The 55,314-nt window shown below is 66.9% G+C and carries 60 protein-coding genes and 1 tRNA gene (2 of these 61 cut by a window edge); 44 read left to right on the plus strand and 17 right to left on the minus strand.

Annotation, left to right across the window (positions count from 1 at the left end; all coding sequences use genetic code 11):
- The 12 genes from urtA to ureG form a co-directional block, all read left to right on the plus strand.
- A protein-coding gene (urtA, locus tag K3F48_RS09535) for an urea ABC transporter substrate-binding protein (protein WP_222575202.1) crosses the window boundary here: on the plus strand, positions 1–598 show its final stretch. 677 nt of this gene lie to the left of the window's left edge; only the last 598 of its 1,275 coding nucleotides appear in the window; its start codon lies off the left edge, out of view; it ends in the stop codon at positions 596–598.
- 83 nt (positions 599–681) lie between these two features.
- Entirely contained in the window at positions 682–2,256 is a 1,575-nt protein-coding gene (gene urtB, locus K3F48_RS09540) for an urea ABC transporter permease subunit UrtB (protein WP_222575276.1), read from the plus strand.
- Positions 2,257–2,267: 11 nt separating this feature from the next.
- A complete protein-coding gene (gene urtC, locus K3F48_RS09545) occupies positions 2,268–3,410 on the plus strand; it encodes an urea ABC transporter permease subunit UrtC (protein ID WP_222575203.1) in 1,143 nt (380 codons plus the stop codon).
- A complete protein-coding gene (gene urtD, locus K3F48_RS09550) occupies positions 3,407–4,168 on the plus strand; it encodes an urea ABC transporter ATP-binding protein UrtD (RefSeq protein WP_222575204.1) in 762 nt (253 codons plus the stop codon). The genes urtC and urtD overlap by 4 nt, the downstream gene beginning before the upstream one ends.
- Before the next feature lie 3 nt (positions 4,169–4,171).
- On the plus strand, positions 4,172–4,870 hold the full coding sequence (urtE, locus tag K3F48_RS09555; RefSeq protein WP_222575205.1) for an urea ABC transporter ATP-binding subunit UrtE: 699 nt from the start codon (positions 4,172–4,174) through the stop codon (positions 4,868–4,870).
- 65 nt (positions 4,871–4,935) lie between these two features.
- The gene (locus tag K3F48_RS09560; RefSeq protein ID WP_255608785.1) at positions 4,936–5,676 is read left to right on the plus strand and encodes an urease accessory protein UreD; all 741 of its coding nucleotides are present in this window, start codon (positions 4,936–4,938) and stop codon (positions 5,674–5,676) included.
- Positions 5,677–5,775: 99 nt separating this feature from the next.
- Complete coding sequence (locus K3F48_RS09565; RefSeq protein WP_222575206.1) at positions 5,776–6,078, plus strand: urease subunit gamma; 303 nt, start codon at positions 5,776–5,778, stop codon at positions 6,076–6,078.
- Entirely contained in the window at positions 6,075–6,398 is a 324-nt protein-coding gene (locus K3F48_RS09570; RefSeq protein ID WP_222575207.1) for an urease subunit beta, read from the plus strand. Before K3F48_RS09565 ends, K3F48_RS09570 begins: the two co-directional genes overlap by 4 nt.
- The gene (gene ureC, locus K3F48_RS09575; RefSeq protein ID WP_222575208.1) at positions 6,388–8,097 is read left to right on the plus strand and encodes an urease subunit alpha; all 1,710 of its coding nucleotides are present in this window, start codon (positions 6,388–6,390) and stop codon (positions 8,095–8,097) included. The genes K3F48_RS09570 and ureC overlap by 11 nt, the downstream gene beginning before the upstream one ends.
- A gap of 108 nt (positions 8,098–8,205) precedes the next feature.
- Positions 8,206–8,700, plus strand: coding sequence for an urease accessory protein UreE (locus tag K3F48_RS09580; protein ID WP_255608787.1), 495 nt, complete (start codon positions 8,206–8,208; stop codon positions 8,698–8,700).
- Positions 8,636–9,373, plus strand: a complete 738-nt coding sequence (locus tag K3F48_RS09585) for an urease accessory protein UreF (RefSeq protein WP_255608788.1) — start codon at positions 8,636–8,638, stop codon at positions 9,371–9,373. The genes K3F48_RS09580 and K3F48_RS09585 overlap by 65 nt, the downstream gene beginning before the upstream one ends.
- A 94-nt stretch (positions 9,374–9,467) precedes the next feature.
- On the plus strand, positions 9,468–10,091 hold the full coding sequence (ureG, locus tag K3F48_RS09590) for an urease accessory protein UreG (RefSeq protein ID WP_222575209.1): 624 nt from the start codon (positions 9,468–9,470) through the stop codon (positions 10,089–10,091).
- Positions 10,092–10,228: 137 nt separating this feature from the next.
- On the opposite strand, the gene K3F48_RS09595 is transcribed toward ureG, so the two are convergent.
- Complete coding sequence (locus tag K3F48_RS09595) at positions 10,229–10,510, minus strand: hypothetical protein (RefSeq protein ID WP_222575210.1); 282 nt, start codon at positions 10,508–10,510, stop codon at positions 10,229–10,231.
- A gap of 679 nt (positions 10,511–11,189) precedes the next feature.
- Here K3F48_RS09595 and K3F48_RS09600 point away from each other — a divergent pair.
- The 4 genes from K3F48_RS09600 to K3F48_RS09615 all read left to right on the plus strand — a co-directional run bounded on the left by K3F48_RS09600 (position 11,190) and on the right by K3F48_RS09615 (position 16,022).
- Positions 11,190–11,402, plus strand: a complete 213-nt coding sequence (locus tag K3F48_RS09600) for a cold-shock protein (RefSeq protein ID WP_222575211.1) — start codon at positions 11,190–11,192, stop codon at positions 11,400–11,402.
- Positions 11,403–11,845: 443 nt separating this feature from the next.
- Positions 11,846–12,103, plus strand: a complete 258-nt coding sequence (locus tag K3F48_RS09605; RefSeq protein ID WP_222575212.1) for a hypothetical protein — start codon at positions 11,846–11,848, stop codon at positions 12,101–12,103.
- Positions 12,104–12,238: 135 nt separating this feature from the next.
- Positions 12,239–15,526, plus strand: coding sequence for a chemotaxis protein CheB (locus K3F48_RS09610; RefSeq protein WP_222575213.1), 3,288 nt, complete (start codon positions 12,239–12,241; stop codon positions 15,524–15,526).
- A 16-nt stretch (positions 15,527–15,542) separates the two neighbouring features.
- Entirely contained in the window at positions 15,543–16,022 is a 480-nt protein-coding gene (locus tag K3F48_RS09615; protein WP_222575214.1) for a TMEM175 family protein, read from the plus strand.
- Between the two features lie 21 nt (positions 16,023–16,043).
- Here the strand turns inward: K3F48_RS09615 and K3F48_RS09620 are convergent, their stop codons facing one another.
- Both K3F48_RS09620 and K3F48_RS09625 read right to left on the minus strand, forming a co-directional pair.
- Positions 16,044–16,757, minus strand: a complete 714-nt coding sequence (locus tag K3F48_RS09620) for an SMC-Scp complex subunit ScpB (protein ID WP_222575215.1) — start codon at positions 16,755–16,757, stop codon at positions 16,044–16,046.
- Between the two features lie 10 nt (positions 16,758–16,767).
- Positions 16,768–17,838, minus strand: a complete 1,071-nt coding sequence (locus tag K3F48_RS09625; RefSeq protein ID WP_222575216.1) for a DUF1403 family protein — start codon at positions 17,836–17,838, stop codon at positions 16,768–16,770.
- A gap of 366 nt (positions 17,839–18,204) precedes the next feature.
- Here K3F48_RS09625 and K3F48_RS09630 point away from each other — a divergent pair, with 366 nt between their 5' ends.
- The 11 genes from K3F48_RS09630 (at position 18,205) to K3F48_RS09680 (ending at position 28,061) form a co-directional block, all read left to right on the plus strand.
- Complete coding sequence (locus K3F48_RS09630; RefSeq protein WP_222575217.1) at positions 18,205–18,405, plus strand: DUF1192 domain-containing protein; 201 nt, start codon at positions 18,205–18,207, stop codon at positions 18,403–18,405.
- Positions 18,406–18,502: 97 nt separating this feature from the next.
- On the plus strand, positions 18,503–18,874 hold the full coding sequence (locus K3F48_RS09635; protein ID WP_222575218.1) for a copper resistance CopC family protein: 372 nt from the start codon (positions 18,503–18,505) through the stop codon (positions 18,872–18,874).
- 4 nt (positions 18,875–18,878) lie between these two features.
- A complete protein-coding gene (locus tag K3F48_RS09640) occupies positions 18,879–20,510 on the plus strand; it encodes a copper resistance D family protein (RefSeq protein ID WP_222575219.1) in 1,632 nt (543 codons plus the stop codon).
- A gap of 100 nt (positions 20,511–20,610) precedes the next feature.
- Positions 20,611–21,189, plus strand: coding sequence for a carbonic anhydrase (locus tag K3F48_RS09645; protein WP_222575220.1), 579 nt, complete (start codon positions 20,611–20,613; stop codon positions 21,187–21,189).
- A gap of 266 nt (positions 21,190–21,455) precedes the next feature.
- Complete coding sequence (gene blaOXA, locus K3F48_RS09650) at positions 21,456–22,268, plus strand: class D beta-lactamase (RefSeq protein ID WP_222575221.1); 813 nt, start codon at positions 21,456–21,458, stop codon at positions 22,266–22,268.
- Positions 22,265–23,716 (plus strand): lipopolysaccharide biosynthesis protein, encoded by a 1,452-nt coding sequence (locus K3F48_RS09655; protein WP_222575222.1) that lies wholly within the window; start codon positions 22,265–22,267, stop codon positions 23,714–23,716. The genes blaOXA and K3F48_RS09655 overlap by 4 nt, the downstream gene beginning before the upstream one ends.
- Before the next feature lie 56 nt (positions 23,717–23,772).
- Positions 23,773–24,477 (plus strand): rhomboid family intramembrane serine protease, encoded by a 705-nt coding sequence (locus K3F48_RS09660; protein ID WP_222575223.1) that lies wholly within the window; start codon positions 23,773–23,775, stop codon positions 24,475–24,477.
- 203 nt (positions 24,478–24,680) lie between these two features.
- Positions 24,681–25,427 (plus strand): electron transfer flavoprotein subunit beta/FixA family protein, encoded by a 747-nt coding sequence (locus K3F48_RS09665; protein WP_222575224.1) that lies wholly within the window; start codon positions 24,681–24,683, stop codon positions 25,425–25,427.
- Positions 25,428–25,429: 2 nt separating this feature from the next.
- Positions 25,430–26,374 carry an electron transfer flavoprotein subunit alpha/FixB family protein gene (locus tag K3F48_RS09670; RefSeq protein WP_222575225.1) on the plus strand — a complete coding sequence of 315 codons (945 nt, stop codon included), beginning with the start codon at positions 25,430–25,432 and terminating at the stop codon, positions 26,372–26,374.
- Positions 26,375–26,503: 129 nt separating this feature from the next.
- Positions 26,504–27,385 (plus strand): 3-hydroxybutyryl-CoA dehydrogenase, encoded by an 882-nt coding sequence (locus K3F48_RS09675; RefSeq protein WP_222575226.1) that lies wholly within the window; start codon positions 26,504–26,506, stop codon positions 27,383–27,385.
- 76 nt (positions 27,386–27,461) lie between these two features.
- On the plus strand, positions 27,462–28,061 hold the full coding sequence (locus K3F48_RS09680) for a trans-aconitate 2-methyltransferase (RefSeq protein WP_222575227.1): 600 nt from the start codon (positions 27,462–27,464) through the stop codon (positions 28,059–28,061).
- A 46-nt stretch (positions 28,062–28,107) separates the two neighbouring features.
- On the opposite strand, the gene trmD is transcribed toward K3F48_RS09680, so the two are convergent.
- Complete coding sequence (gene trmD, locus K3F48_RS09685) at positions 28,108–28,806, minus strand: tRNA (guanosine(37)-N1)-methyltransferase TrmD (RefSeq protein WP_222575228.1); 699 nt, start codon at positions 28,804–28,806, stop codon at positions 28,108–28,110.
- Positions 28,807–28,964: 158 nt separating this feature from the next.
- Between trmD and K3F48_RS09690 the strand changes: the two genes are divergently transcribed.
- On the plus strand, positions 28,965–29,291 hold the full coding sequence (locus K3F48_RS09690) for a DUF1905 domain-containing protein (protein WP_222575229.1): 327 nt from the start codon (positions 28,965–28,967) through the stop codon (positions 29,289–29,291).
- A 108-nt stretch (positions 29,292–29,399) separates the two neighbouring features.
- Positions 29,400–30,353: an alpha/beta fold hydrolase gene (locus K3F48_RS09695; protein WP_222575230.1), complete on the plus strand. Its 954-nt coding sequence runs from the start codon at positions 29,400–29,402 to the stop codon at positions 30,351–30,353.
- 56 nt (positions 30,354–30,409) lie between these two features.
- On the opposite strand, the gene K3F48_RS09700 is transcribed toward K3F48_RS09695, so the two are convergent.
- The 11 genes from K3F48_RS09700 to K3F48_RS09750 all read right to left on the minus strand — a co-directional run bounded on the left by K3F48_RS09700 (position 30,410) and on the right by K3F48_RS09750 (position 38,233).
- Positions 30,410–30,865 (minus strand): hydrogenase maturation protease, encoded by a 456-nt coding sequence (locus K3F48_RS09700; protein WP_222575231.1) that lies wholly within the window; start codon positions 30,863–30,865, stop codon positions 30,410–30,412.
- A gap of 109 nt (positions 30,866–30,974) precedes the next feature.
- The gene (locus tag K3F48_RS09705; protein ID WP_222575232.1) at positions 30,975–32,267 is read right to left on the minus strand and encodes a Ni/Fe hydrogenase subunit alpha; all 1,293 of its coding nucleotides are present in this window, start codon (positions 32,265–32,267) and stop codon (positions 30,975–30,977) included.
- Positions 32,257–33,039, minus strand: coding sequence for an oxidoreductase (locus K3F48_RS09710; protein WP_222575233.1), 783 nt, complete (start codon positions 33,037–33,039; stop codon positions 32,257–32,259). Before K3F48_RS09710 ends, K3F48_RS09705 begins: the two co-directional genes overlap by 11 nt.
- Before the next feature lies 1 nt (position 33,040).
- Positions 33,041–33,871, minus strand: coding sequence for an FAD/NAD(P)-binding protein (locus K3F48_RS09715; RefSeq protein WP_222575234.1), 831 nt, complete (start codon positions 33,869–33,871; stop codon positions 33,041–33,043).
- Positions 33,855–34,319 (minus strand): cyclic nucleotide-binding domain-containing protein, encoded by a 465-nt coding sequence (locus K3F48_RS09720; RefSeq protein WP_222575235.1) that lies wholly within the window; start codon positions 34,317–34,319, stop codon positions 33,855–33,857. The genes K3F48_RS09715 and K3F48_RS09720 overlap by 17 nt, the downstream gene beginning before the upstream one ends.
- Positions 34,316–35,452, minus strand: a complete 1,137-nt coding sequence (locus K3F48_RS09725; RefSeq protein WP_222575236.1) for a 4Fe-4S dicluster domain-containing protein — start codon at positions 35,450–35,452, stop codon at positions 34,316–34,318. Before K3F48_RS09725 ends, K3F48_RS09720 begins: the two co-directional genes overlap by 4 nt.
- Positions 35,453–35,576: 124 nt before the next feature.
- On the minus strand, positions 35,577–36,686 hold the full coding sequence (locus K3F48_RS09730) for a 2'-deoxycytidine 5'-triphosphate deaminase (protein WP_222575237.1): 1,110 nt from the start codon (positions 36,684–36,686) through the stop codon (positions 35,577–35,579).
- 1 nt (position 36,687) lies between these two features.
- Positions 36,688–36,978, minus strand: coding sequence for a CCDC90 family protein (locus tag K3F48_RS09735; protein WP_222575238.1), 291 nt, complete (start codon positions 36,976–36,978; stop codon positions 36,688–36,690).
- A gap of 143 nt (positions 36,979–37,121) precedes the next feature.
- Positions 37,122–37,388: a DUF1640 domain-containing protein gene (locus K3F48_RS09740; RefSeq protein ID WP_222575239.1), complete on the minus strand. Its 267-nt coding sequence runs from the start codon at positions 37,386–37,388 to the stop codon at positions 37,122–37,124.
- A gap of 172 nt (positions 37,389–37,560) precedes the next feature.
- Positions 37,561–37,637, minus strand: a tRNA-Pro gene (locus tag K3F48_RS09745).
- 44 nt (positions 37,638–37,681) lie between these two features.
- Entirely contained in the window at positions 37,682–38,233 is a 552-nt protein-coding gene (locus K3F48_RS09750) for a dihydrofolate reductase (RefSeq protein ID WP_222575240.1), read from the minus strand.
- A gap of 119 nt (positions 38,234–38,352) precedes the next feature.
- On the opposite strand from K3F48_RS09750, the gene K3F48_RS09755 reads away from it, so the two are divergent.
- On the plus strand, positions 38,353–39,327 hold the full coding sequence (locus tag K3F48_RS09755; RefSeq protein ID WP_222575241.1) for a Tim44 domain-containing protein: 975 nt from the start codon (positions 38,353–38,355) through the stop codon (positions 39,325–39,327).
- Between the two features lie 174 nt (positions 39,328–39,501).
- Here the strand turns inward: K3F48_RS09755 and K3F48_RS09760 are convergent, their stop codons facing one another.
- Entirely contained in the window at positions 39,502–39,996 is a 495-nt protein-coding gene (locus K3F48_RS09760) for a hypothetical protein (protein WP_222575242.1), read from the minus strand.
- A 243-nt stretch (positions 39,997–40,239) separates the two neighbouring features.
- Here K3F48_RS09760 and K3F48_RS09765 point away from each other — a divergent pair, with 243 nt between their 5' ends.
- The 13 genes from K3F48_RS09765 to K3F48_RS09825 all read left to right on the plus strand — a co-directional run bounded on the left by K3F48_RS09765 (position 40,240) and on the right by K3F48_RS09825 (position 53,869).
- The gene (locus K3F48_RS09765; protein ID WP_222575243.1) at positions 40,240–42,147 is read left to right on the plus strand and encodes a peptidylprolyl isomerase; all 1,908 of its coding nucleotides are present in this window, start codon (positions 40,240–40,242) and stop codon (positions 42,145–42,147) included.
- A complete protein-coding gene (gene trpE, locus K3F48_RS09770; RefSeq protein WP_222575244.1) occupies positions 42,144–43,679 on the plus strand; it encodes an anthranilate synthase component I in 1,536 nt (511 codons plus the stop codon). Before K3F48_RS09765 ends, trpE begins: the two co-directional genes overlap by 4 nt.
- A gap of 128 nt (positions 43,680–43,807) precedes the next feature.
- Positions 43,808–44,371: a DUF6163 family protein gene (locus K3F48_RS09775; RefSeq protein ID WP_222575245.1), complete on the plus strand. Its 564-nt coding sequence runs from the start codon at positions 43,808–43,810 to the stop codon at positions 44,369–44,371.
- 204 nt (positions 44,372–44,575) lie between these two features.
- Positions 44,576–45,088: a transcriptional regulator LdtR gene (gene ldtR, locus K3F48_RS09780; protein ID WP_222575246.1), complete on the plus strand. Its 513-nt coding sequence runs from the start codon at positions 44,576–44,578 to the stop codon at positions 45,086–45,088.
- 205 nt (positions 45,089–45,293) lie between these two features.
- Positions 45,294–46,391 (plus strand): site-2 protease family protein, encoded by a 1,098-nt coding sequence (locus K3F48_RS09785; protein WP_222575247.1) that lies wholly within the window; start codon positions 45,294–45,296, stop codon positions 46,389–46,391.
- Between the two features lie 90 nt (positions 46,392–46,481).
- Positions 46,482–47,093, plus strand: coding sequence for an aminodeoxychorismate/anthranilate synthase component II (locus tag K3F48_RS09790; RefSeq protein WP_222575248.1), 612 nt, complete (start codon positions 46,482–46,484; stop codon positions 47,091–47,093).
- Positions 47,094–47,235: 142 nt separating this feature from the next.
- Positions 47,236–48,267 (plus strand): anthranilate phosphoribosyltransferase, encoded by a 1,032-nt coding sequence (gene trpD / locus K3F48_RS09795; protein ID WP_222575249.1) that lies wholly within the window; start codon positions 47,236–47,238, stop codon positions 48,265–48,267.
- Between the two features lie 246 nt (positions 48,268–48,513).
- Positions 48,514–49,338, plus strand: a complete 825-nt coding sequence (gene trpC / locus K3F48_RS09800) for an indole-3-glycerol phosphate synthase TrpC (protein WP_222575250.1) — start codon at positions 48,514–48,516, stop codon at positions 49,336–49,338.
- Positions 49,339–49,341: 3 nt separating this feature from the next.
- On the plus strand, positions 49,342–49,836 hold the full coding sequence (gene moaC, locus K3F48_RS09805; protein ID WP_222575251.1) for a cyclic pyranopterin monophosphate synthase MoaC: 495 nt from the start codon (positions 49,342–49,344) through the stop codon (positions 49,834–49,836).
- The gene (gene glp, locus K3F48_RS09810; protein ID WP_222575252.1) at positions 49,829–51,070 is read left to right on the plus strand and encodes a gephyrin-like molybdotransferase Glp; all 1,242 of its coding nucleotides are present in this window, start codon (positions 49,829–49,831) and stop codon (positions 51,068–51,070) included. The genes moaC and glp overlap by 8 nt, the downstream gene beginning before the upstream one ends.
- A gap of 71 nt (positions 51,071–51,141) precedes the next feature.
- Positions 51,142–51,384, plus strand: a complete 243-nt coding sequence (locus K3F48_RS09815) for a type II toxin-antitoxin system Phd/YefM family antitoxin (protein WP_222575253.1) — start codon at positions 51,142–51,144, stop codon at positions 51,382–51,384.
- A complete protein-coding gene (locus K3F48_RS09820; protein WP_222575254.1) occupies positions 51,381–51,806 on the plus strand; it encodes a type II toxin-antitoxin system VapC family toxin in 426 nt (141 codons plus the stop codon). Before K3F48_RS09815 ends, K3F48_RS09820 begins: the two co-directional genes overlap by 4 nt.
- 80 nt (positions 51,807–51,886) lie before the next feature.
- Complete coding sequence (locus tag K3F48_RS09825) at positions 51,887–53,869, plus strand: protein meaA (RefSeq protein ID WP_222575255.1); 1,983 nt, start codon at positions 51,887–51,889, stop codon at positions 53,867–53,869.
- 197 nt (positions 53,870–54,066) lie between these two features.
- On the opposite strand, the gene K3F48_RS09830 is transcribed toward K3F48_RS09825, so the two are convergent.
- Positions 54,067–54,657, minus strand: coding sequence for a TetR/AcrR family transcriptional regulator (locus tag K3F48_RS09830; protein WP_222575256.1), 591 nt, complete (start codon positions 54,655–54,657; stop codon positions 54,067–54,069).
- Positions 54,658–54,846: 189 nt separating this feature from the next.
- Here K3F48_RS09830 and K3F48_RS09835 point away from each other — a divergent pair, with 189 nt between their 5' ends.
- Positions 54,847–55,314 carry the 5' portion of a hypothetical protein gene (locus K3F48_RS09835; protein WP_222575257.1) on the plus strand. 18 nt of this gene lie beyond the right edge of the window, so only the first 468 of its 486 coding nucleotides appear in the window; its start codon is at positions 54,847–54,849; the stop codon falls past the right edge of the window.

The raw sequence follows: 55,314 nt of genomic DNA on the forward strand, positions 1-55,314 counted from the left end.
CGCCTCCGGCGGCAAGACCGCCGTCGTCTCGACCATCAACGGCGATTCGAACGTGCCTTTCTACAAGGAGCTCGGCAACGCCGGCCTCAAGGCGACGGAAGTTCCGGTCGTCGCCTTCTCGGTGGGCGAGGAGGAGCTGCGCGGCGTCGACGCCAAGCCGCTCGTCGGCCATCTCGCGGCATGGAACTATTTCATGTCGCTGAAGAACCCCGCCAACACGGAGTTCAAGAAGAAATGGGCCGCCTACGCCAAGGCGCATGGCGTCGCCAACGCCGACAAGCCGCTCACCAATGATCCGATGGAGGCCACCTATATCGGCGTCAATATCTGGAAGCAGGCGGTCGAGAAGGCGAAGACCACCGATGTCGACAAGGTGATCGCCGCGGTGGGCGGCCAGAAATTCGAGGCACCCTCCGGCTTCACCGCCGAAATGGACGAGAAGAACCACCATCTTCACAAGCCCGTCTTCATCGGCGAAGTAAAGGCGGACGGCCAGTTCAACGTGGTGTGGAAGACGCCGGGCCCGGTGCGCGCGCAGCCCTGGAGCCCCTTCATCCCCGGCAACGACAAGAAGAAGGACCAGCCTGACGCCAATTGACGAAAAGACGGCGGACGGCCCGACGATCGGGCCGTCCCAGGGCGATTCGGATGCGGATCGAAACGGAGCGTCACCCTTTGCGTATGCTGCGACTCTTCGCCGGCCTTGCGATGCTGGCGGTTTTCTGCGCGCCGGCCGCGGCGCTCGACCGCGGAGCGATCGGTCGTCTCGCCAGCGGCGACGCGGACGAGCAGCGACAGGCGCTCGACGCGCTCGTCGCCGACAACGACGTTTCCGCTCTTCCCTTCTTGCAAGATCTGCTCGCCGATCGCGTCAAGATCGGCGCGGACACGACCATTATCGTCGACGGCGATCATGGCCTCGACCCGCTCGAGCGCGCGCCCGTCGCGCTGCCCTCGGACCTCGAGGATGTCTCGACGAGCAATAGCCTGCGCCTCGCGATCGAAGAATCGATCGCCGCTCTGGAGCTCCTCTCGCCCGATCCGGCGCTTCGGCTCGAAGCCGTGAAGCGCCTGCAGAACGCCGAGCTCGACGAAGCGCGCCTCGCTCTGATCGCCAAGGCCGAGAGCCACGAGCGCGATTCCGCCGTGCGCGACGGCCTGCGTCAGATGCGCGCTCTCTCCGAGCTGCAGAGCGGCGACCGCGCGATGCGCCTCGCCGCGGCCAAGGCACTGCGCGCCAGCGTCTCGGGCCGCGTGCGCGAAGCGCTGAAGGCCCGCCTCGCCAGCGAGGAGGACGGCGAGATTCGCGTCGCCCTCACGCGGTCGCTGCGCAATGTCGAATCGAGCCTCGCGATCGGCGAGAATCTCGGCATCGTCTTTTCCGGCGTCAGCCTCGCCAGCATTCTGCTGCTCGCCGCGCTCGGCCTCGCCGTCACCTATGGCCTGATGGGCGTCATCAACATGGCGCATGGCGAGATGATGATGATCGGCGCCTACGCCACTTATGTGGCGCAAAATTGCTTTCGCGCCTATCTGCCCGACCATTTCCAATGGTATCTCGCCGCCGCCGCGCCGGTCGCATTCGTGGTCGCGGCGCTCATCGGCGTCGTCATCGAGCGCATGGTGATCCGTTTTCTCTACGGACGCGCGCTGGAGACGCTGCTCGCCACCTGGGGCGTCAGCCTGATCCTGATGCAGACGGTGCGCACGATGTTCGGCGCGCAGAATGTGCAGGTCGAAAATCCCGCCTGGATGTCCGGCCGCGTCTTCGTCATGGAGAATCTGCAACTGCCCTACAATCGCATCGTCATCATAGCCTTCTCGCTCGCCGTGCTGGCGCTCGTCTCCTTCCTGCTGGCGCGCACGCGCCTCGGGCTGTTCGTGCGCGCGGTGACGCAGAACCGCACGATGGCGAAATGCGTCGGCGTCGACTCCTCGCGAATCGACACGATCGCCTTCGCGCTCGGCTCGGGGATCGCGGGCCTCGCGGGCGTCGCGCTGTCGCAGGTCGGCAATGTCGGTCCGGACCTCGGCCAGCATTACATCGTCGACAGCTTCATGGTCGTCGTGCTCGGCGGGGTCGGCCAGCTCGCCGGCGCCGTCTACGCCGCGCTCGGGCTCGGCGTCGCCGGCAAGATTTTCGAAAATCTCGCCGGCGCGGTGCTCGCCGAAATCGCCCTGCTCGTCTTCCTCATCGTCTTCATTCAAAAACGTCCGCAGGGCCTGTTCGCGCTCGGCGGCCGCCAGGCCGATTGAGCTCGAAGCCCATGCTCCATGTCGCTCCCTCCCCTCCGCTCGCACGGTGCCTGTACGAGAAGCGCGGCTGGGCCCTGTTCGCGCTCGCCGCGCTCGTCATTCTCGTCGTCGCGCCGCTCGCCAATCTCGTGACGCCCGAGGGATCCTTCCTCCATCTCTCGGATGCTTCGGTCGCGCTGCTCGGCAAGCTGTTCTGCTACGCCATGCTGGCGCTCGCCATGGATCTCGTCTGGGGCTATGCAGGGATACTCAGCCTCGGCCATGGCGTCTTCTTCGCGCTCGGCGGCTACGCCTTCGGCATGTATCTGATGCGTCAGATCGGCCATGACGGCAGCTATCACGCAGACCTGCCCGACTTCATGGTCTTCCTCGACTGGAACTCGTTTCCCTGGTTCTGGGCCTATACCGACCATTTTTGCTACGCGCTCGCGCTCGCGATCCTCGCCCCGGCGGCGCTCGCCTGCGCGTTCGGCTTCTTCGCCTTCCGCTCGCGCATCAAAGGCGTGTATTTCTCCATCATCACCCAGGCGCTGACCTATGCGATGATGCTGCTGTTCTTCCGCAACGAGACCGGCTTCGGCGGCAATAACGGCTTCACCGACTTCAAGCGCATTCTCGATTATCCGCTGGCGACGCCGCAGACGCGCATCATCCTGTTCATGCTGTCGGGCGGCAGCCTCCTCCTCCTGCTGCTGGCGTCGCGCTTCATCGTGACGAGCAAGTTCGGCCGCGTGCTCACCGCCATTCGCGAGGCGGAGAGCCGGGTGATGTTCTGCGGCTATGACACGCTCTCCTACAAGCTCGCGATCTGGACCTTCTCGGCGGCGATCTGCGGCCTCGCCGGCGCGCTCTATGTGCCGCAGGTCGGCATCATCAATCCGAGCGAAATGTCGCCGGCGGCCTCGATCGAGATCGCCATATGGACCGCCGTCGGCGGACGCGGCACGCTGATCGGCCCGCTCGTCGGCGCCTTCGTCGTCAATGGCGCGAAGAGCCTCTTCACCGCGGCCATTCCCGAATATTGGCTATTCTTCCTCGGACTCCTGTTCGTGCTCGTCACCCTGCTGCTGCCCAAGGGCGTCATCGGCTTCTTCGATGCGCCGCCCTCGGCGCGCATCTCGCTCCCCTTCACCCGCAAGGAGCCCGCGTCATGATCGAGGCGACGGAGATTTCGAGCGCCGTCGCGCTCTATCTCGACGATGTGCAAGTCGCCTTCGACGGCTTTCGGGCGCTGCGCGGGCTGTCGCTGTCGATCGACGTCGGCGAGCTGCGCTGCGTCATCGGGCCGAACGGCGCCGGCAAGACGACGATGATGGACGTCATCACCGGCAAGACGAGGCCCGACGCCGGCCTCGTCTATTTCGGCCGCTCGCTCGATCTCACACGGATGAGCGAGCCGCAGATCGCCGCCGCCGGCATCGGCCGCAAGTTCCAGAAGCCGACCGTGTTCGAGCATCTCACGGTTTTTGAAAATCTCGAGCTCGCGGTGAAGGCCGACAAGAGCGTGCGCGCGTCCCTGTTCCGGCGGATCAGCGGCGAGCAGATCGACCGCATCGGCGAATTGCTGGAGACGGTGGAGCTCGCCGACAAGGCGCAGGATCGCGCCGGCCTGCTTTCGCATGGCCAGAAGCAATGGCTGGAGATCGGCATGCTGCTGGCGCAGCGCCCGCTGCTGCTGCTGCTCGACGAGCCGGTCGCCGGCATGACCGACCACGAGACGAAACGCACCGCCGAGCTATTGGAATCGCTCGCGGGCCAGCATTCGATCATGGTGGTCGAGCACGACATGGAGTTCGTCGGCGCGATCGCGCGCAAGGTCACGGTCCTGCACGAGGGCGCCGTGCTGGCGGAAGGACGCCTGTCCGACGTGCAGAGCGACGAGCGCGTCATCGAAGTCTATCTGGGGCGCTAGGCGATGCTCGAAATCAGCGGCCTCCATCAATATTACGGCAGCAGCCACATTCTGCGCGATGTGTCCTTCACGGCGCCCACGGGCGCCTGCACCGTGCTGCTCGGTCGCAACGGCGTCGGCAAGACGACGCTGCTGCGCAGCATCATGGGCGTGACGCCGATCCGCAGCGGCGCCATTCTGTTCGACGGCCGGGATATTTCGAAGCTCTCGCCCAATGAGCGCGCGGCGCGCGGCGTCGCCTATGTGCCGCAGGGACGCGAAATCTTCTCGCGTCTCACGGTGGAGGAGAATCTGCTGATGGGCATGGCGACGAAGCCCGCCCGCAAGGCTCGCTCCGTGCCGAGCGAGATCTATGAGATGTTCCCGGCGCTGAAGGAAATGCTCCGGCGCCGCGGCGGCGATCTCTCCGGCGGCCAGCAGCAGCAGCTCGCCATCGCCCGCGCCCTGATCTCCGATCCCAAGCTCATCATTCTCGACGAGCCGACGGAGGGAATCCAGCCGTCCATCATCAAGCTCATCGGTGAGGTGATAAAGAGCTTGAGCCGGCGCGGCGATCTCGCCATTCTGCTCGTCGAGCAGTACTATGATTTCGGCCGCGCGCTCGCCGACCATTATATGGTCATGTCGCGCGGCCAGATCGTCAGACGAGGTCTCGGAGCCGATATGGACAAGGACAACATCAGGGATTTCGTGGCGTTGTGAACGTCCCCCAGCGCGCGAGGGGCCGCGTCGCGCTGCGTTATGCGCAAGTCGAGGGAGCGAGCCGGTTGCGACATCTGGCGCAGGAGGCGCCGCTCAGGGCGCTGTTTCCCGGCGTCGAGCCAGACGAGGCGCCGGAGGCGGCGATCGTCAACACGGGCGGCGGCGTCGTCGGGGGCGATCATTATGCGATCGACGTCGAGGTCGAGCCGGGCGCGGCGCTGACGATCACGACGCCCGCGGCCGAGAAGATCTACCGCTCCGCGGGCGAGCATGCACGGATCGAAACGCGGCTGCGCGCCGCCGACGGCGCGCGGCTCGAATGGCTGCCGCAAGAGACCATTCTGTTCGACGAGGCGCGCTTGCGGCGGCGGCTCGATATCGATCTCGCGCCGACGGCGCGCTTTCTCGGCGTCGAAATTCTTCTGTTCGGCCGTCGCGCCAGCGGCGAATGGTTGAGCACGGGCGCGCTGCGGGATAGCTGGATGCTGCGCATCGGCGGCCGACTCGTCTGGGCCGACGCCTTCGGCCTCGACGGCTATATCGCCGCGCGACGCGCCGCGCCCTTCGGCATCGGCGACGCCGCCGGCTATGCGACCATTCTGGTCGCCGGGCCGACTGTCGCAGAGCTGTATCCGCTCGCGCGCCAATGCGCAGCGGGCGCGGCGAGCCTCGTCAATGGCGTGCTGCTGCTGCGCTTTCTCGACAATGACGCGGCGCGGCTGCGCGGCATGGTCATAGAGGCGCTGGCGGCGCTGCGGCCCGCCGCCGGCGGGCGCGGCGGCGCGCCGCGCTTGTGGATGAGTTGAAAAGCCGCGTCCGGGATGCGAGCCTCCAAGGCTCGCGGTCCGGGCGCGGATCCTTGGACCGCGAGCCTCAGAGGCTCGCACGGAGAGGAGAGACGCGGGATGCATTTGACGCCGCGTGAAAAAGACAAGCTGCTCGTCGCCGTGGCGGCGATGGTGGCGCGCCGGCGCCTCGAGCGCGGCGCCAGGCTCAACTATCCGGAGGCGATCGCGCTCATTACCGATTTCGTCGTCGAAGGGGCGCGCGACGGCCGCTCGGTCGCCGAGCTGCGGACGCAAGGCGCGAGCGTGCTGACGCGCGATCAGGTGATGGAGGGCGTTGCCGAAATGATCGAGGCGGTGCAGGTCGAAGCGACCTTTCCCGACGGCGTGAAGCTCGTCACCGTTCACGAGCCGATCCGATGATTCCCGGCGAGATCATTCCCGCCGAGGGCGAGATCATCCTCAACGAGGGCCGTGAGACGATCCTGCTCGAGGTCGCCAACACCGGCGATCGGCCGATCCAGATCGGCTCGCATTATCATTTCGCCGAGAGCAATGCGGCGCTGCGCTTCGACCGCGTCGCCGCGCGCGGCATGCGGCTCGACATTCCCGCAGGCTCGGCGGTGCGCTTCGAGCCCGGGCAGACGCGCAGCGTCTCGCTGATCGCTTACGCCGGCGCGCGCGCGGTCTATGGATTCAACGGCGCGGTGATGGGGCCTCTGGAGGCGAAAAATGACGAATAGGATCGGCCGGCGCGCCTATGCCGGAATGTTCGGACCCACGACCGGCGATCGCATCCGTCTCGCCGACACCGAGCTGCTGATCGAGATCGAGCACGATCATACGATCTATGGCGAAGAAGTGAAGTTCGGCGGCGGCAAGGTCATTCGCGACGGCATGGGACAGAGCCAGCGCTCCAATGCGGAAGGCGCCGTCGACACCGTCATCACCAACGCCGTCATTCTCGATCATTGGGGCGTCGTCAAAGCCGATATCGGCATCGTCAATGGCCGCATCGCCCGCATCGGCAAGGCCGGCAATCCGGACATTCAGCCCGCCGTCGACATCATCATCGGCCCAGGCACCGAGATCATCGCGGGCGAAGGCCGCATCGTCACCGCCGGCGGCATCGACACGCATATTCATTTCATCTGCCCGCAGCAGGCGGATGAAGCGCTCGCCAGCGGGGTCACCACGATGCTCGGCGGCGGCACCGGTCCGGCCGAAGGCACGAAGGCGACGACCTGCACGCCGGGCCCCTGGCATATGAAGCGCATGCTGCAGGCGGCGGAAGGCTTGCCGGTCAATCTCGGCTTCTTCGGCAAGGGCAACGCCAGCCGGCCGGAAGCGCTGATCGAGATGATCGAGGCCGGAGCGATCGGCCTCAAGCTGCATGAGGACTGGGGCTCGAGCCCCGCGGCGATCGATTGCGCGCTCTCGGTCGCGGATGATTACGACGTGCAGGTCACGCTGCACAGCGACACGCTGAACGAGAGCGGCTTCGTCGAGGCGACGATCGCCGCCTTCGAGGGCCGCACCATTCACGCCTTCCACACGGAGGGCGCCGGCGGCGGCCATGCGCCGGACATCATCAAAGTGGCGGGCGAGCCCAATGTGCTGCCCTCCTCCACCAATCCGACGCGCCCCTACACGGTCAACACGCTCGACGAGCATCTCGACATGCTGCTCGTCTGCCATCATCTCGATCCGAAGATTCCGGAAGACATCGCCTTCGCCGAGAGCCGCATTCGCAAGGAAACGATCGCGGCGGAGGATATTCTCCACGACCTCGGCGCGCTGTCGATGTATTCCTCCGACAGCCAGGCGATGGGCCGCGTCGGCGAGGTCGTCATCCGCTGCTGGCAGACGGCCGACAAGATGCGCCGCCAGCGTGGGAAGCTTCCGGGCGACGGCGCCGGCAACGACAATTTCCGCGCCCGTCGCTATGTGGCGAAATATACGATCAACCCCGCCGTCGCGCATGGAATCGCCGATCTCGTCGGCTCGATCGAGCCCGGCAAGCTCGCCGATCTCGTGCTGTGGTCGCCCGCCTTCTTCGGCGTGAAGCCGGAGCTGATCATGAAGGGCGGCGCCATCGCCATGGCGGCGATGGGCGATCCCAACGCCTCCATCCCGACGCCGCAGCCGGTGCATTACCGGCCGATGTTCGCGGGCTTCGGCCGCAGCCTCACACAGAGCTGCGTCACCTTCGTCAGCCGCGCCGCGCGCGAATCCTGCGTGGCGCAGAAGTATGGTCTCACGCGCCCGCTGCATGTGGCGTCGAACACGCGCGGCATCTCCAAGCGCAGCATGATCCTCAATGATGCGACGCCGAAGATCGAAGTCGACGCGCAGACCTATGAAGTGCGCGCCGACGGCGAGCTTTTGACCTGCGAGCCTGCCGCCGTCCTGCCGATGGCGCAGCGCTATTTCCTGTTCTAGAGGGTAATCCGATCCGAATGGATCGGATTACCCTCTAGCATTCTTAGTTTGAGCGAATTCTGATCGATCGAAGGATTCCGTTCGATCGGAAAGCGCTCTAAAGGAGCAATGATGCGAGCGGCGCAGGTTCTTCCCGCCGGAAGCTGGAACAAAAGTCGCGAGCGTGGAACCGCGACGCTCGACTGGGACGAGCGCCACCGCCGCCGCCGCAGCCTGACGAGCGACCAGGGCGAGGCTTTTCTTCTCGATCTCGCGGCGGCCGCGCGGCTCGCCGAGGGCGATGGTCTCGCGCTCGAGGACGGCTCGGTGATTCGGGTCGTCGCAAAGCCCGAGCCGGTGCTGGAAATCCGCGCTGGCGCGGCGGGCTTGCCGCGCCTCGCCTATCACCTCGGCAATCGTCATCTCGCCATTCAGATTTTCCCCGATCGTCTCGTCATTCGCGACGACGCCGTCATTGCGGCGATGGTCGAAGGATTGGGCGGGGAGGCGGCGCCGCGCCTGCTGCCTTTCGACCCGGAGCCCGGCGCCTATGGCGGCCATGGCCACCGCCATCACGACGACGATCATTCGCATGACCATGCGCATGGACATCGCCATGGCTGACTCGCGCGATTGGCTGTTGCAGCTCCTCGCCTGGACCTCGCCGGCCTATCCGATCGGCGCTTTCGCCTTCAGCCACGGGCTCGAATGGGCGATCGACGCGGGCGACGTGCGCAGCCGCGACGATCTTGAAGCCTATGTCGCCGCGGCGCTCGAAGACGGCGGCGGCTGGTGCGATCTCGTCTTTCTCGCCGCTGCTTGGCGCGCCGCGCGCGCTGGCGACCTGGAGGCGATGAATGAGATCGCCGATCTCGCCGCCGCGTGGCGCGGCAGCGCCGAGACGGCGCTGGAATCGAGCCATCAGGGAGCCGCTTTCACGCGCGCGACGCTCGCCGCCTGGCCCAGCGCGCCGCTCGACGCCTTGGCCAAAAGGCGCGGCGGCGAGATCGCTTTCGCTGTCGCGCTCGGCGCCGCCGCGGCCGAGGCGCCGCTCGACGCCGCGCTCATCGCCTATGCGCAGGCTTTCGCCGCCAATCTCGTGTCGGCCGGCGTGCGGCTCGTGCCGCTGGGTCAAACCGACGGATTGCGCGCGCTCGCCGCCCTCGCGCCGACGATCATCCGTGCGGCGAAAGCGGCCGAGCAAACGCCGCTGGATGAATTGTCGACATCCGCTCTGCGCATCGACATTGCGTCCATGCGGCATGAAACGCAATATACGAGGCTGTTCCGATCATGAGCTTTCCAACCTTCCGCCCCCGCCGATATCGTGGCGAGGCGGCTCCCGTATTGCTTCACCGCTCTGTTCCTCGCAATGACGGGATGCTTCGCCGATGACATCTCCCCACGGCGCCTTGCGCGTCGGCGTCGGCGGGCCGGTCGGCTCCGGCAAGACGGCGCTGATGGATCGGCTGTGCAAATCGCTGCGCGAAAACTATCGCATCGCCGCCATCACCAATGACATCTATACGAAAGAGGACGCCGAATTTCTGACGCGCTCCGGCGCGCTCGCGCCCGAGCGCATCGTCGGCGTCGAGACCGGCGGCTGCCCGCATACGGCGATCCGCGAGGACGCCTCCGCCAATCTCGCGGCGATCGCCGAGCTGGAGCGCAAATTTCCCGATCTCGACCTCATCCTGATCGAGAGCGGCGGCGACAATCTCGCCGCCACGTTCAGCCCCGAGCTCGCCGACATCACGCTCTATGTGATCGACGTCTCGGCCGGCGACAAAATTCCGCGCAAGGGCGGCCCCGGCATCACGCGCTCGGATCTTCTCGTCATCAACAAGATCGATCTGGCGCCATTCGTGGGCGCTTCTCTCGAGGTGATGGATCGCGACGCGCGGCGCATGCGCGGCGAAAGGCCCTTCGTCTTCGCCAGCCTGAAGTCGGATCTCGGTCTCGACTCCATCATCTCCTTCGTCGAGGAGGCGGGGGGCCTCACTGTTACGCGATAGTGCGAGGACGCAATCGGAGACGGAGAAGGGCGCGGCGCCGACACAGGAAGACGGCGTCAGGCCTTCTGCGCGGCGAGAGCGCGCCGTTCTCTCGTGGCAGGCTCCGCCGAAGCCGTCGCCGGGCGAGAGACTGTAAATCACGCCTTTGGACGCAAATTGATACGAGAAAGCTGCTGTATGTCTTCCACACTCAATGTCCACTTTTCGGTCTGAGTCGTCAATTCGTCAAATGTTCGATGTAGCTCGTTCCTCGCTACCTGAACCATCTCTGTATCGTCGAATTCTTCCATCTCGAGAAGAATCGGGATTTGGAACACCAAGGTCTCGCGCTCGACCTGGAACGTTATCCGTACACGGTCTCCTTTCGAGTTCGGCGCCGCCGCCTCGATGCGCGCTACCTTTATCTTGAACTCGTCCATATCAGCACCATGATATCCGCTTCATATTTCAATCGCTCTCAGCGCGATTGTATCGACGCCATGAGTGTCTCGTCTCGCTATCGATAAAATTTGATCGTGATTTCGGGGGGAACCTTTTCGACGGCTTGTCTGATTTCCTCGATGACGTTCGACAGCCGGCTCGCGTCGATGTTTATTCCGATTCCACACCCTGGACAGATCATCCGAGCTTGTGACTTCAATTTTCCAATAGTCTGCTCGAGCTCGCGCCCGCATTGCGGACACTGGAATCCGATGCGATATGCTTCGACATTGACGAGCGTCTCCGATATTTCCTGTCCTGCGGTTCACGCAAGACGCGCCCACCATACGTAGGGCCGTCCGACTGGGTCGGCGACGGAGCCGTGACAGCCGTGGCGCCGCTCGATTCTCTCGAGGCGCCGACGGCTCTTACCATGTCCACTTCCACCATGGTCCACTTCCACCATGCTGGACTGCTAAGAAGAAGCTGGCGCCCGAACGCCACTTGAACCTCGGGCGACGACGCGCCATATGATTCCAATCGGGTGTCGGTCGGATGACCTTGCCGTTGCGCCGAGCCTAGGCGCGCGAAGCCCATCGCCTCCTCTTCCAAACATCGATCCATATGGGCGTCGCACGCAGCGAGCGCCCCATTCGTCATTCGCGAGAAGGATACGCCATGCAGATCGGGATCGTAAAATGGTTCAACGCTCACAAGGGCTTCGGGTTCATACAGCCCGAAACCGGCGAAGCCGATATCTTCGTCCATATCACCGCGGTGGAACGCTCCGGCTTGCGTGACCTCGCGGAGGGACAAAAAGTCTCTTACGCGATCGTGGTCGATTCGCGCAGCGGAAAGTCTTCCGCGGATCATATCCGGGTCGCCGCCTGAGCGGCCTCTCATTCCTGGCCGGCGAACAGCCGGATTTCAACTTTCGAACACTCGAGAAGAGGGCCCGATATGAGCACGAACGACAACGAGTCCTCCCGCACTCTGCCTCATCGCGTCAAGGCGGCGGCGCACAAGTTCGATGTCGGGACTCGCGTTCTTCATAAGATCGGAGTGCGGTCGGAAAGAGGCTCGTTTCGGGTCACGCGCCACCTGCCGGATGGCGGCGCAGGTCTTCAGTATCGAATCAAAGGAGAGCGGGACGGCCTCGAACGTGTGGTGACGGAGTCGTCTCTCGAGCGGGGCGGCTGAGGCCGGCCGCGCTCGCTCTTGCTCGCCCTGCGGAACGAGAGAGATTGCCGCCCGTCTTCCATCGATTCCGGCCGCCGATGTGGCGAAACGAGGGTTGCCGTATCACAGGCGCATCGAACCAAGGGGATAGAACAATGAGCGCGTTCGATTATGGCGTGGAGGCGGGATTGTTCTCTTACAAGGGGCCGAAATCTCGTCCCAACAGCCTCGGCTATAAGAGGTTCGCTTGTGCGGCGGACGCGATCCGCTTCGCAATGGAAAATGTCTCCTCCGACATGTTGCGCAGTTGCTCTCTCGAGGTGGGCGACACGCGCTACGTCGGCGCCGAGATCCGCAATCTGTATGAAAACGCTGATTACCCGCTTATACGATACGCCAATTCTGCGGAATGAATACGCTGGCTTCAGCGGTTCCGTGACGCGCTTCGACAAGCAATTACCTAAACTAATTGATCCGCTCCAAGATATCAGCGTGACACCGACGGCCTCGAAGTGCAATATATCTAAGCGAGGCGAAAGGGGCCGCCGATGAAACCGGACAGATCGTTCCCCATCGTGGGCGTCGGCGCTTCCGCGGGCGGCATCCAAGCGCTGGAGAGCCTGTTCCGCGCCATGCCTGCGAATCCGGGCATGAGCTTTGTCATCATCATGCATTTGGCTCCGGATCGGAAGAGCCTCCTCACGGATATTTTGGCGCGCCACGCCAAAATGAGCGTCGAGGTCGCCCACGACGGTCAGCAGATCGAAAAGGACAAGATCTATGTCATTCCGCCGGCCGCGGTCCTGACGATCGCCTCGGGGCGGCTTCGCCTGATGGCGACGGACCCCGCCCATCACGAGCGCTCGCCGATCGACGTCTTCTTCAGCGCGCTCGCTCGTGACCGCGGCGAATCGGCCATCGGGGTCGTCCTGTCCGGGAGCGGCAGCGACGGCGTTCTCGGCATCAAGGCGATCAAGGAGCACGGCGGCGTCACCATGGCGCAGGCGAGCGACGGGTCGGGTCCGGGATTTGGGGGGATGCCGGGCAGCGCCATCGCCAGCGGATTGGTCGATTTTGCCATTCCGGTCGATGCGATGGCGGAAAAGCTCGTCGAGATCATACGCGATCTCGAGGAGCCGGACGATCTCGCATCCGATCGGCCAATGAACGACGACGACGGCGTCGTTCTCGAGGCGCGCCAAGCCATCTATTCGATCCTCCGTGATTCCGCGGGGCATGACTTCAGCGGCTACAAGACCAAGACATTCATGCGTCGGGTCCGTCGCCGCATGCATATCCAGCAATGCGAGCAGATCGCCGATTATGTGGAGCGCCTGCGCGAGGCTCCCGAAGAGGCGACGGCGCTGTTTCGCGACCTCCTGATCAATGTCACGAGCTTCTTTCGCGATCCGGACGCATTCGACGCGCTCCGAGAAAGCGCCATTCCTCGGTTGTTCGAAGGAAAAGGCGCGGCCGACGCGGTGCGGGTCTGGGTTCCGGGCTGCTCCACGGGCGAAGAAGTCTATTCGATCGCGATCATTCTGCGCGAGCATATGGACGGGTTGAGAGTCGCTCCGCGCGTGACCATTTTCGCGACGGATATCGACGAGGCGGCTCTGACGATCGCGCGCGCGGCCCGCTATCCCGCCGCGCTGATGGACGCCGTTTCGGAGCAGAGACGCAGACGTTTTTTCACGGCCGAGTCCGGCAGCTATGTCGTCGTCAAGGCGGTTCGCGATCTCTGTGTCTTCTCTCCGCACAGCATCCTGCGTGATCCGCCTTTCTCGCATATGGACCTCGTCTCCTGCCGCAATCTCCTGATCTATCTCGGCGCCGATGTGCAGAGAGAGGTGATTCCGATCTTTCACTATTCCCTCCGCGCCGGGGGAATTCTCTTTCTGGGGATGTCGGAGAGCATAGGCCAATTCGCCGACCTCTTCGCACCGCTCGACAAGAAACATTGCCTGTTCGAGGCGCGCGATCCCGGGCGGCGGGTGCGCATGCCGCATTTCATGGCGGGATTGCACGCTCTCTCCTTCCCCGCTCCAGCATCCGGCAAGAGCAGCGCGGGATCCGCGTCGCAATTGCGGCGCGCCGTGGAGGCGCGCATCGCCGAAGGATTCGCGCCTCCGCATGTCGTCGTGAACGAAGACGGCGACATCATTCATTTTTCCACCCGAACGGGCAGATATCTCGAAGCGGCGCCCGGAGCGCCGGATCGTCAGATCTTCGCAATGGCGCGCAAAGGTCTGCGCCTCGATCTGCGCAGCGTGCTGCGCGAGGCGATCGAGACGCGTCGAACGGCGACGCGTCCGAATGTGAAAGTCGAAATCGACAACGGCCACACGGAGCTCGTTTCGCTGACCGCCGAGCCTCTGCCGGACCGGGAGGGCGGGAAGGCGCTTTTCTTGATCTTGTTCCAGGCGCGAGAACCATCGACGTCGGACGAGACGCCGCTCTCTCCGGGCGAGCGCGAGCCGGCGGACGACGCAGCGCGGCTGGAAAGGGAATTGTTCGAGACCCGCGAACGGCTTCAGGCGACGATCGAGGAATATGAGACGGCCCTCGAGGAGCTGAAATCGGCGAATGAAGAGCTGATCTCGATGAACGAGGAGACGCAGTCGACCAATGAGGAGCTCGAATCCTCCAAGGAGGAGCTGCAATCGCTCAATGAGGAGATGCGAACCGTCAATCATGAGCTGGAGAGCAAGATCGATGAGCTGGACCGTGCCAACAGCGATCTGAGGAACGTGTTCGCGAGCACCCGCATCGCGACGATCTTCATGGACCACCATCTCGTCATTCGCAGCTTCACGCCCGCGGCGTCGCAAATCTTCAACATCATCCCTTCGGACGCCGGGCGACCGCTCACCGACCTCGCGGCAAAGCTCGATTATCCCGAATTGACGACCGACCTTCTCGAGGTCATGGAAACCGGCGACTCGATCGAGCGGCGCGTGCACAAGAACGACGTCGATGCGCCTTATTATCTCGCCCGACTCACCCCTTATCGCGGCGCCTCCCGGGAGATCGACGGAGTCGTGGCGACATTCATCGACGTCACCAGCACGACGCGCTCGGAAGAGAAGGTGCAGAAGCTGCAAGCCGATCGTCTGAACTCGATGAAGGAGATGGGCACCGGCCTGGCCCATGAGATCAATCAGCCGCTCGCGGCGGCCGCGACCTATCTCCATGCGGCGCAGCGCTCGTTGAAAATGCCATCCGAGCGGCGCCCCGCGAGCATCGAAAGCATATTGGGGAGCGCTGTGGAGCAGGTGATGTGGGCCGCGCAGATCGTCGATCATTTGCGTGAGTTCGTCTCCCGGAACGAGCCGAAGAAAGCCTTCTCGAGCGTGCACGAGCTGATCGAGGAGGCTTACGAGCTCACCCTCCCGACCGCGAAGCAGTCCGGGGTCCGTGGAGCATTTCGGTTGAATGCGAAGGATGATCGCGCGCTCGTGGACGAGGTCCAGATCAAGCAGGTCGTGATCAATCTGATGCGGAACGCGATCGATGCGATGGGCGCTTCGGACAAGCGGGAATTGACGATTTCGACCTCCTCGGTCGAGGGAGGCATGATCCGCGTCGATGTCGCCGACACCGGTCCCGGCGTGCCGGAAAAGATCATGGCGAAGCTGTTCGAGCCGTTCGTGACGACCAAGACGCGCGGGATCGGCGTGGGATTGTCGATCTCTCGCAACATTGTCGAAGCGCATTACGGAAAGATATGGGCCGAATCCAATCCGGCGGGTGGAGCGATCTTCAGCTTCACCCTGCCTCTGGCGAAGACGGATGGGACTTCGATCGACGGCGCTCCAAGCCCAAAGCAGCCTTGAGCAGCCGATCGGCCCGTTGCAGGACCAATGCGCCGTTTCAGCGGCCGAGAACGGATGCAAATGCAGAACGACAAAGCTTGCCGCGGCTCGGCCCGGCTATCTCGCCGTCTTCATCAGCTTCGTCACCATCCTCGCCATCTGGGCGCATCATCATTGGATATTCACGACCATTCGACGAGCCGACCATCCCCTCGTTTATTGGAACGGCTCTCTATTGATCGTCGTCACGCTGGTTCCGTTCTCGGCCGGACTGCTCGCGGAATATCTGCTGCATCCGGAGGCGCGCATCGCCGCGAACATTTACACTGGAAACTTTCTCGCGATTGCGTTGGCGTTTCACGGATTATGGCGGCATATCTCGAAAAGCGGCGCGGCATGCCGATCAAAGGCGGCGGGCCTGTGGAGGCGCTCGCTCGAACCCACACTGTCATGTGCGCTGCGGGCGCTCGGCCCCGGCGTCGCCTTTCGTCGAAAGGCGCAATATCGGATTGATTGAAGCGCCGACTTACCAATTATCCTACCGATGTCCATCCTCGTCGCCCAAATCGGCGCTGTCTTCGTCTGTTGCGGCGTCCTCGTCCTCCAGCCCCAGGGCGCCGTCGAGATCGACGTCGGGACAAGGACATTGCAACAGCCCCTCCTCCTCCAGCTGCTCGAGATCGGGGAGGTCGCGGAGGCTCGCGAGACCAAACGCCGCGAGGAACTTCCGCGTCGTCACATAGGCGAAGGGCGCGCCTGGCTCGGGCGCGCGCAAGGCCCCGTCGATGAGATCGAGACGCTTCAAGCGGCCGATCACGTCGCGGCTGATCTCGCGGCCGGCGAGACGCGAGAGCTCCGCCCGGGTCGCCGGCTGCAGATAGGCAATGGCGGTCAGCGCCAGCAATTCCGTCGGCGTCAGCTCGGGCGCGCCGGCGTCGCGCAGCGCGCCGAGGCCCGCCGCGCGGATCGCGCGGGCAAAGCGTGGCCGCGTGCGAAGCTGCCAGCCGCCAGCGACGAAGACGAGGTCGTACGGACGCCCGCGCAGTTCGTCGGCGATGTCGGCGAGCAGATCATCGAGATTGCACCGCGGCCCGACCAGCCGCGCGAGCGTTTCGCGCGGCACCGGATCGCGGGCGCAAAAAATCGCCGCCTCGACGCGGCCCATCCATTCGCGCCAGCGCATCGTCTCGGCCAAGTCGGCGAGATCCGGGTCGAATGACGCAACGGGTCCGGCTTTCCGGGGTCGGCTCATCGGCGGTCCTCTACAGGCCGTAGAGGCGAAAATTCGGGCGGCCCGACAATTCGCGGACGGCGCCGAGATCGACGAGCCGATCGAACAGCCGGCGCGCGCCGCGGTCGGAGAGGCCCGCACGCGCGGCGCGGGCCGGCGAAACGGCGTCGTCGGCGAGCAGCTGCTCGACGACGCGGCCGGCGCCTTTGGCGCGCAGTTTCGGCGCGACCGCGAGCAGCCGGTCCGCGCCGCGCGCCAGCTCGGCGGCGAGCCCCACAGCGTCGCGCGCCGCCAGCGCGACGGCGCCAGCCAGCGCGTCCGGCCATTCCGGATCGCTCGGCCGCGGGCGCCGGCTCGAAGCGCCGCGCAGCTCCGGGCGCAAAAAGCTCGTGGCGGCGAGCGCGACCGGCCGCTCCCACCCGAGACTCTCGGCGAGCGCCACATCCGCCGCCCACCAAGCGAGGATTTCCGCTTCGGCGCCCCGCGTCGCCGACAGCTCCCGCGCCAGCGCGACTCCGGCGATCGCGGCCGCGGCGAGCGGCTGGGCGCGGCCCGCGTGCGCGCCCTGCAGCGCGCCGGCGAGCGCCGCCCAATCGAGATCCGGCGGCAGCTCGACGCGCGCGGCGGCGGCGGCGAGGGCGGCGGCGTCCAACGTCGCTTTGCGGTCGGCGAAGCTGCGCCACAGCCGATGCAGGCGGCCGGCCGGGGTCGTCTCCCCCGCGCCGGCGGCGAGATGCTCGGCGTCGCGCAAGGCGGCTTCGTCCTCGCGCAAGCGCAAGGCCGACGCGGACGCCGCCGCGGCGCGCAGCGCCAGCCGCTGGCGCAGCGCCCCGGAGAAGGGCGGCGTGGCGCGCAGGATCTGGTCGAGCAGCGCCAGCCCCGCGCCGGCGGAAAAAGCCGCGCCGCCGCCACGCGCCGGCGGCCGCGCCCATGACGGATAGACGCAATAAATCGGTGAGTTGAACGGCTGTTCCGCGGCGTCGCGGGACGCCTGCGGCGAGCGCCTGCGGGCGGGCCGCCGGGCCGCGTCGATGGGGTCGACCGGATCGGAAGAGTCGAATCGGCGCATGTGGAACCATACCCCACAGCGGCGCTTTGTCATGCGATTTCGCGGGATATCCGCCTCGCTTTTCGGGCCTATTCCATGTCCGATAAGCACGAAATCGCCGAAAGTGACTCCCTCGAAGCGCCTCCGAGGCGTCGCGAAAATGCAAACGATCGCGGAACAGAGGTCGGGACGCCCCTCCACTCGCCCCTCGCGCCGCACGCAGCGAGCCTCTCGCCGCCATGCCCGCGCCCGTTCGGAAAAAGGCGATCGTCGCCGACGAGCTCATCGCCATGCTCGGCGCGCTCGATATGGATCGGCGTGGCCTGCGCAGCGTCTCCCACGATGCGCCGCCGGCCTCGCGCGGCGCATCGATCCGAGCGATAACGAGACGGCGATCACGACCCAGTGAAGGGAAAAGCAATGGACGAAGACGACCGCCCGCGCGGCCCGCAGGACAAGAGCGCTGCGTCACATCGCCTCGGCCAGCCGCTCGACACGCTCTCCCTCGCCGAGTTCGACGAGCGAATCGCGGCGCTGCGCGCGGAAATCGAGAGGCTGAGCCAAGCCCGGGCGGCCAAGGCCGCTTCGCTCGCCGCCGCCGAGGGCCTGTTCAAAAAGTGAGCGCGTGATTCCTGCCCCCCGGCGCCCGCAAAAAAGCCGAGCACAGGCCGGCTCGGCGCGCTATTGTCCGCTCAGCTGAAGCAGCGAGGAAGGGGGCATGAGGTCTTGTCGGGATATCGCCCTGGCGGTCGGGGCGATCGCATTCTGGACGCTCTTCGCGGCCCGGCCTTCGCAAGCGCATGCGATCCTCGCGGATTCGACGCCGCGCGAGGCGCAGCTCGTCACGAGCCCCGACGTGCCCATAGAGCTGCGCTTCAACTGCCGGATCGACGCCAAGCGCTCGCGCGTGCTGGTCATCGGGCCTGATCTGCGCAGCGCGGTCCTGCCTCTCGCCGAAACCGCCGCGCCCGACGCCGTGCGCGCCCATCTCGGCGATCTGCGGCAGGGCGTTTATCAGCTGCATTGGCAAGTGCTCAGCGTCGACGGCCACATCACGCGCGGCGACATCTCCTTTCGAGTCCTGCGCTGACGAGATGCAGCAGTTCATCGAGATTTACGGGTTTCTCAGCGTGCTGCTGCGCGGCGCGATCTCGGCGGCGCAATCGCTCGGGGCCGGCGGCGTCGGCTTTCTGCTGCTGATCGCGCCGGCGCTCGGCCCGCAAGGCGCGGCGATCGCCGCGAGCGTGCGAAACATCGTGTTCTGGAGCGCGCTCGCGCTCATCGGCCTCGTCGCGCTCGACGCCGCCTCCCTGTCGCTGATGCTGATCGCGACGCTCGAGCTCGATCCGCTCTCGGCGCTGACCGCCGACGCCGTGAAGGCGGACGCGCTGGCGCTGGGGCCGGCGCTCGTCCTCGCCGTCGCCAGCCGGGCGCGGGGCGGCGGCGCGGTTCTCGTCGCCGCGGCCCTGGCGCTGCTCGGCGCGCGGCTCGGAACCACCCATGCGGTCAGCCGGGTCGACAGCCCGCCATGGCTCGCCCTCGCCGAATTCGCGCATCTCGTCGGCGCCGCGCTGTGGATCGGCGGCGTTCCTTATTTTCTCCTGGCGCTCGCCCGCGCGCCGGACGGCGAGGCGCGCGCGATCGTCGGCCGTCGCTTCTCAGGCGTGTCGATGGCGGGGGCCGCCCTCGTTCTCTGCGGCGGCGTCGCCATGTCCGGCGTCTATATCGACTCGCTCGAAGCTCTCTATGGCCTCGCCTATGGCGTGATGGTCGGCGCCAAGGGCGCGCTGCTCGCCGGACTGCTGACGCTCGGCGCCTTCAATTTCTTCGCCGTCCGCCGCCTGCGCGAAGGGCGAGCCCGCCCGCTCCTGAGGCTGCGCCGCTTCGCCGAGGCGGAGATCGGCCTCGGCCTCACCGCCATCCTGGCCGCGGCCTCGCTGTCTTCCCTGCCGCCGGCTGTGGATCAGCCGCAGGGCCGCGTGAGCCTCGCCGAGATCGTCGAGCGGCTGACGCCGCAATGGCCGATCCGGCTGGAGAGCCCGGACCATTCCAGCCTTTCGGTCGCACGGCCGGCGCCGGCGGCGGCCGCGACCGATCCGCAAGCCGAAATTCCAGCCGTGGTCGCCGCCGCCGCCGCGGCCGCCCCGCGCAACGCCGAGGATATCGCCTGGTCGGAATATAATCATCACATCGCCGGCCTGTTCGTGCTGGCCATGGGCGTTCTGGCGTTGGTCGAGCATTGGCCGCGCGCGGCGCCCGCGGCGCGCCACTGGCCGCTGCTGATGCTCGGCCTCGCCGGCTTCCTGTTCCTGCGCGCCGACGAAGCGGTGTGGCCGCTCGGCGAGCTCGGCCTCATCGAGAGCCTGCGCGATCCCGAGATCGCGCAGCATCGGATTTTTCTGGCCCTCGTCGTCGCCTTCGGCCTGTTCGAATGGCGCGTGCGCACGAAAAAGGTGGCGGCGCCCTGGGCGCCGCTCGCCTTTCCGCTCATCACCGGGCTCGGCGGCGCGCTGCTGCTCGCCCATTCGCATGGGCTCGCAGATGTGAAGCAGGAGTTTTTGATCGAGATCACTCATACGCCGCTGGCGCTGGTCGGGGTCGCCTCGGCCGCGGCGCGCTGGCTGGAGATTCGCCTGCCCGATCGCGCCGGACGCATCGCCGGGCTGCTGTGGCCCGTCGGCTTCATGCTCGCCGGGCTGATGTTGCTGGTTTATCGCGAAGCATGATGAACGAAATTCATGCATCCATGAAAATTACTCATTTACCCCTCTCGAGCCCGCGCCTTAAAAAAATCCGCGCGGGCGGTCGCGCCCGAGGGAGGACAAAATGACAATTCTTCAGGAAGTCTTGGCGGCGAACGCGACTTACGTCGCCGGCTTCGGCGACAAGGGCAAGCTCGCGCTGCCGCCGGCGCGGCGCTTCGCCATTCTGACCTGCATGGACGCGCGTCTCGATCCGGCCAAATACGCCGGGCTGTCCGAGGGCGACGCCCATGTGATCCGCAACGCCGGCGGCCGCGCCTCCGACGACGCCATTCGCTCGCTGGTGATCTCGCACAAGCTGCTCGGCACGCTCGAATGGTTCGTGATCCATCACACCAATTGCGGCATGGAGCTCTTCAGCGACGAGGTGATGGCCGATCTGCTCGACGACAGCCTCGAGACCGCCGCCTTCGACGGCGCCAACTGGTCCAATCCCAAGCATGGCGGCGGCTGCTCGGGAGGCCATTTCATCAAATGGCACACGATCAAATCGCAGGAGGAGAGCGTGCTGCAGGATGTGCAGCGCATCCGCGAGCATCCGCTGGTGCCGGCCGCCATTCCGATCTATGGCTACATCTATGATGTGGCGACGGGCCGGCTGAACGAGGTCCCGAAGGCGAGCGAGGCGGGCCGCGCCGGCTGAAGCTTGCGCGATAAGGCTTTCTTGGCGATTGATCGCTAGCGTGGCTCTCGGGGCGCGCTTCCCTTCTCCCGCTCCGCGGGAGAAGGTGGCCCCGCGTAGCGGGGTCGGATGAGGGCCCCAGCCGCTGCGCCGGTCTCTGAGCCCTTCCGACCTGCCGAGAACTGCAGCGACCCTCATCCGACCCGGCTGCGCCCGCAAGCGGGAGAAGGACGCGCCCCCCGGCGACGGCGCGAGACTGCGGGCGCGGCATAGATGCGGAGAGTCTTTTGGCGCAGCTTCGTTCGGCCTCGATCGGCGGCCTGTTCTTGGTTCTCGCGGCGCCTGCGAGCGCCGAGACCGTGTGTCGCATCGTCGTCGAGGCCGATTCCGGCGCGGTTCTCGCGAAGGAAGGCGCCGGCTGCGAGCGGCGCAACAGCCCCGCGTCCACATTCAAGATCCCGCTCGCCCTCATCGGCTATGAGGCTGGCCTGCTCGTCGACGCGCATGCGCCCGCGCTGCCCTACAAGGAGGGATACGCCGCTTGGCGGGAGAGCTGGAAGACGACGATCGATCCGACCGGCTGGCTGCGCGAATCGGTCGTCTGGTATTCGCAGGAGCTGACCAAGAGTCTCGGAGCCGCCCGCTTCCGCGAGGCGGTCGATCGCCTCGATTACGGCAACCGCGACGTTTCCGGCGATCCCGGCCGCGCCAATGGCCTCACCCGCGCCTGGATCAGCTCCTCTCTGGCGATCTCGCCCGCCGAGCAGATCGCATTTCTGCGCGGGCTGCTCGCCTACCGCCTGCCGTTTTCGCAACGGGCTATCGATCAGACGGTCGCGATCATGCCGAGCTTCCCGCTGGCGGACGGCTGGATCGCACGCGGCAAGACGGGAACGGGAACACCCACGGGAGCGCGCGCCGATCGGCAATTCGGCTGGTTCGTCGGCTGGGCGGACAAGGCCGGCGACAAAATCGTCTTCGCCGAGCTCATCGAGGAAGAAGCGAAGACCGACGAGCCGGCAGGTCTGCGCGCGCGGGCCGATGCGCTCGCCGTTTTGCCGCGCCTGCTCTCGGCGAGGGCGCCCGGAGCCGCAAGGTGAAGGTTCTCGCCGCCTTCCTCGCCAACACCGTCGCCAATTTCCTGATCGGCCTTCTGGTCGCGAAATTTCTCGGCCCCGAGGAATATGGCCGCTTCGCGCTCGCCTTCGCCATCGGCGTCATCGTTCAGACGGCGCTGTTCGACTGGATGCGCCTCTCCGCCACTCGCTTCTATTCGACCCGCGTGCGCGAGGCGGAGCCCGCCATACGCTCGACGCTCGATTTTTCCTTCCTCGCGGTCGCGGCGGCGCTCACGCTGCTCGGCGGCGTCTTCCTCCTCGTCGCGCCGACCGTCTCGCTCGGCGACGCGCTGATCGCCTTGGCGCTGGCGACGGCGGCGATCAACGGCCTCTTCGATTATTCGACCGCTCTCCTGCGCGCCCGCTTCGAGGACCGGCACTATGGCCGCGTGGTGCTGACGAAGAACATCCTCGCCCTGCTGCTCACGGGTGGCGGCGCCTTCGTCTTTCATTCCGCAGGCATGGCGCTCGCGGGGAGCCTCGCGAGCATTTTCGGCGCCGTGCTGACCGCACGCGCCTCCCTCGCCGATCCGGGCGCCTCGCCGCGCGGCGCGCGGCTCGACACGGCCCATATGCTCATCGCCTATAGCGCGCCGATCGTCGCGGCGAACATGCTCTATCAATCCGTGCCGCTCGCGATCCGCGCGATGGCGTCGAGCTATTACGGCTTCGCGGAGACGGGTCAGTTCTCGCTCGCCTACGACCTCGGCATCCGCGCCATTTATGCGCTCGGCTCGGCGCTCGACGTGCTGCTGTTCCAGATCGCGGTCGCGGCGCATGAGCGGCACGGGTCGGAGAAGGCCAAGGAGCAGATCGCCCGCAATATGACGATCGTCGCCGCCTTCCTGCTGCCGGCCTGCGCCGGCGTCTGGCTCACCATGCCCTCGATCGAGGAGCTGATCGTGCCCGCGCAGTTCCGCGGGCCCTTCGGCCATTATCTCGATCTGCTGCTGCCCGGCCTCTTCGCCATGGGACTGATCCAATTCGCCGTCAATCCAGTGTTCCAGATCGAGAAGAAGACCGCGCCGCTGATCGGCGCCGCCTCGCTGGCCGTGGTCTCGGGACTGGCCTTCGCGCTGGCGCTGCCGCGCGGCGCCGACGCTTCCAGCCTCGCTCTCGCCCAATGCGGCGCCTATATCGTCGCCCTCGGCGCGCTGATCGCCTTCGCCGCGCGCGCCGCGCCGCAATGGCCGCGCCTGCGCGACCTGCTCGCCGCGCTCGCCGCCACCGGAGCGATGATTCTGGCCGTGCGGCCCCTTGCCACGCTCGCCCCCGGCGCGACGACGCTGCTGATGCAGATCGGCGTCGGCGCTGTCGTCTATGGCGGCGCGACGCTGCTCCTCGACACCGCGGGCCTGCGCGGCCTCGCCGTGGGGGTCGCGCGCCCGCTCCTCTCCCGCGTCTTGGCCAGAGCTCGGACCGCGCTATAAACTGTCGGGCGGCAAGGATCGGAACCGGGCGGCGACCGGGCGAGGAGAAAAATTCGATGGTGCTGCCGCTTCATGACGACGCGCCGCTGAAATATGTGCGGCGGCCGATCGTCAACTGGTCGCTGATCGCGGTCAATATCGCCGTCTTCGTCGCCGTGTTCAGCGAATTTCTGGGCGACCCGCTGACGGTGATTCGCGGCTTCGGCCTCATTCCGGCGGTGCTGTTCGGCCATGCCGAGCTCGCCCGCTGGATCGTGACGCCGGGCGCCGACTGGACAGTGCTGACCAGCCTCTTCTTTCATTCGGGGCTCGGCCACCTCGCCGCCAATATGATCTTTCTCTATGTCTTCGGCGACAATGTCGAGGACGCGATGGGCTCCGTCCGCTACCTCGCCTTTTACCTGCTCTGCGGCGTCACGGCGGGGCTGCTGTTCGCCTTCGGCGCGCCGCTGACCATTCATCCGTTGGTCGGGGCCTCCGGCGCGATCTCGGGCGTCTGCGCCGCCTTCATCCTGCTCTATCCGCGCTCGACCATTTTCGGCCTCGTCGCCGGAATCATTCCGATCCATGCGCCGGCCTCGCTGTTCGTCGGCGCCTGGATCGTCTTCCAATTGTTCAATGCTCTCACCGACGAGCAGGGGCACGTCGGCTGGTGGGCGCATGTCGGCGGCATTGTCGCCGGGCTCGCGCTGACGCCCTTGTTCAAGCGCCGGGATGTGCGCTGGTTCGGCCCGATCCCGTTCCGAGGGCCGTGGGGGTGAGGCGATTGGCTAGAATGGCGAGGTCCCGGGGCGGTTCCGGGGTTTGACAGTGGCGCCCGCCGAGGTTACCAGAGCATTATCCGAGCGTTCCGCGCGCGCTCCGCGCCACGGAGCGACGTTCCTTCGTTGCTGGCGCGGCGCTCGAAGGGCGGCTCGATTTTCGAACATTCGAGACGAACGTCAATCTCGCCGGGAGTTGCGCGATGAAGGTTCTCGTGCCCGTCAAACGGGTAGTCGACTATAACGTCAAGATCAGGGTGAAGGCAGACGGGACCGGCGTCGACGTCGCCAATGTGAAATTCTCGATGAATCCCTTCGACGAGATCGCCGTCGAGGAGGCGCTGCGCCTGAAAGAAGCCGGCAAGGCGACCGAAGTGGTTCTCGTCTCCATCGGCCCGGCCAAGGCCGACGACACGATCCGCGCCGGCCTCGCCATGGGCGCCGACCGCGCCATCCATGTGAAGACCGACGAGACCGTCGAGCCGCTCGCCGTCGCCAAGATCATCGCCAAGATCGCCGGCGAGGAGCAGCCCGGGCTGATCATCCTCGGCAAGCAGGCGATCGACGACGACAGCAATCAGACTGGCCAGATGCTTTCGGCTCTGCTCGGCTGGGGCCAGGGCACTTTCGCCTCCAAGGTGGAGATCGCCGATGGCTCCGTCGATGTGACGCGCGAGGTCGATGGCGGCCTGCAGACCGTCAGCTTGAGGCTGCCGGCGGTGGTGACGACCGACCTGCGCCTCAACGAGCCGCGCTACGCCAGCCTGCCGAACATCATCAAGGCGAAGAAGAAAGAGGTCGCCGCCAAGACGCCCGCCGATTACGGCGTCGATATCTCGCCGCGCCTCGAGGTGCTGAAGACCGCCGAGCCGCCGGCGCGCAAGGCCGGAGTCAAGGTGGGCTCGGTTCCCGAGCTGCTGGACAAGCTCAAGACTGCGGGAGTTCTTTAGAGATGACGGTTCTACTCGTCGCGGAAACGCAGGGCTCCGCGCTCGCCCCCGCCACCGCCAAGGCTCTGACCGCCGCGCTGCAGATCGGCGGCGGCGTGCATGTTCTCGTCGCCGGCGCGGGCGTCGGCCCGGCCGCCGAGGCTGCGGCAAAACTCTCGGGCGTCGACAAGGTTTTGGTCGCGGACGATGCGCTCTACGGCCATCAGCTCGCCGAGCCGCTGGCGGCGCTGATCGTCGGCCTCGCCGGCGCCTATGACGCGATCCTCGCGCCTTCGACCTCCTCGTCGAAGAATGTGCTGCCGCGCGTCGCCGCTCTGCTCGACGTCGCGCAGCTCTCCGACATCATCAAGGTGATCGCGCCCGATACGTTCGAGCGGCCGATCTACGCCGGCAACGCCATCCAGACCGTGCGGTCGAAGGACGCCAAGAAGGTGATCACCGTGCGCACGGCCGCCTTCGCCGCGACCGGCGAGGGCGGCGCGGCTTCGATCGAAGCGATCGGCGCCGGCTCGGACCCCGCGCTGTCGAGCTTCAAGAGCGAGGCGCTGGCGAAATCCGAGCGGCCGGAGCTGACCGCCGCCAAGACCATCGTCTCGGGCGGGCGCGGGCTCGCCAGCGCCGAGAACTTCAAGGACTATATCGAGCCGGTGGCGAACCGGCTCGGCGCGGCGATCGGGGCCTCGCGCGCGGCGGTCGACGCCGGCTATGCGCCCAATGATCTGCAGGTCGGCCAGACCGGCAAGGTGGTGGCGCCGGACCTCTATGTCGCCGTCGGCATTTCGGGCGCGATCCAGCATCTCGCCGGAATGAAGGATTCGAAGGTGATCGTCGCGATCAACAAGGACGAGGAGGCGCCGATCTTCCAGGTCGCAGACTTCGGCCTCGTCGCCGATCTCTTTCCGGCGCTGAAGGAGCTCGACGCCGAGCTGGCGAAAGCCGGACGGTGAGACGTTCGCCCGGCGCGTCGGCGCCGGGCGAAATCCGCCGGTTTTCAGACCGGCCGTTACCGCGCTATACTGATGAGAGAAGCGGCTCCGCTGCGTGAGCGAGCGCATTCTGGCTGTGGTGTTCCAAAAATGGCCTCGGAAATTCGCAAGGTCGGCATCATCGGCGCCGGGCAGATGGGCAGAGGCATCGCCCAGGTCTGCGCCCTCGCCGGATTCGATGTGGCGCTCAACGATCTGTCGGAGCAGCGCATCGTCGCCGGCATCGACGATATTTCGGCGCATCTCTCCCGCGCGGTCGAAAAGGGCGCGCTCGTCGAGGGCGACCGTGACGCCGCCATGGCGCGCATCCGTCCGGCGAAGGATTTCGCCGCCTTCTCCGACAGCGACATCGTGATCGAGGCTGCGACCGAGAATGAGGAGGTCAAGCGCGACATCCTCGCCGCGCTCGGCCCCACCCTGCGCCCCGGCGCGATGATCGGCACCAACACCTCCTCGATCTCGATCACCCGCCTCGCCGCGGTGACCGGCAGGCCGGAGCAGTTCATCGGGATTCATTTCATGAATCCCGTGCCCAAGATGCAGCTGGTCGAGATCATCCGCGGCATCGCCACCGAGGACAAGACCTTCGAGGCCGCCAAGGGATTCGTCTGCGAGCTCGGCAAGACGGTGACGGTGTCGGAGGATTTCCCCGCCTTCATCGTCAATCGCATCCTGCTGCCGATGATCAACGAGGCGATCTACACGCTCTATGAGGGCGTCGGCTCGGTGGAGGCGATCGACACGGCGATGCGGCTCGGCGCCAATCATCCGATGGGCCCGCTCCAGCTCGCCGATTTCATCGGCCTCGACGTCTGCCTCTCGGTGATGCAGGTGCTGCACGAGGGGCTCGCGGATTCGAAATATCGCCCCTGTCCGCTGCTCGTAAAATATGTCGAGGCAGGCTGGCTCGGCCGCAAGACTCAGCGCGGCTTCTATGATTATCGCAGCGGCACGCCGGTGCCGACTCGGTGACGGATGAGAGGCGGGCCGTCAGGCTCGCATCGCGTCGGCAGGTAGCGCTTCAGTTTGAATTTCGGCTTTCGATCCGATGGATGCGGCGAAAAACATTATCGGCCTCTATCGACGACACGCGCTCGCCTGGACGAAAGCGCGGGGCGCGAGACTCGTCGAGGGCGCGTGGCTCGATCGGTTTTGCAGCCTCCTGCCGACCGCGCCGTCCGTGGTCGATATAGGGTGCGGGGCCGGCGAACCCATGGCGCGGCACCTCATCGAGCGTGGGGTCGAGGTCACGGGCGTGGACAGTTCCCCGGAAATGGCGGCTCTATTCACGCATAATTTTCCCGGTCATGTCGTGCAGGTCGCCGACATGCGGACTCTGCGCCTTGGTCGCCGTTTCGACGGTCTGCTCGCGTGGAACAGCTTCTTCCACCTTTCTCACGCCGATCAGCGCGGCGTTTTTCCCGTGTTCCGCGAGCACTCCGCCCCACGCGCCGTCCTGATGTTCACGAGCGGTCCTTCGCACGGCGAGGCCATCGGCAGCCTCGAAGGCGAACCGCTCTATCACGCGAGCCTCGATGGCCCCGAGTATCGTGCGCTGCTCGATGCGAATGGCTTCGATGTCGTGGCGCATGTGACGGAAGACCCGAATTGCGGCGGCCACACCATCTGGTTGGCGCAGCTGCGCTAAGCCTGCTTTCCACCCCAAACCGAAATTCAAACTGAAGCACGACCAGTCAGCCCCGTTTCTTGTCGTCCGGCGGCTGCAAATCCGGCCGCCGCTCACGCGTCAGTTCGAGCGCCTGTCCGCGCCGCCATTCGGCGATCTTGGCGTGGTCGCCGGAGAGCAGAATGTCCGGAATGGCGCGCCCCTCGAATTCGCGCGGGCGCGTATATTGCGGATATTCCAGGAGGCCCGCTTCAAAACTCTCCTCGACGCCCGACGCCGCCTCGCCCATGATGCCGGGCAGCAGGCGCACACAGGCGTCGATTAGCGCCATGGCCGCGATCTCACCGCCCGAGAGCACATAATCGCCGATCGAGACTTCCTCGAGCGCGCGCGCCGCAATGATGCGCTCGTCGACGCCCTCGAAGCGCCCGCAGAGGATCACGACGCCCTCGCCTTCCACGAGGCGCCGAACCCGCGCCTGCGTCAAAGGCGCGCCGCGCGGGCTCATCAGCAGGCGCGGACGCGCGTCGCCCGGCGGCGCGGCGGCGTCGACCGCGGCGGCGAGAACGTCGGCGCGCATGACCATGCCGGGGCCGCCGCCGGCCGGCGTATCGTCGACAGCGCGATGGCGCCCGAGCCCATGTTCGCGAATATTGCGCGCCTCGAGCGCCCAGGCGCCGCGCGCGAGCCCCTCGCCGGCGAGGGACAGCCCGAGCGGTCCGGGGAACATTTCGGGGAACAGAGTGAGGATGGTCGCGCGCCACATGCGGCGGCTTATGGCACGGGGGCGCGGAGCGGGAAAGGCGGCGCGTCCGTCGTGTCGCTGACGGTCGAGCCGCGGCTCCGCGACCGCCTCGGCGATTGCAAAGCCCGCGCCCTCTCGCCGATAATGCGCGCAAAGAGCATGAACGGTGGAAATTGCGAATGTCACATTGCCTGCAGATCCTCGTGAGAGGAAAAATCTGGAAATATCCCGGCAAGGGCGGCTGGTGTTTCGTTTCGCTCGGCGATGGCGATTCGAAATCGCTGAAGGACGAAAAGCGCATCGGCCGCACCGCCTATGGCTTTGTGCCGGTGACCGCGACGCTCGGCTCCAGCGTCTGGAAAACGACGTTGTTCCCCTCGAAGGATGGGCCCTACCTCCTCGCGATCAAAGGCGAGGTGAGAGCAAAAGCGCAAGTCGGGGTCGGCGACGAGGTCGAGGTGAGCTGCGTCATCGCTCTCCAGCGAGAGCTGGACACGTTCCCCTGAGCGGCGGCGATTTCGATTTGGCCGCTCGCCTCGCCATGCGATAAAGCGGCATCGTGAGAATCGGCGCGGCCGCCGGCGTCTGCGGGCGGCTGGTCGCAGGAGAGGCTCATGGAGCTCGTCGCAACGCCGAATAATCCGGTTCCGCCGCGCGGCTCGGCCTCCGCCGTGCGCACCGCGGACGGGCGCGTCTTGCGCGTCGCGACCTTCGCGACCGAAGGCGAGGCGCGCGGAACCGTCGCGCTGTTTCCGGGCCGGGCCGAGTTCATCGAGAAATATTTCGAGACGATCGGCGAATTGCTCGCGCGCGGCTATCACGTCGCGGCGATGGACTGGCGCGGCCAGGGCGGCTCCGAGCGCGACCTCGCCGATCCGCGCAAGGGCCACATCGACGATTTCGCGCTCTATCAGCGCGATCTCGACGCATTCATCGGCGAGACGCTGACGCTGTCCTGCCCGCGTCCCTGGCATGCGCTCGCCCATTCCATGGGCGCGGCGATACTGCTGGACCGCGCCCATTCGGCGCGCTCGCCATTCGAGCGCCTCGCGCTGATCGCGCCGATGATCGACATCGAGGGCCTGCGCTTTCCCAAGGGCGCGCGCGCGCTCGCCGACACGCTCGACATGTTCGGCCTCGGCGCCATGTATGTGCCGGGCGGCAACGGCCGATCGCTGATCGAGCTGCCGTTCGAAGGCAATCGGCTGACCTCCGACCACGCGCGCTTCGCGCGCAACGCCGAGCCGCTGGCCGTCGCGCCCAATCTCGCCGTCGGCGATCCGACAGTCGGCTGGATCAACGCGGCCTTCCGACTGATGAAGCAATTTTCCGCGCCCGAATATGCGCGCGCCATTCGCGCGCCGGCGCTGATCTTCTCCTGCGGGCGCGACCGCATCGTCTCCTCGCGCGCCATCGAACGCTTCGCGCGGCGCCTGCCGGTCGGCAATCTCGTCGCGATCCCCGGCGCGCGCCACGAATTGCTGATGGAGCGAGACGAATTGCGCGAGCAATTCTGGGCCGCGTTCGACGCATTCGTTCCGGGCGAAGCGGCGCCGGCGGAGACGTGAGCGAGTTGCGAGCCTCTTAGGCTCGCGGTCCAAAGCGCGCATCCTGGACCGCGAGCCTAAGAGGCTCGCAATTCAGCGAGCGCCAGCCGAGCCGCCTCGATCGCGCCCGCCTCCGCCGCGCGCGACAGCGGCGCGCCCTGCGTGAAGCTCTCGCCCTCGATCGCATAGACGACGCAGACGCGCGGCAGGCCGCCCAGCGCGCGCGCGAGCTCGATCGCCGTCGCGAGACCGAGGCCATGGCTCGAAGCGCCGAACTCGTTCTGCGGCAGCGGCGCGCGCGCGACGTCGAAGCGCCGCACGGCGCCGGGCGCAGCGCCCGAGGCACAGGCGTCGATGAAGATCGCCAGCTCGGCGCCATCCATCGCCTCGAGCAGCGCCGTCGCCTCGCCGTCGCGCCCGATAATCTCGACATCCGGCGGCGACGCCGCGCGCAACAGCGCCGCAGCGCGGCGGCCGGCGCCGTCGTCGCCGCGAAGTGGATTGCCGACGCCGATGACGACGCGCCGGTTCATCGCGTGGCGCGCGCTTCGTAAAGCGAGCCTGAAGGCTCGCGGTTCGAGCGCTCCCTGGACCGCGAGCCTTCAAGCTCGCTTCCCGCTTCAAATCGAATGAGGCGCGCCATCAGCCGCGATCCAGATCGAGCCGCAGGAAATGCGTCGAGCACGAGATGCAAGGATCGTAATTGCGCACCGTCTGCTCGCAGCGATGACGCAGCTCCTCCTCCGGGAGATCGAGAAAACGCCCGACGAGGCTCTTCAGATCGTCCTCGATCATGCCCTGGTTCTGCGAGGTCGGCGGCGTGATGACGGCCTCGGCGATCGATCCGTCCGCGTCGAGACGATAGCGATGATGCAGCATGCCGCGCGGCGCCTCGGTCGCCGCCGCGCCCTCGCCGGCGCGCGGCTCGATGGCGACGGCGCAATGCTCGGGCTCCTCGTAACGCGCAATGAGGCGCAGCGCCTCGTCGAGCGCATAGAGCGTCTCGACCGAGCGCACGATGATGCTCTTGTATGGATTGGCGCAGACGGGGCCGAGGCCCGCTTCTCGCGCGGCCTCCCGCGCGAGCGGCGACAGTGACTCGAAATTCAGCGCATAGCGCGCGAGCGGGCCGACGAGATAGGGCGCGCCCTCATGACGCATCCGCGCATGAAGAGCCGTCGAGCGCTGAACGTGAAACTCCTCGAAATGAGCCTGGAACTGCGAAGCGTCGATGTCGAGTCCGCGGCTCGAGACGATGCGACCGCGTGTGAACGGATATTCGCCGGGATGACGCAGCGACACGAAAATGTAATCGCGCTCGCAATCGGGAAAGTCGAGGCCGCCGACAAAGCGCACGACCTCCCGCGCCGCATCGCGCGCGCGCTCGAGCCCGTCGACGAGCGTCGCGAGCTCACGCTTGCGCGGCGTGCGATAAAAGCCGCCGACGCGCACATTGATCGGATGAATCTCGCGGCCGCCGATCAGGGTCATGATCGCATTGCCGAGCTTCTTGATCGCGAGGCCGCGCCGCACGATGTCGCCATGGTCGCGCGCCATCTCGACGCCGCCGGCATAGCCGAGAAAATCCGGCGCATGCAGCATATGCACATGCAGCATGTGGCTCTCGATCCATTCGCCGCAATAGAGCAGCCGGCGCAAATCGGCGAGCGGCCCCGTGACTTCGACGCCGAGCGCCGCCTCCATCGCATGGACCGCGCTCATCTGATAGGCGACCGGGCAGATGCCGCAGATGCGCGCGGTGATGTCGGGCGCCTCGGCGAAACCGCGCCCGCGCAGCAGCGCCTCGAAGAAGCGCGGCGGCTCGAATATGTTCAGCGCCGCGCTCTTCACCTCGCCGTCGCGGACGACGATCTCGAGCCCGCCCTCCCCTTCGACACGGGCGAGCGCGCCGACCTTTATGGTCCTATTTCCCATGGCGTTGGCTTTCCGTGCGGAAGGGCTCGGCATTGGCGTTGAACGTGCGATAGACGCGCTGCAAATCGCGCTCGTCCATGCCGAGCCGCGCCAGCCATCCGCTCAGCGAAGGCGCGTTCGGCGTCTCCATCGGACCGAAGCAGCCATAGCAGCCGCGATCATAAGAGGGACAGAGCGCGCCGCAGCCGTCATGGGTGACGGGGCCGAGGCAGGGCGTTCCATGCGCGACCATCACGCAGACATTGCCCTTCAGCTTGCATTGCAGGCACACGCTATGGGCCGGCGTCACGGGCTTGCGGCCGATGAGAAAAGCCGAGATGACCTCGATCAGCCGGCCCTTGTCGATCGGACAGCCGCGCAATTCGAAATCGACCTTCACATGATCGGCGATCGGCGTCGAGGTCGCGAGCGTATGGATATAATCGGGGCGCGCATAGACGATCGACGCATATTCCTTCACATCGGCGAAATTGCGCAGCGCCTGCACGCCGCCCGACGTCGCGCAGGCGCCGATGGTGACGAGGCTGCGCGAGCGGCGACGCACATCCTGTATGCGTTCCGCGTCATGCGGCGTCGTGATCGAGCCTTCAACGAGCGAGAGATCGTATGTCCCGCGAATGGGCGCGCGCGTCGCCTCGAGAAAATAGGCGATGTCGAGCTCCTGCGCGATGCCGAGCAGCTCGTCCTCGCAGTCGAGAAGCGTCAGCTGGCAGCCATCGCAGGAGGCGAACTTCCACACCGCGAGCCGCGGCCTCGGCGTCTGCGCGCTCATCTTACAATTCCTTCGTCGCCAGCAGCCCGCGCAATCGCGCATAGCTGAACACCGGCCCGTCGCGGCAGATGAACACCGGCCCGAACTGGCAATGGCCGCACCAGCCGATCGCGCATTTCATATTGCGCTCCATGGAGAGATAGATGCGCTCCGGCGCCACGCCTCTGTCGCCGAGCGCGTCGGCGACGAAGCGCATCATGATCTCGGGCCCGCAGAGCATGGCGAGCGCGTTGCGGGCGTCGAAGGCTGCGCGCGCGACGAGCCCCGTCACCACGCCGACATTGCCGCGCCACTCGCCGCGCGCATGATCGACCGTCGCCTCGACTTCGGCGTCGAGCCGTCCGCGCCATTGCTCGAGCTCGTCGCGATAGAGAATATCCTGCGGGCTGCGCGCGCCATAGAGCAGAATGACGCGGCCATAGTTTTCGCGCTCGGCGAACAGGCGATAGAGCGCTGGGCGCAGCGGCGCGAGGCCGAGTCCGCCGGCGACCACGATGACGTCGCGGCCGCGCGCCTCCTGCATCGGCCAGCCGCGGCCGAACGGCCCGCGCAGCCCGATCGGCGCGCCGACATGCAAATCGACGAGCGCGCGCGACACGGCGCCGACGGCGCGAATCGTGTGAACGAGCCGCGAGGGATCGGCCGGATCGCCGCTGACGCTGATCGCCGCCTCGCCGACGCCGAAGACGGTGAGCATGTCGAATTGACCGGGCGCGAAGGAAAAATCGCCGGCGTCGATCTCCAGCGTCGCCACATCGGCGATCTCACGCCGCGTCTTGCGCACGCGCGCGACGCGCGGAATCATCGGATCATAATCAGCCATGGGCGCCATAGACATCGATCATCTGCAGCCGCGCCGCCTGCAATCGCTCGACCAGCGGCGGCATGAATCGCTTCATCATCTCATAGCCGAAGCGCGGATCGGCCTCGCTCTTGCGGCGCAGGCACGCCGCGTCGATCGCTATGGCGCGCACGCTCTCCAGCGCGCGCGCGTCATAGCTCCAGCGATAGGGCGGCACGAGCCAGGAGAGGCCGCAGACCTCGCCCTGCGCCAGCGTCTGCAATGTCACGGCGCCGCGCGCCGGATCGCGCAGCTCGAGCGCGGCGCGGCCATCGCGCAAAAGATAGAACCAGTCGGCGCTCTCGCCTTCCCGGAACAGATATGTCCCCGCGTCGAAGCGCATATTCTTCGCGCAGCCGCAGACGAGCGCGACGAAGGGCGCGTCCAATCCGGCGAAGAAAGCGTGTTGCGCGACGATATGTTCGAGACCTTCGATCACCTCTCGCCTCCTTTCGCCTCGCTCTCGGCGATGGCGCGCGCCTCCTCGGTGATGTCGATGGCGACCGGACACCAGACGATGCAGCGCCCGCAGCCGACACAGCCCGTCGTGCCGAACTGATCATGCCAGGTCGAGAGCTTATGCGTCATCCATTGACGATAGCGCGACTTCGCGCTGCTGCGCACGCTGCCGCCGTGAATATAAGAAAAATCCAGTGTGAAGCAGGAATCCCAGCGCCGCGCGCGCGCGCTCTCGCGCCCTTCGAGATCGCTCGTATCCTCGACCGAGGTGCAGAAGCAGGTGGGACAAACCATCGTGCAATTGGTGCAGGCGAGGCAGCGCGTCGCGACCTCGTCCCAGCGCGGATGCTCGAGATTGCGCGCGAGCAGCGCCGCGACATCCGGCTGCATTTCGCGACCCATAGTCGCCGCCGTATGCTCGACGACGGCCTGCGCCGCGGCGATCTCGCTCGCGCTCGCGCCGCGATGCGGCAGGGCGCCCAGCAGCCCCCCGCCCGCCTCGGTTCCGATCTCGACGAGAAATTCATGGCGCCCGTCGCCGATCAGCTCCGTCAGAGCGAGATCATAGCCGAATGTCGCCTTCGGCCCCGTGTTCATCGACGCGCAGAAGCAGGCGCCGCCGGCGACGCCGCAATTCAGCGCGACGACGAACACACCCTCGCGCCGCGCGCGATAATGGGGATCGACATGCTCGCCGCCGATCAGCACGCGGTCCTGAATGGCGATGGCGTGCAGCTCGCATGAGCGCGCGCCGATGAAGGCGTATTTCTCGCTCGTCTCTGGATCCGTCTCGACGCGCATGTCGTCGCCCTCGCGCCGGGCGCGCCACAGGCGCAGCACCGGCGGATGCAGAAAGCGCTTCCAGGATTGCGGACCGACGGCGTAGCCGAACAGCGCGTCGTCGCCGCGCGGCGTCACGCGATAATGGCCGCCGTCCTGCTCGTCGCCACAGCCGCGCGGCAGGTCGGCGACGCCGTCGATCTCGTCATAGACGATCGCCCCGTCGCGCAAGGTCGGCCCGAGCAGCGAAAAGCCGCGCGCACGCAATGCGTCGAGCAGCGCCTGCAGACCCGTCTCGTCGATGATCGCGGCAGCGCTCGCGCCTTCGCCCATGCCCGCCTCCGAAGCCCGCCGGACATATATCGCCCGCTGTGGCCGGGGCCTCTCATCTCATCGGATTATTGCCGTTTTCCGACGCCGGTCGCCGCGGCCCGTCGTCGCGGCCCGTCGTCGCGACTCATGGCGCCTTGAAATGCTTGGAGAGCTTCAGATCCTGGCCCTGGTAATTGGAGACGCCGGCCTCGCCGTAGAGACGCTTCGGCTCGGCCGCCATCGGCTCGTAGACGAGACGGCCGATCACCTGCCCGTCCTCGAGAATGAAGGGCACGTCATGGCTGCGCACCTCGAGCACGGCGCGGCTGCCGGGCCGCCCCTGCGCCGCGCAGCCGAAGCCGGGGTCGAAGAAGCCGGCGTAATGCACGCGGAACTCGCCCATCGCCGGATCGATCGCCATCATCTCCGCCGAGAGATGCGCGGGAATGCGCAGCCGCTCGCGCGAGGCGAGGATGTAGAACTCGTCCGGATCGAGAATGAGCTTGCGATTGGCGCGGATCGGCAGCCGCTCCCAATAGTCCTCGATCGCGCAATGATCGACGAGATCGACGTCGACGACATCGGCGTGCTTTTGCGCGCGATAGCCGACGACGCCGCCGGCGAGGCCGTCGAGCGCGACGCGCAGGATCACGCCTTCGCGCAAGGTGAGGTCGCCGTCGACGAGCGGCGCGCGGCCGTGCTCGGCGGCGAGAGCGGCGTCGGAGAGCAGGAGATCGCGCGGGTCGCCGCGGCGAAAGCGCATCTGATCGAGCCGCGAGCCCTCGCGCACGCGCACGCTGAAGCTGCGCGGCGAGACTTCCGCATAGAGGCGGCCGCGATAGCCGGCGACGACATGGTCGAAGATTTCGGTGTCGTCGGTGATGAGGCGGGTGAAGATGTCGAGCCGGCCGGTCGAGCTCTTGGGATTGGCGACGGCGGAGACGTCCTGCGGCAACGCGAGGCTCTCCTGCAGCGGGATCACATAGACGCAGCCGCGCTCGAGCACGGCTCCGCGGCCGTCGAGCGCGATCTCGTCATAGGCGAGCTCGGCCAGCAGCGCCTCGACGCCGCGGCCCTTGCCGGGCAGAAAGCTGGCGCGCACGCGATGGGCCTTGGGGCCGAGGCGCAGATCGAGGCTCGCCGGCTGGCGCTGGCCGGGTTCGATCGGCCGCGCCGAGAGAATAGCGCCGGCGGCGCTCAGCTCGGCGATCTGCTCGCAGGAGAGGACGCCGAAAGGAGGCTTCGCAATTGCCATCTCAGGGATGGCCGGCGGGGAGCCGACGGCTCGCGGCGAGGATGACGCCGACGGCGGCGACGATCAGCCCGCCGAGCTTGACCGTCATGCGCAGCTCGACCTCGCGAAGTTCCGCCCGTACGGTCGCGATATCGGCCTTCAGCTTGGCCTTCGTCGCTGCAAGGTCGGCTTTGGTGACCAGTTCCTGGCTCGTCGCCTCGGCGAAAGCTTCGGCAGTCGCCTTCGCCTGAGAGACCCCGGCGGCTTCGAGCTTCTCGACAAATTTCAATGTGTCGAAGGCGACGGCTGTCACGGCTTTCCTCTCTTGGCGCGCCCGCAATATGGCGCGGCTCCGCTTCCGCGTCCAGACGGCCCACGCCGCTCATTGCCCTGTCGTCGCCAGAGCATTCCGAAAGGCCCAGCCGCGCCTTCGGCGGCTCGAAGGTCACGGGCGGGTCAATGACCAGCCGGCAGGTAACGGATCGCGGCGAGGATGACGGCGACGACCATGACCGAGCCGAACCAGATTTTGAGATCGCGCTTCACGAGTTCGATATCGGCCTTCAATTCGGCCTTCATCGCGGCAAGGTCGGACTTCGTCGCGAGTTCCTGGCTCGTAGCGTCGGCGAATGCTTCGGCGGCCGCCGTCGCCTGAGCCTGCGTGAATCCGCCGGCCTCGAGCTTGCGGGCGAATTTCGGAGTGTCGAACGCGACCGCGCCCATTACGTGTCCTTTCCCGAGCGCTTTGAAATATGGCCCCGCTACGCCTTCGCGTCCAGCTTCTCGGCGGCAGGGCGATCAAGCCCGTTCGGCGAGCGGGACGAACAGGCCGCTCACGCGGCGAGGTCATAGCGGCCATCGCTGGCGCGGAAAGCAAGGGGGAACATAATGGAAATGGTCGGAGTGAGAGGATTCGAACCTCCGACCCCCTCGTCCCGAACGAGGTGCGCTACCAGGCTGCGCTACACTCCGACAGGCGGACCGTTTCGGCCGCCGCTGGTGACGGGCTTATAGCTTCACGCTTCCTCGCCTGCAACAGCTCTTTGCGCCTTTCCGCCGCGCGTCCGCTCGAGGCGCACGAAGGCGAAGTCCGCCTCGTCCCCGGCGGCGCGGGTAGGCGCAATGCGCTCGGTCTCGCGCCAGTCGCGCGGGTCGAGAGCCGGAAACACCGCGTCGCCGTCGACCGTCAGCGCCACCTCGGTCAGATGGATCACATCGGCCAGGGGCAGGAAGGCCGCGAAGATCTCCGCTCCGCCGATGATCGCCGCCTCGTCGACGCCCATCGCCGCCGCCAGCGATTCGGCGCAGCCCAGCGCCTCCTCCTCGGTCCGCGCCAGATGGACGCCGGCCGGCCGGAAGGAGGGGTCGCGCGAGAGCGCCACCGTCTCGCGCCCGGGCAGGATGCGGCCGATCGAATCGAAGGTGCGGCGGCCCATCAGCACAGGCTTGCCCAAGGTCAGCTCGCGGAAGCGCTTCAGATCGCTCGGCAGGCGCCAGGGCGTGCGCCCCTTCGCTCCGATCACGCCATTACGCGCCGCCGCGACCACGAATGTCAGTGTCGGCCTCAAGATTCCGCTATCCTTCCGTGCGATTTCTCACGGCCCGGCTCTTTGCCCGGCCGGCCCTGCGTTCTTATATAAGCGGCGCCCGAGCGATTCTGCGCGGGGCGACACGTTCGAGGAAAGATATGTCGTTGCGGTCATCGCACTCCAAATCCCTGTCGGCGCTCGCTCTGGCCGCGCTGCTGGCGCTCGCGCCTGCGGTCGGCGAGGCCAAGATGGGCGGCGGCATGAGCTCGGGAAGCCGCGGCTCGCGCAGCTTCTCGCCGCCGCCGGCCACCAATACCGCGCCCCGCCCCGCCGCGCCCCTGCAGCGCTCGATGGAGGCGCCGCCTGCGGCGACGCAGGGCCCGAGCCGTCCGGCCTTCAACCCGGCGCCGGCGTCGGGCATGGGCTCGTTCGGACGCGGACTGCTCGGCGGCCTCGCCGGCGGGCTGCTCGGCGCCGGCCTGTTCGGCATGCTGTCGGGCCATGGCCTGTTCGGCGGGCTCGGCGGCTTCGCGTCGATGCTCGGTCTGCTGCTGCAGCTGGCGCTGATCTTCTTTCTCGCGCGTCTCGCCTTCCAATGGTTCGCCGGACGCCGGCTCGCCGGCGCCCTTGGCGGGGCGGGCGGCGCCGGCCCGCAGCCGGCGGGCTTCGGCTTCATGGGCGTTGCGGGCGGCGGCTCCGCCGCGCCGCCGCGCAGCGCGCCGATCTCGCTGAGCCAGGCCGATTTTCCCGCCTTCGAGCGCCTGCTCGCCGAAACTCAGGAGGCCTATAGCCGGGAGGATGTGGCGCGGCTCGACGAGCTGGCGACGCCGGAAATGGCCTCCTATTTCGCCGAGGACCTCAAGTCCAATGCGCGCGAAGGGGTGGTGAACCGGATTTCTGGCGTCAAGCTGCTGCAAGGCGATCTCGCCGAGGCCTGGCGCGAGGGCGGCGACGACTATGCGACCGTCGCCATGCGCTTCGCGCTCGTCGACCAATTCGTCGACCGCGCCACCGGCAAGGCAGTGAGAGGCGATGCGACGCCGACGCAGTCGACCGAGGTCTGGACCTTCCGCCGGCCGGCGGGACGCGGACCGGAGTCGTGGAAGCTCTCCGCCATTCAGCAGGCCGCCTGACCAGACCGCCAATTCGACACGTCGAGCGCCCCTCCCCAAAGGGGCGCTTTTCTTTTGCGCTCGACACGCGGGCGTTACGCCGCTCTGCCGGCGCTGGGCCAGGACCCGCGCCGCAGCTCATCCGCATCTCTGGCGTGGAGCCCGGCGGATAGCCGGGCTCCGAGACCGCCGCGTTCAGCGGCTCGGCTGCGCGCCCTGCGGCGCCGCGCCGCGCGGGGATCGGATGGACCGCTCCTGCGCGGACGGGTTTCCCTGTCGCTCGCGCATCTCGTTCGATCGGCCGCTGCGGGGCTGATAGACCGAGCGGCCGGCCTTCACGCCTCGCTCCTGATAAATCTCCCGGCCTCGCGGCGGCGCGTGAATAATGCGGCCCCCTTTGGTCGTATAGACGGAGCGCCCGCCTCTCATCACGCAGCGCCAGTCGCCGCCTCTCTCGTGAATGAGGCGGCCGCCTTTCGATTGGCAGCGCGTCTCCATGCCGCGCGGCGCATAGGCCGAGCGGCCGGACTTCGACGGATGATAGGAGCGTCCGCTGCTCTCGTAGCTTGTCGCGGCGGCATATTTCTCCTCTTTGGACGGAGAGCTCGGCGACGCTGCGCTGGCCTGGCCGGCAAGAGAGAGCCAACCGAGCGCAGCCGCGCCGATCGTCAGTGTCTTCATGAGGTTCATCTGCACACTCCGGATCGCGAGCTCCACGAGAGAGCCCGCGGCGCCCCCCAGGGCGTTCAAACGTGCGGGCGCCGCTCGGGTTCCTCCGGCGCGAGGCGACGCTCGCCCGGCACGGCGCCGCCCGAGCGGGCCGCGACGGCGCGATTGCAAGTGGAGGCGACGCTACCTATAGTCCGCGCCAATTCCGGCCGGAACGCGAAGGAAAGAGCCGGATCAGCCGAGCCCAAGGGAAACGAGAACGTCATGCTGGAAGGCCTGCGCACCGCCTCGCAACATCGGATCGGCCGCATCATCCTCGGAATTGTCATGGGCTTCATCGCCCTGAGCTTCGCCGTCTGGGGCATAGGCGACGTGTTCCGCGGCTTCTCGACGGCGCGGCTCGCCAAGGTCGGCTCGGGTGAAGTCTCGGTCGAGGCCTATCGCGCCGCCTATCAGAACGAGCTGCGCCGCCTCCAGCAGCGCGCCCGCCGCGCCATCACCAATGAGGAGGCGCGCCGCTACGGGCTCGACGAGCAGGTGCTGCAGCGGATGATCACCGAGCTCACGCTCGACCAGAAGGCGCGCGCGCTCGGCCTCGCCATCGGCGAGCCCGAGGTGCTGAAGCTGACCCGCGACGAGACTGTGTTCAAGGGCCCGAGCGGCAAGTTCGACGCCGACCGCTTCAAGGGCATCCTGCGCGACGCGGGCTATACCGAGCGCAGCTTCCTCGCCGAGCAGAAGGGCAGCTATGTGCGCAAGGAGCTGACCGATGCGGTCGTCGGCGCGTTGGAGCCGCCGCAGCTGGTGCTCGAGGCGCTGCACCGCTTCCGCAACGAGGCGCGCGACGTCGATTATTTCGAGCTGCCCGCCTCCGCCGCCGGCGAGATCGCCGCTCCGACCGAGGAGGAGCTGAAGACGTATTTCGACGACCACGAGCAGAGCTTCCGCGCCAAGGAATATCGCAAGCTCGTCATTCTCGCCGCCACGCCGGCGAGCCTCGCCAAGCCGCAGGACGTCTCCGAGGAGGAGGCGCGCAAGCTCTATGACGAGGTGAAGACGAAGCGCTATGGCACGCCCGAGAAGCGCCATCTGCGCCAGCTTCTCTTCGCCGCCAAGGAGGAGGCCGAGGCGGCGCTGCAGCGGCTGCAGGGCGGCCTCGCCTTCGAGGCGCTCGCCGCCGAGCGCAAGCTCGGCGCCAAGGACATCGACCTCGGCCTGCTCGAGGCCAAGGATCTCGGCGAGATCAAGCTCTCCGACAGAGTGTTCGCCTCCGACAAGCCCGGCTTCGTCGGCCCCGTGCAGACCGCCTTCGGCTACGCCATTCTCGAGATCGAGAAGATCATTCCGGGCGTCATCTCGCGCAGCTTCGAGCAGACGCGCGACGAATTGCGCGGCGAGATCGCCCGCGAGCGCGCGGCGCCGCAAGTCCGCAAGGTCCATGACGCGATCGAGGATCAGCGCACCGGCGGCAAGGCGCTCGCCGAGGCCGCCGAGAGCGCCGGTCTCGAGGTCGTGACCGTCGAGGCGACCGACGCCGGCGGCCGCGACAAGTCCGGCCAGGAGATCCCGGGCGTCTTCGGCTCCGAGGACCTGCTCAAGGCGGCTTTCGCCTCCGACGTCGGCGTCGACAATGACACGGTGGCGACGCGCGACGGCGGCTATCTCTGGTTCGAGGTCGCCAAGGTCGAGCCGGCGCGTCAGCGCAGCTTCGAGGAGGCGAAGCCGAGCGTCGAGACTGCCGTGCGCGAGGAGCGGCTGCAGAAGGCGCTCGCCGCCAAGGCGGACGCGCTCGCGGCGGAGCTGCGCGGCGGCAAGCCGATCGCAGAGGTCGCCAAATCCGCCGGCGCCGAGGTCCGCCGCGCCAATGAGGTGAAGCGTGCGCCGAATCCGGCGATCCCCAACGCCGCGATCATCGCGATCTTCGACACGCCGGCGCATGGCGCCGGATCGGCGGCGATCGAGGGCGGCCGGCTGGTGTTCGTCGTCGAGAGCGCGACGACGCAGCCCTATGACGCGACCTCCATCGAGGCCAAGGCGGCGGCGGAGCAGCTGAAGCCCGCCTTCACCAACGACATCCTCGAGCAATATGTCGGCGCGCTGGAGAAGATCTACAACGTCAGCATCAATCAGAAGGCGCTCGAGGCGGCGACCGGCGGAGATCAGAGCCAGTGAGCGAGGCGCAGTTCGAGCCGTCCTTCGAGAGCTTCGCGGCGACGCATGAGGCGGGGCGCGGCGCGCTCGTCGCGACGCGGCTCGTCGCCGATCTCGAAACGCCCGTCTCCGCCTATCTGAAGCTCGCGCGCCATCGGCCGGCGAACACCTTCCTGCTCGAATCGGTCGAGGGCGGCGCCGCGCGCGGCCGCTATTCGATGATCGGACTCGATCCGGACGTCGTGTTGCGCATCGACGGCGACAAGGCCTCGATCAGCCGCCGCGCGCCCGCCGATTTCGAGCCCGGCGCCTTCGAGCCCTGCGCGGAGCCGCCGCTCGACGCGCTGCGCGCGCTGATCGCGGAATCGACGGTCGACCAGGCCGCGCATCTGCCGCCCATGGCGGCCGGCGTGTTCGGCTATCTCGGCTATGACACGGTGCGGCTGATGGAGCGGCTGCCGCCGGCCAAGCCGGATGCGCTCGGCGTTCCCGACGCGATCCTGCTGCGCCCGACGGTGATGGTCGTGTTCGACACGGTGCGCGACGAGATCATGGTGGTGACGCCGGCGCGTCCGCGGCCGGACGTCTCCGCGAAGATCGCCTATGAGGCCGCGCTCGCGCGTCTCGACGCCGTCGTCGCCACTCTGGAGGCGCCGCTCGAGCAGCGCGAGACGCAGGCCGATCCGTTGCTGCTGGCGCAGCAGCCCGTGTCCAACACGGCGCCCGGGCGCTTCCTCGAAATGGTCGAGCGCGCCAAGACCTACATCCGCGCCGGCGATATTTTTCAGGTGGTGCTGTCGCAGCGCTTCACCGCGCCGTTCGCGCTGCCCGCCTTCGCGCTCTATCGCGCGCTGCGCCGCGTCAATCCGGCGCCCTTTCTGTGCTTCCTCGATTTCGGCGGCTTTCAGATCGTCTGCTCGTCGCCGGAGATTCTCGTGCGCGTGCGCGAGGGCAAGGTGACGATCCGCCCGATCGCCGGCACGCGCTGGCGCAGCGCCGACAAGGCCGAGGACGAGCGCCTCGCCGACGATCTCCTCGCCGACGAGAAGGAGCGCGCCGAGCATCTGATGCTGCTCGATCTCGGACGCAACGACGTCGGCCGCGTCGCCGCGACCGGCACGGTGAATGTGACGGAGAGCTTCGCGATCGAGCGCTACAGCCATGTGATGCACATCGTCTCCAATGTGGAAGGCGCGCTCGATGCATCGCGCGACTGCATCGACGCGCTCGCCGCGGGATTTCCAGCCGGCACCGTCTCCGGCGCGCCGAAAGTGCGCGCGATGGAGATCATCGATGAATTGGAGACGGACAAGCGCGGGCCCTATGGCGGCTGCATCGGCTATTTCGGCGCGGGCGGCGAGATGGACACCTGCATCGTTCTGCGCACGGCGATCGTGAAGGACGGAAAGATGCATGTGCAGGCGGGCGCCGGCGTCGTCTTCGACAGCGATCCCGACTATGAGCATCGCGAGACGGTGAATAAATCGAAGGCGCTGTTCCGCGCCGCGGAAGAGGCCGTGCGCTTCGCGACGCGGCCGAAGCGCGGACAGTAGCGATGAGGCGCGCAAACGCGCAGAAAAGGGCCCTCATCCGACCCGACTTCGTCGGGCCACCTTCTCCCGCAAAGCGGGAGAAGGAGCGCGCTTCGAGAGTTCCGCTCGAATAGCAGGAGCGTCCCCGCTTGACCGAGCATTCGCTGTACGACGACGATGATCCGCACCGGCCGATCCGCGTCGGCGAGGCGAGCGTGTCCGGCGAAGCGACGCGATGGGGCCAGATGCTCACCCTGTTCATGCGGGTGATGGCGCTGTTCTGGCTCGCGCAGGGCTTGATGCAATGGCGCCTCATGCTCATGTCGCAGCAGCCGATCTTCGACGCGCTGCCGACGCATGTCGCCGTTGCGATCGTGTTCTTCGCCGTGCTCGATCTCATCGCCGGCGTCGGCCTGTGGCTGGCGACGCCCTGGGGCGGCGTGCTGTGGCTGCTCATCGCCAGCGCGCAAATCTTCATGACCGCGACAGCGCCGGGCTTCTTCTTCGGCGGTTATTGGCTGGTCGCATTCGATCTCACGCTGATCGGCCTCTATTTTTTCTTGACGTTCGAAGCGGGCCGCGACTACGAGGCGCAACGCCTGCGCGACAAGCGGCGACGACGACGCACGGGCGAGATCGAGGCTGCGGAGCGGCTTCACGAGCGCTGGCGGCGCCGCCTGCGCGAGACATTTTCGCGGCTCGACAGACTGTAGATCGCATCTCTCGCAAAATAAGCACAAAATACGGAAAATTCGAGCGAATCTATTTACCCTGCCGTTACCGCGCGAGCGGTAGTGGAGGTAAACGGCGGATTCAGACTGTTGCTTAAAGCGGTCTTCATTCGCGCCCGCTACGGTCCGCCCATGAATAGGCCGGAGCTCGACATCCGGCGTGAATAGACGAGACGGAGCTTGTTCATGAATACGGCGTCGAAAACCGAAGCGGCGCAGGCGCGCACCGACAAGATCAACGAGATACGGCCGATCTATCTCGAGTCGCTGACCTTGGTCGAGCGCCTGCATCGGCGGCTGCTCGATGTGATCAAGGACGAGTTCGATCGCCGCAATCGCGGCGACGTGAATTCGGTGCAGGCCCTGCTGCTCTACAATATCGGCGACAAGGAGCTGACCGCGAGCGAATTGCGCACGCGCGGCTATTATCTCGGCTCCAACGTCTCCTACAATGTGAAGAAGCTCGTCGAAATGGGCTATCTCCACCACGCCCGCTCGCGCATCGACCGTCGCTCGGTGCGCATCAGCCTGACGCCCAAGGGCAAGGAAGTCCACGACATCGTCGCCGCGCTCTACGACAAGCATGCGACGACGGTCGAGCAGATCGGCGGCGTGTCGTCCGCCGAATTCCGCACCGTCAACACGGCCCTGACGCGCCTCGAGCGTTTCTGGACCGACCAGATCCGCTATCGTCTCTGACGTTCCCTCCCCTCCCCGCTCCCCCTCGAGGGCGGTCGCCGCCAATGCGTCGATCGCCCTTTTTTCGTCCGTGCGAATTCTGATATGAATTGCGTGATCGCGCGGCGCTCGAGGCGCCGCCCCGCGTCTTTGGACTGCTCTGCTTCGCTCGCTATGGCGAAGATTTCGTCGTGGCGACGTCTCGATCTCTGACAGAGGCAAAAGCATGCGCTGGTCGCTCACGCTCGGCAGCTTCAAGGGCACCGCCGTGCGCATTCACGTCACCTTCGTCCTGCTGCTCGCCTGGATCGGCTTCTCCGCCTATCGCAGCGGCGGATGGGAGGCGGCGCGCGACAGCCTGCTGTTCATCACGCTGATCTTCACTTGCGTGGTGCTGCACGAGTTCGGCCACATATTGACCGCGCGCCGCTTCGGCATCGTCTCGACCGAGGTCACGCTGCTGCCGATCGGCGGCGTCGCCAATCTCGCGCATATGCCCGAGAAGCCGGGACAGGAGCTGCTGGTGGCGATCGCCGGCCCGATGGTGAACATCGTCATCGCCTTCGCCCTCTTCGTCGCGCTGGGCGCGTTTCAGCCGGAGGCGCTGACGCGGCTCGACGACCCGCATCTCGGCCTGCTTCCCCGCTTGGCGGCGGCCAATCTGTTTCTCGCCGTCTTCAATATGATTCCGGCGTTTCCGATGGACGGCGGCCGCGTGCTGCGCGCGGCGCTCGCTCTGTGGCTCGATCGCGCCAAGGCGACGCGCATCGCCGCATCGGTCGGTCAGATGTTCGCCTTCGCGCTCGGCTTTCTCGGCCTGTTCGGCAATCCTCTGCTCGTGTTCATCGCCATCTTCGTCTACATGGCCGCGGCCGGCGAGGCGCAGATGACCCAAGCGAGCGAGGCGACGCGCGGACTAGTCGTCGCCGACGCCATGGAGACGCGCATAGCGGCGATCGACTGGGGCGCCGACCTCGCCGAGGCCGTGGATATTCTGCTCGCCACCTCGCAGGAGGAGTTTCCGGTCGTCGCCGGCGGCGGCCGCTTCATGGGCCTGCTCGGCCGCGCCGACATCATCGAGGCGCTGAAGAGCGAGGCGCGCAGCGCGCCGATCGCCCCTTATGTGCGGCGAAGCCCGCCGACGGTCGGCGCGACCGCCCCGCTCGACAAGACCATCGAGAGCTTCGGCGAAGCGGCGGCGATCGGGGTGCTCGACGAGGACGGCGCGCTGGTCGGCCTCCTGACCCGGCAGAGCCTCGCGGAGATCGTGCTCATCGCCAATCTGCGGCCCGACTGGAGGCTGGCGCGACGCGGACAGGGGTGACGAGAACGAACTCGAGCGTCGATTGACTTGATCGATTGAACGGTCGAAAAAGCGCCATCGCCCCGACGGCGACGCCAATGGACCGCAGAAATGGCCAAAGTCACGCTCATCGACAATTACGACAGCTTCACCTTCAACCTCGTGCATTATTTCGGATCGCTCGGGGCCGAGGTGACGGTGTGGCGCAATGACGCGATCTCGGCCGATGCGGCGCTGGCGGCGGGGCCCGACGCCATCGTTCTCTCCCCCGGTCCGTGCACGCCCAGGGAGGCGGGCGTGTGCCTCGACCTCATCGCCGCCGCCTGGGACAAGGTCCCGATCTTCGGCGTCTGCCTCGGCCATCAGGCGATCGGCCTCTCCTTCGGCGGCGACGTCGTCCGCGCGCCGCTTCCCGTCCACGGCAAGATGGCGACGATCCTACACCAGGGCGAGACCATTTTCCGCGGCATCGACAAGCCGTTCCTGGCGACGCGCTATCATTCGCTGATCGTCGCGCGCGAAACCCTGCCCGCCTCTCTGCGCATCACCGCCGAGACGCCCGATGGCCTCATCATGGGCCTCTCGCACGAGAGCGCCCCCGTGCATGGCGTGCAGTTCCATCCCGAGAGCATCACCTCCGAGCACGGGCACAAGATCCTCGGCAATTTCCTCGATCTCGCGCAGGAATGGAACGAGACCCGCCGCCGCGCCAAAGTGGCGTGACGCTCTGTGGCCGCTGCAGCCCCCCTCACCCTGAGGAGCGCGCGAAGCGCGCGTCTCGAAGGGTCACGCCGCCGGGCGCGCTCTGGAGCATCCTTCGAGACGCGCCCTGCGGGCGCTCCTCAGGACGAGGGGGTTGGATAGAATGACCGACCTCGTTCCCTTCCTCGCGACGATCGCCACGGGCGCGACGCTCTCGCGCGCGGAGGCGCGCGCGGCGGTGTCCGTCATCCTCGAAGGCGGCGCGACGCCAGCGCAGCTCGGCGCCTTTCTGATGGGGCTGCGGCTGCGCGGCGAAAGCCTCGAGGAGATCATCGGCGGGGCTGTGGCCATGCGCGCGGCCATGGCGGCGGTCGAAGGCGCCGCCGACGCCATCGACATCGTCGGCACCGGCGGCGACGGCGCCGGCACTTACAACGTCTCGACCCTGGCCGCGCTGATCGTCGCCGGCTGCGGCGTGCGGGTGGCCAAGCATGGCGGCCGCGCCGCCTCCTCGCGCTCCGGCGCGACCGATGTTCTCGCCGAGCTCGGCGTGCGCGTCGGCGTCGCGCCCGCCCATTCCGGCCGCTGCCTCGCCGAGACCGGGCTCTGCTTCATGGCCGCGCCGACCCATCATCCGGCGCTGCGCCACGCCGCCGCCGCACGCGGCGAGCTCAAGCTGCGCACGCTTTTCAATCTGCTCGGCCCCTTGTGCAATCCCGCCCGCGCCGAGCGCCAGCTGATCGGCGCCTATTCCAAGGAGCTGCTGGAGCCGCTGGCCCGCGCCCTCGCCGAGCTCGGCGCGCGGCGGGCCTGGCTCGTCCATGGGACCGACGGGCTCGACGAGCTGACCACCACCGGCCCGTCGCATGTCGTGGCGCTGGAGGACGGCGCCTTGCGGAGCTTTTCCGTCGCGCCGGAAGAGGCGGGCCTCGCCCGCGCGGCGCCGGCGGCGCTGGTCGGCGGCGACCCCGCCCACAACGCCCGCGCGCTGCGCGCCGTTCTGGAGGGCGAGCGCAACGCCTATCGCGACATCGCCGTCCTCAACGCGGCGGCGGCGCTGATCGTCGCCGAGGCCGCCGCCGATCTGCGCGAAGGCGCCGCGCTGGCGGCGCGGGCGCTCGACAGCGGGGCGGCGAAGGAAAAGCTGGAGGCGCTCGTCCGCGTCTCCAACCGCCCGGAGGCCGCGGCGCCATAGCCTGCATCGGCGCCTGTCGAATCGCGGCGAAGCGCGATATTTTCATGCTATTCTCCGAAAAGGGCGATCTACCCTCCCCTTTGAGGGGGAGGGTCGGCCTGCGAAGCAGGACGGGGTGGGGTGAGCCCCGAGACTCGGGGAGCACCCCCTCCCGAGCGCCTGTGGCGCTCGACCTCCCCCTCGAGGTTGACCGGTCGCGGAGCCCACACGGTTCCACCGTCGGCGATTCCGTTCTAGGTAAGCAGCATGACCGACATTCTGAGCAAGATCGAAGCCTATAAGCGAACCGAGATCAACGACGCCAAGGTGCGCATGCCGCTCTCGACGCTCGAGCGCAATGTGCGCGACCATGATCCGCCGCGCGGCTTCATCCATGCGATCGAAGGCAAGCTCGCCGAAGGGCGCATCGCCCTCATCGCCGAGATCAAGAAGGCGAGCCCGTCGAAGGGCGTGCTGCGCCCCGATTTCGATCCGCCGGCGCTCGCTCGGGGCTATGAAGCCGGCGGCGCCGCCTGCCTCTCCGTGCTCACCGACGGCCCGTCCTTTCAGGGCAAGCTCGAGGATTTGGAGGCCGCCCGCAAAGCGACGCATCTGCCGGCGATCCGCAAGGATTTCCTCTACGATCGTTATCAAGTGTTCGAGGCGCGCGCCTTCGGCGCCGATTGCATTTTGATCATCATGGCCGCCGTCACCGACGAGGAGGCCAAGGCGCTCAACACGGCCGCGCATGATCTCGGCATGGACGTGCTCGTCGAAGTGCATAACGAGCGCGAGCTCGATCGCGCGCTGCCGCTGGAGACGCGGCTCGTCGGCGTCAATAATCGCGATCTGCACACATTCGACGTGACGCTCGAGACCACAGAGCGCCTCGCCGAGCGCATTCCCAAGGACCGCATCATCGTCGCCGAGAGCGGCATCGCGACGCATGACGATTGTCTGCGGCTCGAAAAATCCGGCGTCTTCACCTTTCTCGTCGGCGAGAGCCTCGTGCGCAAGGACGATGTGACGGCGGCGACGCGCGCGCTGCTGCACGGCGCCTCGGCGACCGAGCACAGGCGCGCGCGTGTCTGAGCCATGAGCGCGCTCACACATCTTTCGAACAAGGGCGAGGCGCATATCGTCGACGTCTCCGACAAGCCGGAGACGAAGCGCGTCGCGCGCGCGAGGGGCCGAATCGTCATGAAAGCGGCGACTCTCGCGCTCGCGCTCGAGGGGCAGGCGAAGAAGGGCGATGTGTTCGGCGTCGCGCGCATCGCCGGCATCATGGCGGCGAAGCGGACGCATGAGCTGATCCCGCTCTGTCATCCCCTGCCGGTCACCAAGATTGCTGTCGATGTCGAGCCAGACGAGGCTCTTCCCGGCGTGACGGTGATGGCCGAAGTCTCCGTGACTGGCAAGACCGGCGTGGAGATGGAGGCGCTGACCGCGGTGAGCGTCGCGCTGCTGACCGTCTATGACATGCTGAAAGCCGTCGATCGCTTCATGCGCATCGAGGGCGTGGAGCTATTGGAAAAGCGCGGCGGACGCTCCGGCGAATGGCGCCGCGACGAAATGGACAAAAATGGCTGACGACAAATTGCTGTCCGTGGACGAGGCGCTCGCCCGCGTGCTCGCGGGCGTGACGCGCCTCGGCGAGGAGGAGGTTCCGCTCGCGAAGGCGCTCGGCCGCACTCTGGCCGCCGATCTCGTCTCGCGCCGCACCCAGCCGCCGGTCGCCGTCTCGGCCATGGACGGCTATGCGCTGCGCGCCGCCGATCTTTCGGCGCCGGGCGCGCGGCTGACGCGCGTCGGCGAGAGCGCCGCCGGCCATGGCTATGGCGCCCCGCTCGGCGCCGGCGAGACCGTGCGCATTTTCACCGGCGCCCCCGTGCCCGAGGGCGCCGACACGATCCTCTTGCAGGAGGACGCGACCATCGACGCCGCCGGCGTCGGCGCAGCCTCCCCGCCGCCGGCCGGCCGCCACATCCGCCCGCGCGGCCTCGATTTTCGCGAGGGCGACGCCGCGTTCTTTTCCGGAACGCGGCTCGGCCCGAGCGAGCTGGCGCTCGCCGCCGCGATCAACCATCCGCAGCTAGCAGTGGCGCGCCGCCCGCGCGTGGCGCTGATCGCTTCCGGCGACGAGCTGGTTCCGCCCGGCGCCGAGCCCGGGCCGAGCCAGATCATCGCCTGCAACGGCTACGCCGTCGCCGCCATTGCCGAAACCGCCGGGGCCGAAGTGGTCGACCTCGGCATCTTCCGCGACGACATCGCCGAATTGGAAATGGGATTTGCTCTCGCGCGCGAGCAGCGGGCCGATATTCTGGTCACGCTGGGCGGCGCTTCGGTCGGCGACCACGATCTTCTCCGCCCGGCCCTCGCCCGCCAGGGCATGACGCTGGATTTCTGGCGCATCGCGATGCGGCCGGGCAAGCCGCTGATCCACGGAATGCTCGGCGAGACGCGCATTCTGGGCCTGCCCGGCAATCCGGTGGCGGCGATCGTCTGCGCCCTCGTCTTCCTCGCCCCGCTGATCCGCGCGCTGCAAGGCGATCCACGCGCCGGCGCCGACGAGAGCGAGGCCGCCATCGCCGGCGCCCCGCTGAAGCCCAACAAAGGCCGCCGCGATTTTATGCGCGCGAGGCTCGGTCGCGATGCGGAAGGGCGGCTGGTGGCGACGCCGGAGCCTTTGCAGGACTCTTCGCTGCTGACCGAGCTGGTCCGCTCCCAGGCCCTGCTGATCCGCGACGCCGGCGCGCCGGCGGTGGAGGCGGGAGGGGCTTGCCGTGTGCTGCGGCTGCCGGGGGCGTTCGTCGGAGGTAGTTGAGAGCGGTTCACTGGCGTTTGCCGGCACGATCCCATATACTGGTCATCTAGATAGTCATGAGGAAGGCGACGATGAGCGCGGTCACCATTGCCGAGGCCAAGGCCCATCTGAGCGAGCTCGTCGAGCGAGCGGCAGGGGGGGAGACTGTCTGTGTTACGCGGCGGGGCAAGGCGATCGCTAAAATCGCGCCGCTGGACCAGCCGCGAAAGCGAGTAGACGTTGCGGCGCTACGCGCATTGACCGAACGAATGCCGCTGCAAACCGAGCCTTCGAGCGAGTTCGTGCGCCGCATGCGGGACGAGGACCGCTATTGACGCTCTATCTCGACACGTCGCTACTGGTGGCGGCGCTGACCCGGGAAGCGCGAACCGATCAGATTCAAGGCTGGCTATACGAGCAAGAGCCGGGCGCGCTCGCCATCAGCGAATGGACGGTCACCGAGTTCTCATCCGCTCTGTCCATCAAACTGCGCACCGGCGCCATCGATGCTCGTCAACGCGCCGAAGCTTTGGCGGCGGCGGCGCGCCTTTTCTCCGACAGCTTCACCCTTCTGCCGATCACCTCGAACGAATTCCGCGTGGCCGCGAAATTCGTCGACCAGCACGCGCTCGGTCTGCGCGCCGGGGACGCCCTTCATCTCGCCGTCAGCGCCGCGCATGGCGCGACGCTCTGCACGCTCGATCGGCGCCTCGCCGAGGCGGGACCGCCACTCGGCGTCCCGACGCTGACGCCCTGACGGCCTCGAAGGCTTCACCCGGGCGCTTTCGCCTAAACGCTTTCCTGTGTTATCGCCTCCTTCGGAGGGAGACCGAACACATGACCGAATCCGCTGCCCCGCGTCGCGACAAGCCCTGGCTGTTCCGCACCTATGCCGGCCATTCCACGGCCGCCGAGTCGAACCGCCTCTATCGCTCCAATCTCGCCAAGGGCCAGACCGGTCTCTCCATCGCCTTCGATCTGCCGACCCAGACCGGCTATGACAGCGACCATATCCTCTCGCGCGGCGAGGTCGGCAAGGTCGGCGTGCCCGTCTCCCATCTCGGCGACATGCGCACGCTGTTCGACGGCATTCCGATCGCCGACATGAACACGTCGATGACCATCAACGCCACCGCCGTCTGGCTGTTCGCGCTCTATATCGCCGCGGCCGACGAGCAGGGCGCGCCGCGCGGAAAGCTGCAGGGCACGACGCAGAACGACATCATCAAGGAATATCTTTCGCGCGGTTCTTATGTGTTTCCGCCGGCGCAGTCGCTGCGGCTGACGCAGGACCTCATTCTCTTCACCACGAAGGAATGTCCGAAATTCAACCCGATGAATGTCTGCTCCTATCATCTGCAGGAGGCCGGCGCGACGCCGGCGCAGGAGCTGGCCTATGCGCTCGCCACCGCTTGCGCCATTCTCGACGGCGTGAAGGCCGCCGGCCTTTCGGACAAGGACTTTTCCGAGGTGGTCGGGCGCATCTCCTTCTTCGTCAACGCCGGCATGCGCTTCGTCACCGAGCTGTGCAAGATGCGCGCTTTCGTCGAGCTGTGGGACGAGATCACCCGCGACCGCTATGGCGTCACGGACGAGAAATCGCGCCGCTTCCGCTACGGCGTGCAGGTCAATTCGCTCGGCCTCACCGAGCAGCAGCCGGAAAACAACGTCTATCGCATCCTCATCGAGGCGCTGGCCGTCGTGCTGTCGAAGAACGCCCGCGCCCGCGCCGTGCAGCTGCCGGCCTGGAACGAGGCGCTCGGCCTGCCGCGCCCCTTCGATCAGCAATGGTCGCTGCGCATGCAGCAGATCATGGCCTATGAGACCGACCTGCTCGAATATGGCGACATATTCGACGGCAATCCGGCGATCGCCAAAAAGGTCGCGGCGCTGAAGGAAGAGGCCGTCGCCGAGCTGAAGAAGATCGACGAGCTGGGCGGCGCCGCCGCCGCGGTCGAGGCCGGCTATATGAAATCCAAGCTCGTCGAGAGCAACACCGCGCGGCTCGAGGCGATCGAGGCCGGCGAGCAGATCGTCGTCGGCGTCAACAAATTCACCGAGGGCGAGCCCTCGCCGCTCACCGCCGGCGACAATCAGATCATGGTCGTGCCCGAGCATGTCGAGGCCGAGCAGATCGCCCGGCTGAACGCCTGGCGCGCGCAGCGCGACGCCGAGGCGGCGCAGGCGGCGCTCGACGAGCTGGTGCGCGCCGCCAAGGAGGGCCGCAATATGGTCGAGCCGTCGATCGCCGCCGCCAAGGCGGGCGTGACGACCGGCGAATGGGGCGCGGTGCTGCGCGGCGTGTTCGGCGAATATCGCGCGCCGACCGGCGTCTCCTCCACGGCGCGGCAGGTCGGCGGCCAGCTCGACGCCGTGCGCGAGGAGGTGCAGCGCGTCTCCACCAAGATCGGAAAGCGCGCCAAATTCCTGGTCGGCAAGCCGGGCCTCGACGGCCATTCCAATGGCGCCGAGCAGATTGCCGTGCGCGCCCGCGACGCTGGCTTCGACGTGATCTATGCCGGGATTCGCTCGACCCCGGCCGAGCTGGTCGAGACGGCGCAGAAGGAAGGCGCGCATTGCGTCGGCCTCTCCATCCTCTCCGGCTCGCATGTCACGCTCGCGCATGAGGTGCTGCGGCTGATGAAGGAGCAGGGCGTCGAGGCGCCGCTGGTCGTCGGCGGCATCATCCCGCCGGCCGACGAGAAGCTGCTGCGCGAGAATGGGGTGGCGGCGGTCTACACGCCGAAGAATTATGATCTCAACGCGATCATGACCGATCTCGCGCATCTCATCGAGAAGAGCGTCGACGGGCGGGCGTGAGGCGGTCGCCGCGCGGTCTTCGCGAGCGCGGCGAAGCGATCCAGAACGGCGGGCGGCGTCGTGGATCGCTTCGTCGGACTCGCATGCCGGTGGTCGGCCGATGCGCCATGAGCGGGCATTCGAAAAATGACGTCGGCTTCTCCCGACACGAGACGGCGCCGTCACCGATCCGCTCGAACTGAGCGCTGATTGCCCATTCAGCTGCCCTCTTGCACGCCGAGCAGGGTCGCCGCGTTCATGGCGGCTCGGCGAAGCGAGCCGGCGATTTGCTCCGCGAGCCGATCGCTCTTCATAGAACGCGCCAGCGTCAATCCGCCGATCAAAATGCCGAGCATCGACCATGCGCGCGACAGTCGCTGCTCCTCGTCTCCGCCCACCAAGCCATCGGCGACCAGGCCTGCGATCTTTTTCATTTTCGTTTCGAAGAGGGCTTTCACTTCCGGTCCCGATCGCGCGACCTCGGGCGAAAGGGTCGTCATCGCGCAGCCGCATGCGATATCGTCGCGATGGGACTTGCCGAGATAATAATCGGCGAAGGCTCGCACCCAGTCGGCGCCGTGCTCGCTCTGATACTGCGGAATGGCTCCTATCACCTCGTCGAGCCCGAGCTCCAGCGCAGCGCGAAACGCGCCGTCCTTCGAGCCGAGATGGGCGTAAAAGGCTCCCGATGTGACGCCCGCCGCCTTGGCGATGGCGTCGACGCCGACCCCCGCATACCCATGGCTGCGGAAACTTCGACTTGCCGCATCGAGCATGCGCTCACGGGTTTGCTCCTTCTTCGTAGACATCCGCCCTCGACGGCTATTTATCACGACCGCTATTTTTCATGTTGACAAGATAGCGCTCGTTATTCTAGGTGTCATATATCGATCGTTATATAATCCGCTCGACCGCGGCGCAATGGCTCGATCGACAATCGCCGTCGGGACGCGAGAGCCCCGCAGCGTTCCAGCCGCACAAATCAGGAGAAATATTTCATGCTCGAGAAAATCCTATGCCGATCGGTCGTCGCGGCCGTGGTCGCGCTGACGGCCGCGCCAGGAGCCCAGGCCGCAAACCAAGCCTGCATCACGATCGGCGGCGTTGCGATACCGAATTTTTTTGCAGAAGGCGACAACAACCCGATGATCATTTCCGCCGCCCTGACCGGAAGCGTGAACACGGCCGCGGGAAAGATCATCGCGCAACGGCAAACACCGACCGGCCTCGAAATGGATATGGAACATTATTTCGGTCGAGACGACGGCGGCGCCTTTCAAACCAAGGATCTGGCCGTTCTTACCGCCGTGCCGGGAAAGCCCGGTCGATTCATGATCGAGATCGCCTACCACATTCAGGAAAATGTGACCCGTGGGACGCTCAAGGGTTACAAAGGGCAGTTCAACAGCTACGGGCTCGTCGACTTGCGCGATCCGGAAAACTTGGTCGGCCTCGTCCGCTATACC

The sequence above is a fragment of the Methylosinus sp. Sm6 genome, from assembly GCF_019802345.1.
Lineage (GTDB): Bacteria > Pseudomonadota > Alphaproteobacteria > Rhizobiales > Beijerinckiaceae > Methylosinus.

Bases quoted from the DNA above. Each gene is read 5' to 3' on its own strand.
- urtB (WP_222575276.1), top strand. From the start codon at position 682: ATGCTGCGACTCTTCGCCGGCCTTGCGATGCTGGCGGTTTTCTGCGCG.
- urtC (WP_222575203.1), top strand. From the start codon at position 2,268: ATGCTCCATGTCGCTCCCTCCCCTCCGCTCGCACGGTGCCTGTACGAG.
- urtD (WP_222575204.1), top strand. From the start codon at position 3,407: ATGATCGAGGCGACGGAGATTTCGAGCGCCGTCGCGCTCTATCTCGAC.
- urtE (WP_222575205.1), top strand. From the start codon at position 4,172: ATGCTCGAAATCAGCGGCCTCCATCAATATTACGGCAGCAGCCACATT.
- K3F48_RS09565 (WP_222575206.1), top strand. From the start codon at position 5,776: ATGCATTTGACGCCGCGTGAAAAAGACAAGCTGCTCGTCGCCGTGGCG.
- K3F48_RS09570 (WP_222575207.1), top strand. From the start codon at position 6,075: ATGATTCCCGGCGAGATCATTCCCGCCGAGGGCGAGATCATCCTCAAC.
- ureC (WP_222575208.1), top strand. From the start codon at position 6,388: ATGACGAATAGGATCGGCCGGCGCGCCTATGCCGGAATGTTCGGACCC.
- K3F48_RS09580 (WP_255608787.1), top strand. From the start codon at position 8,206: ATGATGCGAGCGGCGCAGGTTCTTCCCGCCGGAAGCTGGAACAAAAGT.
- K3F48_RS09585 (WP_255608788.1), top strand. From the start codon at position 8,636: ATGGCCACCGCCATCACGACGACGATCATTCGCATGACCATGCGCATG.
- ureG (WP_222575209.1), top strand. From the start codon at position 9,468: ATGACATCTCCCCACGGCGCCTTGCGCGTCGGCGTCGGCGGGCCGGTC.
- K3F48_RS09595 (WP_222575210.1), bottom strand. From the start codon at position 10,510: ATGGACGAGTTCAAGATAAAGGTAGCGCGCATCGAGGCGGCGGCGCCG.
- K3F48_RS09600 (WP_222575211.1), top strand. From the start codon at position 11,190: ATGCAGATCGGGATCGTAAAATGGTTCAACGCTCACAAGGGCTTCGGG.
- K3F48_RS09605 (WP_222575212.1), top strand. From the start codon at position 11,846: ATGAGCGCGTTCGATTATGGCGTGGAGGCGGGATTGTTCTCTTACAAG.
- K3F48_RS09610 (WP_222575213.1), top strand. From the start codon at position 12,239: ATGAAACCGGACAGATCGTTCCCCATCGTGGGCGTCGGCGCTTCCGCG.
- K3F48_RS09620 (WP_222575215.1), bottom strand. From the start codon at position 16,757: ATGAGCCGACCCCGGAAAGCCGGACCCGTTGCGTCATTCGACCCGGAT.
- K3F48_RS09625 (WP_222575216.1), bottom strand. From the start codon at position 17,838: ATGACAAAGCGCCGCTGTGGGGTATGGTTCCACATGCGCCGATTCGAC.
- K3F48_RS09630 (WP_222575217.1), top strand. From the start codon at position 18,205: ATGGACGAAGACGACCGCCCGCGCGGCCCGCAGGACAAGAGCGCTGCG.
- K3F48_RS09635 (WP_222575218.1), top strand. From the start codon at position 18,503: ATGAGGTCTTGTCGGGATATCGCCCTGGCGGTCGGGGCGATCGCATTC.
- K3F48_RS09640 (WP_222575219.1), top strand. From the start codon at position 18,879: ATGCAGCAGTTCATCGAGATTTACGGGTTTCTCAGCGTGCTGCTGCGC.
- K3F48_RS09645 (WP_222575220.1), top strand. From the start codon at position 20,611: ATGACAATTCTTCAGGAAGTCTTGGCGGCGAACGCGACTTACGTCGCC.
- K3F48_RS09660 (WP_222575223.1), top strand. From the start codon at position 23,773: ATGGTGCTGCCGCTTCATGACGACGCGCCGCTGAAATATGTGCGGCGG.
- K3F48_RS09665 (WP_222575224.1), top strand. From the start codon at position 24,681: ATGAAGGTTCTCGTGCCCGTCAAACGGGTAGTCGACTATAACGTCAAG.
- K3F48_RS09670 (WP_222575225.1), top strand. From the start codon at position 25,430: ATGACGGTTCTACTCGTCGCGGAAACGCAGGGCTCCGCGCTCGCCCCC.
- K3F48_RS09675 (WP_222575226.1), top strand. From the start codon at position 26,504: ATGGCCTCGGAAATTCGCAAGGTCGGCATCATCGGCGCCGGGCAGATG.
- K3F48_RS09680 (WP_222575227.1), top strand. From the start codon at position 27,462: ATGGATGCGGCGAAAAACATTATCGGCCTCTATCGACGACACGCGCTC.
- trmD (WP_222575228.1), bottom strand. From the start codon at position 28,806: ATGTGGCGCGCGACCATCCTCACTCTGTTCCCCGAAATGTTCCCCGGA.
- K3F48_RS09690 (WP_222575229.1), top strand. From the start codon at position 28,965: ATGTCACATTGCCTGCAGATCCTCGTGAGAGGAAAAATCTGGAAATAT.
- K3F48_RS09695 (WP_222575230.1), top strand. From the start codon at position 29,400: ATGGAGCTCGTCGCAACGCCGAATAATCCGGTTCCGCCGCGCGGCTCG.
- K3F48_RS09700 (WP_222575231.1), bottom strand. From the start codon at position 30,865: ATGAACCGGCGCGTCGTCATCGGCGTCGGCAATCCACTTCGCGGCGAC.
- K3F48_RS09705 (WP_222575232.1), bottom strand. From the start codon at position 32,267: ATGGGAAATAGGACCATAAAGGTCGGCGCGCTCGCCCGTGTCGAAGGG.
- K3F48_RS09710 (WP_222575233.1), bottom strand. From the start codon at position 33,039: ATGAGCGCGCAGACGCCGAGGCCGCGGCTCGCGGTGTGGAAGTTCGCC.
- K3F48_RS09715 (WP_222575234.1), bottom strand. From the start codon at position 33,871: ATGGCGCCCATGGCTGATTATGATCCGATGATTCCGCGCGTCGCGCGC.
- K3F48_RS09725 (WP_222575236.1), bottom strand. From the start codon at position 35,452: ATGGGCGAAGGCGCGAGCGCTGCCGCGATCATCGACGAGACGGGTCTG.
- K3F48_RS09730 (WP_222575237.1), bottom strand. From the start codon at position 36,686: ATGGCAATTGCGAAGCCTCCTTTCGGCGTCCTCTCCTGCGAGCAGATC.
- K3F48_RS09740 (WP_222575239.1), bottom strand. From the start codon at position 37,388: ATGGGCGCGGTCGCGTTCGACACTCCGAAATTCGCCCGCAAGCTCGAG.
- K3F48_RS09755 (WP_222575241.1), top strand. From the start codon at position 38,353: ATGTCGTTGCGGTCATCGCACTCCAAATCCCTGTCGGCGCTCGCTCTG.
- K3F48_RS09760 (WP_222575242.1), bottom strand. From the start codon at position 39,996: ATGAACCTCATGAAGACACTGACGATCGGCGCGGCTGCGCTCGGTTGG.
- K3F48_RS09765 (WP_222575243.1), top strand. From the start codon at position 40,240: ATGCTGGAAGGCCTGCGCACCGCCTCGCAACATCGGATCGGCCGCATC.
- ldtR (WP_222575246.1), top strand. From the start codon at position 44,576: ATGAATACGGCGTCGAAAACCGAAGCGGCGCAGGCGCGCACCGACAAG.
- K3F48_RS09785 (WP_222575247.1), top strand. From the start codon at position 45,294: ATGCGCTGGTCGCTCACGCTCGGCAGCTTCAAGGGCACCGCCGTGCGC.
- K3F48_RS09790 (WP_222575248.1), top strand. From the start codon at position 46,482: ATGGCCAAAGTCACGCTCATCGACAATTACGACAGCTTCACCTTCAAC.
- trpD (WP_222575249.1), top strand. From the start codon at position 47,236: ATGACCGACCTCGTTCCCTTCCTCGCGACGATCGCCACGGGCGCGACG.
- trpC (WP_222575250.1), top strand. From the start codon at position 48,514: ATGACCGACATTCTGAGCAAGATCGAAGCCTATAAGCGAACCGAGATC.
- moaC (WP_222575251.1), top strand. From the start codon at position 49,342: ATGAGCGCGCTCACACATCTTTCGAACAAGGGCGAGGCGCATATCGTC.
- glp (WP_222575252.1), top strand. From the start codon at position 49,829: ATGGCTGACGACAAATTGCTGTCCGTGGACGAGGCGCTCGCCCGCGTG.
- K3F48_RS09815 (WP_222575253.1), top strand. From the start codon at position 51,142: ATGAGCGCGGTCACCATTGCCGAGGCCAAGGCCCATCTGAGCGAGCTC.
- K3F48_RS09825 (WP_222575255.1), top strand. From the start codon at position 51,887: ATGACCGAATCCGCTGCCCCGCGTCGCGACAAGCCCTGGCTGTTCCGC.
- K3F48_RS09830 (WP_222575256.1), bottom strand. From the start codon at position 54,657: ATGTCTACGAAGAAGGAGCAAACCCGTGAGCGCATGCTCGATGCGGCA.